The following is a 46858-nucleotide window of genomic DNA, read 5'->3' on the forward strand; positions in this document are numbered from 1 at the left end:
TAATGCTCATTTGACAAATGATAAATATTACCAAGCTAGACCTGATTTAATTCACTTTGTTGGATACGGTTTAAGAAGCCAAAGTTCTTTAAAAGTTGATTTAATTGGCACTGTGCCAAATAATCAAAGATATGCAAAAGAACCAATTTATAAACAATTTAAAAGAAAAATTTTTAATATTGATCCAACTAATCATGGCAAGATTGTAAAAGAAAGTATTAAATTCAATGATCAAGTTCCAGTTCAATATGGCGGGTGATATGTATATTATACTGATACTGAAACAGTTGGAGGTATGTCAGGTTCTTTAGTAATTAACCAAGAAGGTTTACCAATTGGGGTTGTTTTTGGAACCAGATCGCCTTCATCAATGGTTATTTTGAATGATGAGAATAAATATGTTTCTCTTTATAATACTTCAATTGTTCCATTTAGTTTAGAAGCACCACTTTATAATTCATTAAATGGATTAAGTGCATATCCATATAATTTGATTGACGGAACAAATAAAACTAAATATGAAAACCAAATAATGTCTTATCATGAAAAACTAATAGAAGTTTTTGGCAAAGAATATAAAACTGCTATTTTTAATTAAAAGACCATTTGTTTTTATAATCTAAAATTTGGATTTGAATTTTTGGCTAAAATGGTCTTTTTTATTATTTTGACTTATAATTTAAATATATTTTAATATATTAAAAACTTAATTTTTATAGGAGATAATAATGGCAAAAAATAACTGAGAACTTGCTTTAAAAGCAATTGAAGAACACGACAATATTTTTATTTTCCATCACATTAGACCAGATGGAGATTGTTTAGGAAGCCAATTTGGTTTAAGATATTTCATTAAGGCAAATTATCCTGAAAAAAATGTCTTTGTTTTAGGAGATAATGTAGGAAACTTTCCTTTTTTAAAATGAGACTTTGATAAATTTGAAGAAATTGATAAAAAATACTTTGAAAATTCTTTAGGAGTTGTAGTTGATGCTAATAATTCAGAAAGAATTGAATTTGCAAATTATATATTAGATAAGAACTTTACTCATATGTTAAGAATTGATCACCACCCCGTTGATCCAGATATTCAATATGATTACACATGAGAAGATGCAAGTTTTGCTGCTGCAGCTGAACAAATTGCTTATATCGCTATGAAAGCTAATTGAAAAGTAACTTTAGACGCTGCTACTTACACTTATTTAGGAATTAATACTGATAGTGGCAGATTTCAATATGAATATGTTCAAAAAAGAACATTTGAAGTAATGGCATACTTACATAATGCTGAAGGTTTTTCAGTGTGAAACATTAACTTCCTATTATCAATTAGAGAAGAAGCTAAAGTAAGATTTAATGCATATATTTCATTAAATTACAAAAATGAAGGAAAAGTATTATATTTTCATGTAACCAAAGAATTGCAAGATAAATTTGGGTTAAATGCTAACGAAGCTAGCGATGTTAATGTTTTAGCTAACATTGGAGATTGCAAAATATGAGTATTATTTATTGACCAACCAGATGGAACAATTAGAGCTAGAGTAAGAAGTAACAAAATTTGAATTAATCATATTTGTGCTAAATACAAACCTGGTGGCGGGCATGAAGTTGCAGCTGGGGCTACTTGTCAAAATAAAGAAGATATGAAAAACTTGATTGAAGATCTAAAATCTGAGGTTTTAAAACATGAATAATATAAGCGAACAAAAATTAAACTTATTAAAACAAATTGAACAAAAAATAAAAGATCATAAAAATATTGTGATTTTTCACCACATTAGACCAGATGGAGATTGTTTAGGAAGTCAATTTGGTTTAAAAAATTTAATAAAAGTGAATTTCCCAGACAAAAATGTTTATACAATTGGGGATTCAAAAGGAATTTTTCCTTTCTTAGATTTTTCTATGGACCAATTAGAAAACAAAAGATTGGAAGATTCTTTAGGAATTATTGTTGATGCTAATTATAAAGAAAGAATTGAATGTAGAGAATATTTAGACAACAATATTTTTGATGAAGTAATAAGAATTGACCACCATCCTAATGATGATGATTTAAATGCTTCATTAAAATGAGTTGAACCAGAAGCTCCGGCTGCAGCACAACAAGTTGCTGAATTAGGATATGTCTTAAATTGAAAATTTAACGTTGAAGCAGCAACTTATTTGTATTTAGGAATTTATACAGATTCAGTAAGATTAACTACTGATACAACAAACGGAAAAACTATGCGCTTAGTGGCTCATTTATGAGATTGCGGTGCAAAAAGAGCTTTATTACATACTGAAATGAATAAAAAAACATTATTAGACATTCAAATAAATGCTTTTATTCAACAAAATATGAAAATTGCTAATGGTGTTGTTTCTTTCTTCTTTTCTTTAGCAGACCAACATAAATTAGGAATTAGTGATCCCTTAATGGCAAATCGTCCTTTTACTTTAGCAAGTATAGATAATAATAAAGCTTGAGTATTCTTTACTGAGGAAGCTCCAAATCAAATTCGTTGTGAATTTAGATCATTAGGAGCTTGTGTAAGAAATGTTGCTTTAAAATGAGGTGGAGGTGGCCATCATCGTGCTAGTGGAGCTCAAGTTCATGATGTAAATGTTCTTGATCAAATTGTTAAAGATTTAGAAGAAGAAATTACACATTTAGAAAATTACGATAATTAATTTATTACACCAACTTCTTAGTTGGTGTTTTAAAATAAAAAAATCAAACCTCTATAGTTTGATTTTCCCTTGGCTTAATTCCAAATCCTTATGTTGTTGTTGAACAAAATCATCTGTTAAATGAATAATTTCTCTAATATTATCAAAATAAATTTGGTATTTTTTGTATTCACCTTTTAATAAGAATTTTTTATTAAGACTTTTTACAAAATCAATAGCTAAATAAACATCAAAATACTCATATGCTTCTTTTACCTTTTTAATTAAATTCAAAATGGCAATGTTTAATTCATGTGATTTAATTTGTAAATCTGGTTTTTTAAAAGTTTTTCTTTCAAAATCCAACATAAATGCATAAAAAATATCTCTTGATTTTAAATCCATTGGTTCCATTAAAAGCAAGATTTCTTGTTCTTGTGTTTTTAATTCTTCGGATTTTTCAGTATTTGATAAATAATTATCGACATCAAATGCATTTTTTTCATATGTGTTTTCTTTTTTGGTTATCAAAATGATTTTAATAATGATTAATAAAAAGATTGCCAAAGATATTGAACCAAAGACATATAAAGTGATTGAAGTTCCTTGGTTTACTTCTCCAAATATTTTTGCCCCAGCTAATATTAAAATTACACCTGCAATTAGAAAAGAAAAGACAACTAAAAAAGCAATAAAATTCAACAATTTTAATTTTGTCTTAGTTTTTTTATTCATCTATTTTTTCTCCTTGATAAGTAATTAAATTAGGATTTTTTAAATAACCTCTACCAGCTTTGGCAACATTTTTCCCATTAATTCGGGTTGCATCAGCACTAAAATTAATATAAATGCTCATTAAAGAAGCACCAACACCATAAGCATCAACTGGAGTTTGCTCTGCTTCAAAATCAGCAATTCTTTTCTCATCAAAACCACTAGAAACAGTAATCTTTACATGTTCTCCACCGTTTTCATCCAATGCTTCTCTTAAACGCTTAACTTGAGTAGGCGTAACTCCAAATTGAGCTTCACCATCTTTAAACATTTTATCAATCATAGCCTTAGAAGTATCGATTCTCACTCCTTTTAAATCCTTACCAAATTCTTTTAAACATGCTAAAGAATCAGAAATTACATCATTATGAAAATCAACCAAGGCTACTAATGGATCTTCAGGAAATGTTTTATGATAAGCTCGGCAAGCAGCAACTAAATCGCCTTCAAACATTTGAATTAAAGCATGAGGCATACTTCCAAAAGGTTTTTGAACTGAATTTCTTGATGCTAACGGAGTTGAATGATTTTTGATTCCCCCAACTTCAATCGCATATGAGTCGCGTTCTTGATTAATATAATGATCAGCACGATCAGCCATACTAATAACTGTTTTACCATTGGCAGCTTTTACTACACGATAAGCATTAGTTGCTATTGAAGTTTGTCTAGCTAAAATCCCATCAATAATTCCTTCTCAAACACCAAATTCATAATAAGGACCTTCTAATTCTAAAACTACTTCCCTGTTATGAATTATGCTTCCTTCTGGTAAGTATTTAATCGAATAATTATTGATATTTGTATTTTTAATTAATATTTCAATTGCTTCATTAATACCACATAGTTTGACATCATTATTTCTTTGAAAAAATTGTAAAGTAACAATATCATTTTTATGATAAATCTTGGCAATTTTTTCAGTTTTGAAAAAATATGTTGAAATTCTATCCTTTAATTTCATTTCAATTCCTCTTATGATTATTCATCTTCTTCAATTTTAAATTTAGTAATATCAATTTCCTTAGTTACTTCATTAAATTCATCGGTTGTTAATTCACGATCAGTAGTAATTTCTGATTGATCACTAATTTTAGCAACACCAACAATTGAAGATTTCTTATTTTTTAAATTAATTAATTTAACTCCCTTTGTATTTCTACCAGTAATTGAAACTGAATTTAATGAAAATCTAATTGCGATACCATCATTAGTCATGATGATTAAATCTTCTACTCCATGAACAGTTGAACAATAAATTAATTCACCAGATTTATCAGAATTTAAACCAATGACACCTTTAGCACCTCTTCTAGTTTTCCGATAATCATCTAGAAGTGACATCTTTCCATATCCTTCACTTCCTAAACTAAAAACATATTTTCCGTCCATTGAACTTGAAATGCTTACTACTCTTTCTTTTTCATTTAATCCAATTCCTTTGACACCAGCCGCTGTTCTTCCCATAGCTCTAATATCTGATACATCAAAACGAACTACTCTATTGTTTGAACCAGCAATTAATAATTCTTCATTATCTTGAACAATTAAAGCATCAATTAACTCATCATCTTCTTTAATACTTAAAGCTAATTTTCCGTTTCTGTTAATTCTTTCATAATTATCTAGTGAAGTCTTTTTAATAATCCCGTTTTTAGAAACTGTGATTAAATATTTATAATCTGGGTATTCATTAGTTGAAAGGATTTTAACGATTCTTTCATCCTTAGAAATACCAGCAACAACGTTAACAATTGGAATTCCTTTAGATTGTTTTGTTCCAACTGGAACTTCATGTCCTCTAATTCGATAAATTTTAGCTAAATTAGTAAAAATTAATAAATCAGTATGAGTGTTGGCTACTAAAATATCTTGAATGTCATCATCTTGATATGTTTTAGCTGTAATTGAACCAACCCCTCCTCTTTTTTGTTCACGATATTCATCAATATCAATTCTTTTAATATAGCTATTAGAACTAATGGTAATAACAACATCTTTTTGAGGAATTAGATCTTCATTATCAATGTTACCTAATTCGTCTCAGTTAATTTCACTTCTTCTTTTATCACCATAAGCTTCTTTGATTTGTTGTAATTCTTTAATAATTAATTGAATTAATAAATCATAGCTTGATAAAATTGATCGGTATTCAGCAATTCTTGTGTTAACTTGTTGTAATTCTTCATTCATTTTTTCAATTGCTAAACCGGTCAATCTGCCTAATCTCATTTCAACAATGGCTTTAGTCTGAATTTCAGTTAAATTAAATTCATTTTGTAATGCAATTTGGGCATCAGTATCTGTTTTAGAATGCTTAATAATTTCTATTACTCGATCAATATTTTCAACACAAATTTTTAAACCTTCTAAAATGTGAGCTCTTGCTAAATCTTTGTCTAAATCAAATTGCAACCTTCTTGTTGTAACTTCAATTTGATGTTCCAAATATACTTCTAAACATTCTTTTAAATTTAACAATTTTGGTTCATTTTTAACTAGAGCAATAATATTGAATGAGAAATTGGTTTGTAATCTTGTTAATTTGAACAATTTATTAAGAATAATTTCAGGAATATAAGTCTTTTTAACATCAACAACAATTCTTATTCCATCACGATTTGATTCATCTCTGAAATCCGCAATTCCTTCAATTTTTTTCAATTTGATGTTTTCAGCAATTTTCTCCATAATTTCTGTTTTCTTAACTTCATATGGAATTTCAGTAATTATAATTTTGCTTTTACCACTTGAAAGTTCTTGAATATGAGCTTTTGCTCTCATTGTAATTGAGCCTCTACCAGTTTTATAAGCCTCAATTAACCCAGCTTTATTGAAAATAATACCACCAGTTGGAAAATCAGGCGCTAAAACATATTCCATTAATTCATCAATGCTAATATCCTTATTTAAGGCTAAAGCACACACTGCATCAATTACTTCTCCTAAGTTATGTGGCGGAATATTAGTAGCCATCCCAACAGCAATCCCACTAGTTCCAGAAATTAATAAATTAGGAAATTTAGCAGGTAAAACAGTAGGTTCTTTTTCACTACCATCATAGTTATCAATAAAATCTACAGTATTTTTCTTTAAACCATCAACCATTGCCCCAGCGATTTTTGACATTCTGGCTTCAGTATAACGCATAGCTGCAGCACCATCGCCATCAATTGAACCGAAGTTTCCATGCCCATCGATTAATGGATAACGAAGAGAGAAATCTTGCGCCATTCTTACCATTGCTTCATACACTGAAGAATCTCCATGTGGGTGGTATTTACCTAAAACATCCCCAACAATTCTTGCTGATTTTTTGTGAGGAACAGTATGAAACATTCCAAGCTCGCTCATACTATATAAAATTCTTCTATGAACTGGTTTTAATCCATCTCTAGCATCTGGTAAGGCTCTTGAAACAATAACACTCATTGCATATTCAATGAATGATGTCTTCATAACTCTTGCTAGGTCTGCCGGTTTTAAACCATTAGTTTCTGTTTCAAGAATTTGACTTTGAACTTGGTATCCCTCTTTATCTTGTGGAATTTCCTCTTCATCATCATCTTCAATAACTTGAGGTTTTTCTTCTTCAAAGACCTTTTTTATAGTGTCATCAAAATCATAATATTTTGCATCTTCATCATTAATTTCATGATTTTCATTTTCTAGTTCTAATTCTTTTTTTTCTTCTTCATTTTGCATAAAAATCCTTTACTAATTGCCGTGTTCAAGCACTGATTATAATTCTTTAGAATTATACCAAATTTATCGTTATTAAGAATAAAGAGGATAATAATAGCAACGAAAAGAAATCAACTAATTTTTAAAAGCTCTTTATCTTATTTTTAAAAAAATCATTATTATTTTCTTTATAACCAATTCTTTTTTAGAAAATAATTAAAATTAATGGAACTAGCTAAAATTTTCAAGGCTGATTTTCAATGTGATTTAAGCAGAAATTTTAATGGTGATATCACTGATATAAATCAAATGATGTTTTATAAAATAGGAACTCAAAGTTGTAAATACTTATACCAGTATTTGATTCGGATAAGGATTTGTGAATTGTACATTATATTGAAAAAGCAAACCCTAATAGAATATATGGTCCATGGTTTGTTTTTAAATTTAACAATATTAATTTAATTGATGAAAATCAAGTTTCAAGAAAGTTTTCAATTGCACTAGCACAAACAATTGAATATAATTCTGATTTTGGAAAAATTTATTTATCTTTACTAACTATGAACGATGATGATGAAGAAAATAAAGGGCAACCAGAGAGTATTAATTGACTTAGCACAAGACCGTTTTTTGACATAACATGGGATGAGAAGATCGTAAAATATTATAATTCAGATTAAAACAGAGCATCACATTTATTTGTGGTGCTTTTATTTAAATAAAATTAGTTATTAGTAGTTATAGATTTATTTAAAATAATAAAAAAATGTATTTTACACTGAAGAATTTTACTACTTTAAATTTAAATTTAAAATAATCTTATTTTTTACTATTATTTTGATTTTTTGAATCATTTTTAAAATTAAGAAGTTATTTTTCATTAAATCCAAAATAGAATTTAGTTGTATATGGGAAGGGAATTTTGAAATAAATTAATAACAACAATTAAACAATGCGATTCAAAATTTGTTTTGCATGGAAGTTTTTTATTGAATAAACTAAATTTTATTTCTAGAGTTCCTAAGGATATTGACTTAGGATTTGTAAAAGGTTTAAGCTACAAGGAAAAAATATTCTATTGGTATAAGCTAATATCAAATTTCAAAATAATAGAAAGAATTATAGACAATGACATTCAAAAGAAATATGTTATTAAATTTCAAGATACAACATATGTTATAGAATGTCTTTTAGGCAAAAACTTTAATAAATCTCAATTAGAAATATATGAAGGAATATTTGTATTATCAGATAAGTATTTTTTAGTATCAAAATTTGCTCAATTGTGTAGTAAATCCATTCTATATCAAGAATTAAAATCAGAATCCTTATTTCAAAAAATATTGGATATTAATGCTGATATCAATCAATTAAGAAATATAAATGAAATTAAGACTGATTTGGAATTTCAATTCATCTTTTTTGAGCAAAATATTATATCGAATTTACAATTTGATATCTTGACTAATAAGACTAACATATATAATAATTTTTTTGACTAAATAAAACTCTTGACAAATTTAATATTTTTTATCACTTTACACTTGATGAGAATTGTGAATTTGCTAGAAAAAATGTTCATTTTATTGAATTCATACAAAATATTGATATTTTGTATGAAGTAAGAAATTTGATTTTGAATTTTATTTATAAGAATGGCATTTTTTTATGGTCGGCTCTTAACTGAAATATATATAAAAAATGATGAAATTAATTTTAAAAAAATAATTAGATTAATAAAACTTATTGAAAATAAAATAAATAGCAATGTAAACTTACTTGATCAAGTAAAAATTGAAAATAAAAACATATGTATTGATTTAAACATAGTATTAAATAAAATATTGGAGGCATTTAATAGTGAATGTTGTTAATGAAAACAAAGTTGATTTGAATAAAGAAATATATAGTTATTTAAAAAGAAATAATCTTGAAAAATATATTCATGATATAAAGAATATTGATTTAAAATACTGTTTAGAACTTGAAATTTTTAGATATACTAAGAATAAAATTTTTGAATTGAAAGATTATATTCTTTGTTATGATGAAGAATTCAATCCTTATTTATTTGTTGAATTTAATCCTACTGGAAGTATATTATTATCTTTATTAAATTATGAAGCAGTTTTAATTAATCCTATAAGTAAAACAAAACTAATAAATTCTTTAGATAAAAATAAGACATATAAAGTGAATTTATTAGACTTTGAAATTACTGAAACTAACGGGGAAATTCATGAAATTAATATCAATAATGAAAGAACAAAGAAATTGCTTGAAAACAAAATATCAATTGTTGATAATTTGAAGGACGAAAATTTAATTAATTATTTAAATAGGGTTAAAATTTACTCAAAAGTTAAATCTCGAAGCATTTGAAAAACAGTTGATTCTAAATATAGTTGTGATCCTGAACAATATTTGTTGAATGCTGACGTTGAAGTTCCTCATTCTTGATGATTTAAAACAGCAAAGTATGATTTTGGTTATGTTTCAGATCCATCTGGTATTGGTTATTGTCAATATATAGGCTTAGCAATGCTGTTGTAATATAATCATTTCTTTGTAAATAGTTATACATTTAGTAATGAGCAAATTGACAAATATATGAAAAAACCAAAGGAATCAATTTCATGAAAAGACATGCATCGCATACCAACTGGACCAATAATTACAGAAGATTTAGTTCTAGATTTATTTAAAACTAGTATTTTAGGTCATTACACAATTTTGCCTGAAATATTAATTTGAAATTTAGATAAATTTCTTACTACCCATAAAGGTTATAATCCTGTAAAACCGGCGCATCATCTACTAACAAATAATTTCAATGGGGAAAAACCCCTATTAGTAATGACAAATTGTGGCGGTCTTCTTGATTGACACGGGATAATTATATATGGATCATATAACGACGGAAAATACCTAGCACATTTTGGTTGAGAAGAATATTCTCAAGTAATTGTAAGTGGAAATCTTCTAAAAATAGGATATACACTTTATTTGGATTCAAAAGTACAATTACATAAGAAGAAAGATGGGTTCTGAAAAATGTACAACAAAGATATATGTATTGTTGATTATTTAATAGGAATTGATAATTTTGATAGAAATGGAATAGACATTATTTTTCCTGAATATGAAAGATATTAAATAAGATAGGAGACGATTTTGAAATTAGACTTTTTATTAAATCCAACAACAACAAATAGAATTCTTCATTTGATTTCTAAAGATAAAAAGGAAGTGAAGAGTGTATTTGGAATTATGGTAGCTTATCAAATACTTATGTATTTAATAATATTCATAAATTTTTTATCATTCGGTATATATTTTGTGTTTATTTTTCCTGATAAACAATATATGAATAATGTTTTAGCAATAAGGCTTTTAGTAATTATGCTTTCATTGCTTGTTCCATATTTAGTTTATCTTCTTATTAGTTTTACTTGAACAAAAAAATGAATTCTAAATTATTATGAAAATGCTTCAAAAAACAAAAAAACATTTCAAATATTGCAGAATTTAATGTTTGAAAAAAATTGTTTTTTCTTTAAAACTAATTTATTATTTAGAGCAATTTTATATATGATTATTTATCTTAATACTTTTAGTTTTATTATTTTATGAAATTATCAATTTGAAATATGATTCGAAATGATTTTCAACTCAATAATTATTTCTATTATGATGCTAACAACAATTATTAATAATGCTTACAATTTAAATAGAATAAATAAATTATTGATTTACAAAACCAAAATAGAATTACAAATAAAAAATAATTCAATTAATTTAATATCTGGATGAGTTGCAATATTTGTACATTTAATTAGTTCAAAGGTTTTTCAATGCTATTTTGAAAAAAATCCTAAAAGGGGAGATCTAATTGGAGGAAGGTTCTTAATTTCTATCTTTGCTATTACTTTATTAATACTATTTCTATTTTATTTAACTACAACAATAATCTCATTAATAAAATTTAAAAAGGAAAATATTAATAAAAAACAAAAGATTTGTATGATTTTTCTTCCGATATTGTTTTAAATAATTAAGAGAAAATCTAAAATCATCAAAATTACTTTTTGGTGATTTTTTGTATTTTTGTTCTCATACCAAAACAAAGCCCCCAAATTAAAGGAAGCTTTGTTTTTTTAATAACGTTTAAATAAATAGAAATCAGATTGCTATTAAGATTAATTAGTTTTTGTAACATCAAATACAATGGTCCCGCCAATCGGCGCATGATCGGAAATATTTCTAATTGTTCTTTTGCCTTTTACTGATGCATTTGGTTTACCATCTACAAAACCTAAATCAATTGGGGTTGGAGCAATATTTGGATCTTTATTTGCACTTCATAAGTCATAAACAAAAGGCTTTTCTAATGTTCATTTAGTTTTATAAAGAATTTTGTCATAAGTATTTGTATAGTTATAAAACTTAGTTGCTAAAGAACTTTTATTTTCTTCAATATCTGCCAATGCTGATTTGTAATTTTTCATATTATTAAAAGCAAAGTCAAAATTACCATAAGAAATGTTAGTGTCTCCAGCAAAGAAAATATCTTCATTTTCACCATCTTTTTGATCAAATCAATCCATTACATTTGAAATATGGCTTGCTTCTGCTACTTCTTGAACTCCTTGTCCTTTTCCAGCAGAAGGTTCACCAGATTTTGTCCCTGGACTATCAAAGTGATCAAATATGAAAGTGAAATCTTCTTTGCCATCTTGAAATCATTCAAATTTTACTCCATAAGGTGGTCTTGCATATTCAAAATTTATTGAAGAATCAATATCATTTCTAAACACTTGAATATAACTATCTCCAATTTTATTATCAGTAAAAGGAATTGGTCTTAAACGGTCTTTTTTATAAATGATCCCAACAATTTCAGCTTGATTTTTACCAGCATAAGAAGACTTTAATTTTTTTGATTGAATATAGTCATATAATTCAAAACCTACATATTCATTTAAGAAATTACAAATTTTAGCAACTGCTGTTTCATTTTTAATTTCGGTTAAGCCAATTAAATCATAATTTATACCTTTAATAATTGAAGCTTTAGCCTTTGCTTTATCATCATCATTTCCAGATTCATTCAAAACATTTCAATGCCCTCAAAGTAATTTGTGTCTGATTGTCTCTTTTCTATTTGCATCTGGATTTTCTGGAGTTGGAGTTGGTTCAGGACTAGGATTTGGATTTGCGGTTAGATCTGGATTTGGGTGAGGGTTTGGATTTGGAGTTGGATCTGGATTTGGATTATTACCAGTATTATTTTCATTTGATTCATTATGATTTTCTTTATCAATTTCATTTTTATTATCAATTAAAGATAAAAGCACTAAATCAAATTCATGACATGCTTTTTCAAAAGTTATTTTTTTTGCTACAACTTGATTTTCTAAATCACCAATTTTGATTAAGAACTCAGTTCAAATGGTTTCATAAGGTGGTTTTGAAAGTTCTTGTTGATATTCGGCAATTGCTTTTTGTTTTTTGTTGTCAAATTGTGATTTAAAATAATTTTCTTTAGATTTATCAATGAATTCACACCCTATTGGGGCTAATGAAATTGTAGGGATTATTAAAGATCCAAAAGTTAAAAATAAAGCTTTTTTTGTAAGTTTTTTCATATTGTATATTATACAATAAACTTTAATATAATAAAAAGTTCAGTTACCTGAACCTTTATTCGTCAAGATTAATTCCTAGCTCAATTAAATAATCTCTAATTTCAATTGCTTCTTCATATTTTCTTTCTTTGGAAGCCTTTTTCATTTGCTTAATCAAACCATCAATTAACTTTTTATTATGTTTTATATTTGAAAGATCATCAATATTAAATTGCATTCCTAATTTTTCTAATGCCTCTTCACTATATAAAGAAGGTGGAATTGGTTTTATAATGGTTTTAGGAATAATATTATGTTTTTTATTATGCTCCATCTGAATTTTTCTCTTTAATTCATTGTCATCAATAGTAGCTTGCATAGCTTCGGTAATTGTATTAGCATAAAAAATCACTTTTCCATGATCATTTCTTGCTGCTCTTCCGACAATTTGGATCAAACTTTCTTTATCTCTTGAAAGTCCTTTTACATCAGCATCTAATACGCAGATTAAACTAACTTCAGGTAAATCAATTCCTTCTCTTAAAAGTCCAATGCCAATTACAACATCATAAGTACCTTTTCTTAAGGCTCTTAGAATTTCGTTGCGATCCAAGGTTTTAAAGTTATGATCCACATGCGCAGACTTGATATTATTCTCTCTTAAAAAAGTATTAAGAGTAGCAGCCATATCAATCGTTCTTGTTAATATCAAAGTTCTTTCGTTTTTTTCAACTTGTTTTTTAATTTGCAACATTGCATCCTGAATTTGATTATCTTTATTTCGAACTTCAATAATAGGATCTAATAACCCAGTTGGTCTAATAATTAAAGTGGTTATTTCACCATCAGTCTTATTAATTTCGTATTTTTTAGGGGTGGCTGAAAGATAAATTCTTTGAAATGGAAATTCTTCATATTCTTCAAATTTTAATGGTCGGTTGTCTAGAGCTGAAGGCAAACGATAACCATAATCTACTAAATTCTTTTTACGTTCGTAATCCCCTTTATACATACCATAAATTTGGTCAATAGTTTTATGTGATTCATCAATAAATATAACAGTATCTTTAGGAAGGTAATCAAATAAAGTATATGGTCTTTCCCCAGGCTTTCTTCCATCTAAATATCTAGCATAATTTTCTATTCCAGAAGTAAAGCCAAATTCCTGAATATTATCTAAATCATTTAATGTGCGCAATTGAATTCGCTCAGCTTCTAAAAGTTTTTGTTCAGTTAAAAAATATTGAACTCTTTCTTTTAATTCTTCTTTTACATCTTCAACCATATTTTCAATATATTGTTTTTTAATCATATAAGTTGTGGCTGGAAATAATGTTAAAGATTTCTTTATTTCTTGAACCTCTTTGGTTAAAGGATCAATAATTGTAATTCTTTCAATTTCATCATCAAAACATTCGATTCGAATATTGTATTCATCAGTATATCCTGGGGCAATTTCAAATATGTCGCCTTTATTATCAAACTGCCCTCTTTGTAAATCCATACGATTACGTTCATAACCTATACTATGAATTTGATTTAATAAGTCACGATGAGAAATTTTCATACCAATTTCGATTGGAAAAAAATTAGCACGATATTCATTAGGATTGTATTCACCATAAATTGCTGCAACAGAAGCAACCACAATTGTATCTCTTCTAATTGAAAGAGCATTAATGGCTGACATTCTCATAGCTGCTAATTTTTTGTTGTTTTGGGAATTTTTTTCTATGTATAAATCCTTATTTGGCAAATATGCTTCTGGTTGATAATAATCAAAATATGAAACAAAATATTCAACTCGGTTTTCTGGAAAAAAATCTCTTAATTCCGAATAAAGTTGACTAGCTAAAGTCTTGTTATGACTAAGAATTAAAGCAGGCCGATTGATTTGGGCAATTACATTAGCAATAGTAAAAGTCTTACCAGAACCAGTAACACCTAATAGAACTTGATGTTCCTTATTTTGATTGATTCCATCAACCAATTCCTTAATGGCTTTAGGTTGATCACCAGCTGGATTATAATTTGCCCTTAAAATAAATTTTTCTTTCATACATTAATATTTTAAATAATTAATATGAATTAATGTAAAATTGTTAATATGAAAAAATCTAGATTTATATTATTTACTGCTTTAGCAACTATTAGCCCATTGGCAATTGGAACATTATCTTTATCATGTAGTTGTTCAGGCGAAAAAGCTAATGCTTTTGCTGCTCAATACTGACAAGAAGGTACAAAATATTACAATAAAGATACCAAAACATTAGATTTATCAAAAGAAAATATTGAATCTATTCCAGATGGAGCTTTTGCTAGAAGAACTTTATTATTATTTAAAACTGCAAAAGACACTAAAACATTAGATTTAGACAAAAACCCAATTGATAACTTAATCTTACCAGCTAATATCAAATCAATTGGTAAAGGTGCTTTTGAATATTTAAATTTAAAAACTGTTTCAATTAAACCAAATCATGAAAACAATATCGAAATTCATGAAAGAGCTTTTTTAGGAAACCAATTAACGACAATTGATTTGCCTAAAAATGTTTCATATATTGGTGATCAAGCTTTTGCTGATAATAAATTAACTGAAATTGCTTTACCTTCAAAGATTACTAAATTAACTAAAGGAATGTTGGCTGGCAATGAATTAACAAATATTGATTTAACCAATATTGTTGTAATTGAAAGAAGTGCTTTAGAAAAAAATAATATTTCTGCTTTAAATCTTCCTTCAACTTTAGTATCAGCTGCTTTTGACTTTGTTAATAACAATCCTTCCAAAGTAAGTTTAACTATTCTAAATGAAGAACTAAAAAAAGTTTTTGCAAAAGAATTAGAAACTAATCCTGAAGCATATAATTACACAATTGCATAAATTATTAAAAACCTCTCTTAATTTAAAAAGAGAAGTTTTTTTATTATTCGTCATATTCTTGTAAACGATTTAAAGCATTAATATAAATTTCTAATGATTCTTTCATTTCTTTAAAACTAAAGGCTTCATTTGCTCCATGCATTAAATGCATTTCTTTAGTTGAACCAAAGGCAACACATGTATCAAGCAATCTGGCATAAGTTCCCCCACCTATTGCTAATGGCTCTTCTTTGGCATTATAACTCTCATTATAAGTGTCCATTAGGATTTTTACTAACTTGTTGTTCTTAGCTATGTATTTGGCTGGTTTATGTCCAATTAATTCGTATTGCACTTGGTTATTAAATTGATTTAAATATGTTTCTCAATCTTTACTTACTTCTTCTTTAGAATGAGATACTGGTACTCTTAAATCAAAACTTAAAATATATTTATCATTAGTTGTTCTTATCATTCCTAAATTAGCTGATAATTTACCTGAAGTATCTTCATAATTTTTAAAAATGTTTGCTAATTCAAAATTACCATTAAATGATTGTTTAATAAATTTGATAAGTTCGTATTCTTGATAGTCAGGATTATTTATTATGGCTTTTAAAGCCTTTAAAATAGCATTATCACCCTTATCAGGCGTTGAGCCATGACCACTTTTTCCTTTAACAACTATTTGATTTGATTCTAGAATTTGAAAATCAGGTTGATTTAAATTTTTTAGAATTGCAGCATCAATGTTTTTTATATACAAAGTATCAGGGATTTGGTTTATCACATCTCCACCATTGAATTCAATGTTTTTGATTTTTGGAAACTTTAAATTAACATGATATACCATTTTTTCGGCGTAAATTAAAGGTCATTCACCATCAGGAGTGTAAGAAATATAAGGAGCTTCAAATTCTTTTAAATAACATTTCATTGATTTCATAGTTGTTTCTTCACTTAAACCAAAAATCAAACGAATTGATCATTCATCACTTAACAAATGATTGTCTTTAATATATTTCATTGCATATAAATTAATAATAGCTGGTCCTTTATCATCTAAACTGCCTCTTCCAAATAATTCAGTTTCGGTAATAATTGGACTAAAAGCATTGCTAATTCATTGACTTTCATCACCAGCTGGTACAACATCTAAATGTGCTAAAATACCAATTTGTTTTCCACCCCTTCCAATTTGAACATATCCAAACCGATTTTGTGGGTCTTTGTATGTTTCAAATCCAAAACTTTTAGCTAAATTTAAAGCATAATTACATGCCTCATCAACAGCTTTCCCAAATGGAAATTCATTTTCAAAATCTTCTTCTGAAATTGAAGGAATAGCACAAATGTTAGCCATATTTTTGACCATCTCTAAAAATTCTTGATTTGTTTGTCTATATTTAATATATTTTTTCATTGCCACCTCTTTTTTTAATGTTTAAATTTTACTAAAAATAAAAAGAATGCTAAAGCATTCTAATTTTTTGGCATGAAATTTAAGGCAACACCTTTATTTATAAAGGTATAATCAATCTTATTATTAAAAATAACGTCAACTAATTCAGGATAATCAGTAAATGGGTTTCTTACTACTTGATGTTTTGCTATCCCATTATTTCGATCAATATCAAACTGATCAACTGGATCATCATGATGTCATTTTAACAAGGTCTTTAAAAATTTAGGATTTATTTCATTTTTGGTATTAATAAAGAATCTTCTAGCTGAATCATTAGCTCTTAAATTTTTATCGCGGTATGTAAAAGCAAAATAGAAAAATGCTCTAGCTACATCTCCTTTAAAAATATCGATTGGTTCACAAACTGGTCCACCATCTTCTTCTGATACGCCAATCTTTGTGCCATTTAAAGAAACATATTTAGCTTTGGTTACTGTTCCAAAAGGATAATTACCATGCATCGCATTAACTTTTTTGTCTGATGGCCAAACATGGTGGGCATCATTTCTCATTGGAGCTGATCTACCAAATCATGATTGAGCAACAATGTGTTCTCTATTCATTCCAGCACCTTCATCTTTACCAACATCTTTATATTTACCATGTTCAAAATTAAATGGATCTGGACCATTGGGATTTTCACCATAAATATCCATTACTGTGCCATCTTTTTCATAATATTTATCAACAAAAGCATCACGGTATGTAGTAAATAAAGCATCATATCCAGGAACATGTCTTGATGATGATTTTTGGATAGCAAATAATGAATCAATTAAAGCAATACCACTTTTATTTTGCAATGAAGCATAATAATCATCACTAACATTGTATTCGATATTGCCATCTCTTTGTGTTACAACTGGTTTGTTAGAAGAATCTGAATCACCAGTATTTGATGAGCCACCATTATTATTACCAGTTTCTGGATCTGGGGTTGGGTTTGGTTCTGGGTTAACTGAATTATCAATTGGTTCTTCAATAATTTCAGGCATTTTGCCTAAATTAGCAGTTTCACCAACTGTTGAAGCTAATTCATTTTTATTTTTTCCTTTATATAATCCAGTTTTAAATTTGAAAATAATATTATTTTGATTATCAAATTCAAAATCAATTTGTTTTTTACTTACTAAAACCAAATTATGGTTAAATAAAGGTTCATCATAATTAACAAGCATATATTTTGTATTTGGAAATATTGTTTGCTTCATTCTTAAAACTCTTCAAAAGTTAGGCGTTCCTTTTCAATTAACTTTTTCCCCATTTGGAAGACAAACAATAGTTTGAGTTTGATAGTCATAATGAAAATCATAACCATTGTTTAAAGCTCAATAAAAATGTTTTTCCATGCCAGGAATAATTTCTAAATTATCCTTCATTAATTTAGCATAATTATTTAATTGTTTAGTTTCTAATGAAACTGTTTCTTCTAGATTAGAATTTGTATTTCCGTTATTGTTATCTGGTTGTGGAGTTGGGGTTGGTTCAGGTTGAGGAGTTGGAGTTGGTTTTGGTTCTGGGTTTGGGACTGGATCAACTGAATTGTTGTTATTTCCACTTAATTTTTGAAATTCAAAACTAAATTGTTTAAATGCTGTTTCCTTAATTATTTGGGGATTAGAAATATCCATAATTTTGATGAAAACTAATGCTTTATTTCCAGTTTTTTTAAGTTTGATAACCACTCGATAATTACCTTTAATTTCAATATTAATGTTAAAATCTGATTCAGTAACTTGATCAATAGATTTAGAACTTGATCCAGGTTTAACACTGACTTCTGTTTGATTTAATAATTCAATCATCTGATCGAATCTATTTTTAGTTGTCGGATCTTGACAACTAACCATTGTTATTGGAGTAATTAAACTACCAATTGGCAAAATTGATAAAAAGAGTTTTTTCACTTTTCCTCCTTCCTTTATTTTACCAAATAATTATAGAATATAAAAATAACCCCCTTCTGGGAGCTATTTATTAATGGCTTTTAAAGTTCCTTTATTATGGAAAGTATAATCAGTTTTATTATTAAAGATAACATCAACTAATTCAGGATAATCAATAAAGGGGTTTCTTACTGTTTGATGTTTTGCAATAGCATTATTTCGATCAATATCAAATTGATCAATTGGATCATCATGGTGTCATTTTAATAATGTTTTTAAAAAGGCGGGATTAATTTTGTTGGTGTCGTCAATATAGAATCTTTTTGCTGATTGATTGTTTCTTAAGTTTTGATCTTTATAAGTAAATGAGAAATACAAAATTGCTCTAGCAACATCTCCTTTAAAAGCATCAATTGGTTCACAAACTGGATTTCCATCTTCAAATGAGTCACCAACTTTAGTACCATTTAAAGAAGTAAATGTAGATGTTTTGACAGTTCCATATGGATAATTACCATGTTTTTCATTTACATAAATATCACTTGGTCAAACATGATGGGCATCATTTCTCATTGGATCTAATTTATTAAATCATGATTGAGGAATAATGTGCTCGCGGTTTGTTCCTTGACCTTCTTGATTAGCTGAATAACCACCATAATGAGCATAAGTATATGGATCTTTACCATTTGGATTTTCACTATATAAATCTAAAATGGTGCCATCATTTTCATAGTATTTATCAATAAAGGCATCACGATATGTTGTTTTCAAATATTCATAACCTGTAGAATTGCTTTTAATGCCTCTTGTTCCTTCAATTTGAATTTCATGTAATTTGTTTAATAATTGCATTCCAGAAAGATTTTCTAATGCTAAATAATATTTGTTAGTTTTTTCATAAACCAAATCTTTATTGGGTGCAACTGGTGGTTGTGGCTTTTGATCTGGTTTTGGGTTTGAAATTTCTTTATTTTGAATTTGAATATTACCATCTTTAATGACAAGTTCAAAATCCTTAGAGACTTCTCGATTAGTCTGCTTTTCTTTAATAAAAATTCTTAAGATTGCTGGGGTGCTGTTTTTAATCAAACTATATCTTATTTCGAAAATATTATTATCATAATTAGATGCAATAAAATCATTTTCTACTAAACTGTTTTCATTTTTAGTTTTTGCTTCTGGTTTTATAACGATATTAACATTATTTCTTGTTGATAATAATAAATCTTGTTCTTCCTTTTTAATACATGAAGAAGAAATTAAAGGAAGCGTGATTATACTTAATGAACTAAGGCATAAAAATAATTTTTGCTTTTTCATAAATAAACTCCTATAAGTTTTTTATTCATATTAAATTTTACTCTTAATAATAAAAAAAATAGGCATTTTACCTATTATGAATAATATAAAGAGAGAGGAAAATTATTTGGTAGCTTCAGCTTCTGCTTTTCTTGCAGCTCTTCTTTCGTCTCTTGCTCTTTCTTTTGCTAATTTAGCTTTTCTTTCTTCAGCTCTTTTTTTATTACGAGCTCTTACGTCTTTTCTCATATTTTTTCCTTTGTTATATTGTTTGATCAAATAATATTTTAATATTATAAACTATTTTTTCTTTAGCTCATTAATCTTATTAAATAAACCATCAATATCAATTTTATCCATTTCTTTTAATTTATTAGAAACGCTTTCTTTTGTTGCTTTATTTTGATTTGGAGTTTTTAAGACTTTTTCTTCATTTAAAATAAAATCATTTGTTTCTTCAAATAAAGCGATTGGTTCTGGTTGTTCTTTTTCTTCTTCAATTTGTTCATTATAGAAATCATCATCATATATATAATGGCGTCTAAATAAACTTGCTTCAATACTCATTGTTTTATCAAAGTTTTGGTTTTGCCTAATGGCTTTTCGTTCTTCTTCTGATTCAATTAATAACTGATTAATTGTTAAGGGTTGAATTATTTTTCCTGCATTTAAAGGATCTTGTAATCTAGTTCGACTAATTGGATCACCAATTTTACTTAATTCAATATTTTTTAATTCATATTGTTTCAATTCATTGTTTTTATTTGTATAAAAATGTTGTAATTCTTTGGTTCAAATTTCCATGGATACAATTTTTGATTTAACTGATTTTAAAGGATCAAAGAATTTCTTGCCCCTGCTCATTCTTGAAGGGAATTGTCAATCTTCTTCACATCTAGTTAATTTAAATTGTCCTTTATCAGTTAACATTAATACCTTATTGCCATACATAATTGGAACAAAACCTTCCACTTCTTGATCCTTGTCTAATTTATAAAGCAATTTAATACCACTAGCAGTTAGACTATAAATCGGAACATCACTGTGATCTTTTAATAAGAAATATAATCCCCCAGTAATCAATACCAATAGCATTTTTTCTTTATTTGTAATTTTGGCATCCAATAATTCATCATCTTTTTTCAATTTGATACATCTTCTTTTTCTAGCAATTGATTTAGAATCAAATTCATTAATGGCAACCCGTTTGGCCATTCCTTTTTTTGATACTAATAAAATTGAAACATAACTATCAAATGAAGAAGCTTCAATTATCCGGATAATTTTTTCATTGTTTTCCAAAGCCACAATATTAGAAATGTGTGTACCTAAATCTTTTCAAGAGCTATCTTTAATATTATGAGCATCTAATACAAAGAAATTACCTAAACTAGTAAAAAAGATTAATTTTGATAATGAATTTACCTTATCAAAATATAATAATGAATCACCATCTTTTAATTTATAAGTATTTAACTCATTTGAAGAATAAGCCTTTTGACTAATTCTTTTAAAATATCCTTCTTGAGAAATAAAGAAATAAAAATCTTCATTTTTAGCTAATAATTTAGTATTTATTTCGGTTTTCATTTCTTCTTCACTAATAACGGTTAATCTTGGTCTGCCGTATTTCTTCTTTATTTCTTCTAATTGAAGAATAATAAATTTATCAAACTCTTTAGAATCATTTAGTAATAAATTACAATAATTAATTTTTTCTTCTAATTCCTTAGACTCATTAATATATTCGATTTGATCCATTCTTGATAATTTATATAATCTTAATTCAGCAATTGCTGTTGCTTGTAAATTACTAAATCCGAATGTTTTTTCTAATGCTTCAATAACACCCTTTTTCGAATTATCACTATCTTTAATAACCTTAATAACTTGATCACTAATTTCAGCAACTTTAATAAAACCTAAAACGATTTCTAGTCTTAATTGATGTTTGTTTAAATCATAAATAATACCTTTTATATTTACATCTTTTAAATGATTTAAATAAGTATTAATTAACATGTATAAACTCATTAATTTAGGGGCGTTTTCATCAATGGCAACCATATTGTAGTTATAAGAAATTCTTAAATCAGTTTTAGTTAATAAATAAGTCATAATTGCCTTAACATTGGCATCATCATTGAATTCTAAATAAATTGAAATTCCTTCACGATTTGTTTGGTCTCTAATTTCTTTTATACCATTAATTGTTTTATTCACAATTAAAGTGTCAATATCTGCCACTAATTTTGATTTTATTACTCCAAATGGAATCTCATAAATTTCTACCCCAATAATTTTAGATTCGTCTTTAGTATCATAAATATATTTATATTTAGAAGAAATATAAATTTTTCCTTGCCCTTTTAAAAACGCATCTTGAATACCTTCTAAATTATGTACTAATCCCCCTGTTGGAAAATCTGGTCCTTTTACAATATTTAAAAGTTCTTCTTCTTTTGAGGTTGGTTTTTTAATTAAATGAATAGTAGCATCAATGACTTCATTTAAGTTATGAGGAGGAATTTCAGTAGCAAAACCAGCAGCAATTCCTTTTGCCCCGTTAATTAATAAATTAGGAATTAAAGAAGGTAAGACAATTGGTTCATATTCAGTATCATCAAAATTAGGGATCATTGAAACTACTTTTCGATCCAAATCTTGTAATAATAATTCAGAAATACTTTCTAATCTTGATTCAGTATAACGCATTGCCGCAGCTGGATCATCATCAATAGAACCTTTATTTCCATGCATCTGAATTAAAGGGTAATTACTTTTTCATTCTTGACACATTCTAACTAAGGCTTCATAAATTGAAGAATCACCATGAGGGTGGTATCTACCAATAACATCTCCAACGATTCTAGCTGATTTTTTAAATGGTTGATTATTTTTTAGCTTCAAATTTCACATTGAAAACAAGATTCTTCTTTGAACTGGTTTTAAACCATCTCTTGCATCAGGAATGGCTCTTTGTTGAATAATATATTTTGAATATTTGCCAAAACGATCACTCATAATATCAATCATATTTTTATCAATGATCGTTTCAATTACTTGATCGATTTCTTCTTTACGAATCTTAGACATTGAGCACCCCCTTATTTTTTAATTTCAATTTGGAAATCATCATCCGAACTAAAATCAACATATTTGTTAATTCATTCTTTTCTACCACTAATATCATCACTCATTAATGTGCTTACGTTTCTTTCAGTTAAAATTTCATCATTAATATTTACTCTAATAATTGAACGAGTTTTGGGATTCATTGTAGTTTCTCAAAGCTGATCAGCGTTCATTTCTCCCAGCCCTTTGTATCTTTGAATTTCATAGTTTGAATATTTATTCATCAATTCTTTTAATTCATATTCTTCTCAAACATAATAATCTTGACCTTTATTGCTCTTTACACTAAATTTATATAAAGGTGGTAAGGCAATATAAACCATTCCTTCATCAATTAGTTTCTTCATATAACGATAAAAGAAGGTTAACAATAGCACTTGAATATGTGCTCCATCAGTATCGGCATCGGTCATAATAATGATCTTACTGTATTGAGCATTTTTTAAATTAAAATCAGAACCAATTCCTGCTCCAATAGTGTTAATAATGGTGGAAATTTCTTCATTAGCCAATACATCGCTTAATTTAGCTTTAGCAGTATTAATTACTTTTCCTCTTAAAGGTAAAATAGCTTGTGTAACGCGGTCTCTACCTAATTTAGCTGATCCACCAGCAGAATCCCCTTCGACTAAGAATAATTCTTTAACTTTTGGGTTTTTAGATTGAGCTGGGGTCAATTTGCCTGAAAGAATTTTTTTGTTTTCTAATTTACTTTTTACTTTTCTACTTTCATTTCTAGCATTTCTTGCTGCAATTCTAGCATCATATGCTTTTTTGATTCTACTAATAATTTTGTCAGCTTCTAATTTGTTTTCATTTAAATAAAACTTAAATTGCTCACCAAAAAAATCTTCAACAGCTTCTCTTGCTTCTGGAGTTCCTAATTTATCTTTTGTTTGCCCCACAAATTCTAAAATTGATTCCGGTACTTTTAAAGAAACAATTGCAATTAAACCTTCTCTAACATCATTGCCATCAAATGAGTTTTTTCCTTTTAATAAATTTTTAGAAATAGCATATTCATTAATAGTTTTGGTTAAAGCAGTTTTAAAAGCAATTTCATGAGTACCACCATCTCTTGTTTTAACATTATTAACAAAACTATAAATTGTTTCATTGTAATTATCAGTATAAACTAAGGCAATGTCTATATCAATGGTTTTAGCGTTTCCCTTAATAAAGAAAACATCGCTGATAAAGGTTTTCCCTTGACCAACAAATTCAATATATTCTTTTATACCTTCATTAGTTTCAAAAATAACCTTTTCTTTAGTAAATTCTGATTCAAAATGAATTTTTAAATTAGGAATTAAAAAACTTGATTCACGTAATTTTTCTTTAATAATCTCACTTGAAAATTTTGTCTTTTTAAAAATATTGCCATCTGGTCAAAATTGTACTTTTGTTCCGTGTTTTGATGTGGTACCAACTTTGGTTGTTCTTTGAATAATGGTATCTTGTTCAAAGGCAGTAAAATATTCAATTCGATCACGATAAACAGTTGCTTCTAATTTAGTACTTAAAGCGTTAACTACAGAAGAACCAACCCCATGTAATCCGCCACTAGTTTTATAAACTCCTTCATTAAATTTACCACCAGCATGTAGTTCAGTGAAAACTAATTCAACCCCAGTTTTGCCTGAACTATGTTTATCAACTGGAATTCCTCGACCATTATCTTCAATAATGATTGAACCATCTTGTTTAACAATAACTTTAATTTCATTAGCAAAACCTGCTAAAGCTTCATCTAAGGCATTATCAACAATTTCTCAAACTAAGTGATGTAAACCATTTATATCAGTTGAACCAATATACATTCCTGGTCTTTTTCTAACGGCATCAAGTCCTTTTAAAACTTGAAGATCTTTGGCTTCATAATTATTATTCATGCTTATTATTATAAAAGATTTTTAGTTTTTGTTTTTTTCTATTTAAAAATGCTAAAATCAATTTAATATGAATAGATATGAAGAAATCATAAAAATCATATGAAAATATGAAAGACAAAACCTTAAAGAAAAAATTAAACAAGAAGGTTTACCTAATTGATTAAAAGAAAAGATTGAAAAAACTATCAATAGAACTTCTTTAGATACTAAATATAAATCAATTATCGAAGAATTATTGTTAAATGGAGATGAACTGCTTTTAACATTTTTTATGAAAGATCCGAAACGTCAAAACATTTATGAAAGAATTTTTAAAGAAGAAGTCGAAAAAGAGGGATTCAATATTGAAAAACTAAGCACTCATGGCAAAAAAGCTTATTACTTAATAAATGGCAACATTTTACAAAACCCAATTAATAAACCCAAAGAGTTAAAATCGCTTGATTTTGTTATTACAATTAAAAACAAAAATACTATATTGTAAACAAATACACTGATGAATTAGGTGGTGCACAAGATAATCAATATAATGATGTTATTTATCAATTGAGACAATTAAATAAAGTAACAGAACCACATGTTTGATTTTGCTTAGATGGAAATTATTATACTGAAGATAAAATTAATGATCTAAAGAAAATTAAACCGAAGGCAATTATTTTAAATTTAGAATCATTGATTAATAAAGTAAAAAAGATCATTAAATAAAGATCATTAAATAGTATTAATGATCTTTTTAATTGTCTTAAAATCAATTCTTTTTCTATAATTCCCAGTTTCAGAAACCCCTTTAAAAGAACTTCACAGATAATCACAATTATTTTTTCTTAATTCATTAATTTTATTATTCAATTTATTTAGGATTTGATGGTTTATTTCTAAATCTTTAACCATTAATTTGACCTTATGGCGGTCTGTTATTTTAACCTGAGAATCTTCTTTTCAATTGGCTAAATAAAATTTAATATTTTCCTTATCTTTTGTATTATCACTTGCATTTATGCAAAGATTTCCACCAACAATATTAAAAGCAACATGTAAATCATTTTGGGGCTTAAGAATGGTATTTTCTAAATCTAATAAATAATTAAAACTACCAATTAATTTATTATCTTCATATATTAAAAAGTCTTCGTCTTGTTTTTGATGATCAAAGTAAGCTAAAGCGACAGGGTGTTCAGTATCACTAAAATTTTGTTTATTTGGCAATAATTGAAAAATGACAAGTTTATTAATTAATTTTCGATCTTCTTTACGATTACTATTAATTAAGGTTGTAGGAATAATAGCAATTGTAAAACGAACATTACTAATACATCTATCTAAAGATAATTTATATAAGTCATCATAATTTTGAAAATCAACATTTAATTTCATTCTTCTAGCTGAATGTTTTGATAAATAAGGAGGATTTGTAACCACTAAATCAAAGTTTTCATATATTCAATTTTGAATACTATCATTTTGTTTGACTTCTTTGTTTTGTGAATCAATATCATATGACTCATATTTTAAATTTTGATTGTATTTCAATAAAAAATGAATTAAATTATTTGAACCCGCAAAAGGTTCTAAAATTTTTTTATTCCATAAATCATTTTTGTTCATAAAATCAAAAAAGATTTTATTATTTTCAAAAACATTTCTTTCTGTAAAAAATTGACCATTTGTTATTTTTGACATAAATTTCCTTACCTAATTAAACTTATTATATCCAAAACAATTTATTAAATAAAAATTTAATAAATAAAATTAGAATTTCAATTGCACAATAAAAGACCAACGATCTTTTAAATCAATGGTCTTCTTTATTTTTACATTTTAGCTTGTTTATTAGTTAATTCTTGTTCATAGAAGGCTAAATTACCTTCATGCATTGCTAATTTTGCTTGCTTTTCTTTAACAGTTTCTTTAGGAGCTTTAGAAACAAAACTTGGATTATCTAACATTTTTTTGTTGAAAGCAATTTCTTGCTTAGTTGTTTCAATTAATTTTAATAATTCATTAATTTCTTGTTCTTTTTGTTCTTTAGAAAGCAAAATATTAATTTGTACATCATTTGACAACTTGATGTTTAAATCATTATTCTGCTTAATAGCGTAATTTGCTAATTTATTAATAATTTCTAAATCATGTTTATCTAAATCAATATTTAAGGCTTCAAAATATAAAGTTTCTGATTTAGAGATTTTCTTATCTTCACGATGTTTTCTTAAAGTAGTAATGATTTCAATTAATGATTCAACTTTATTTTCATTATGATTTTCAGTGATTTTTAAAGGTGAACTTCAAGATTCTAATAATTCCTCGCTATACATTTGTTCGAATAAATAATCAGTTAAAAAAGGCATAAATGGATGTAAGGTGATTAATAATTCCCTGAATAATAAATGAATAAAGTGGTTAGTCTTTTTGTATTTCATGAATTCTAAATATCAACTTGATAAAGCGTTCACTATGAAATCTTGAACATATTTGAAAATCAAGCTAAATTCATATTTTGCCATTGCTTCATCAATTTGTGTTTTTAATTGATTAAATTTAGTTAAAATTCAATTATCAAAGATATCTAAATTATTTGCGTCAATAATGTTTGTTTTATTAGTTTTAATTGATTTAATATATCTAGCAATGTTTCAGAATTTATTAATAAATAATCTTGCTGTTTGGATTTTATCATCTCCATAATTAATATCTTGTCCTGGAGAACAATTAAAGATTAATGACATTCTTAAAACATCTGAACCATATTCTTCAATAACTTGAATTGGGTCAATTCCGTTTCCTAATGATTTAGACATTTTTCTTCCTTGAGCATCTCTAACCAAGCCATGAATTAAAACTTCTTTAAAAGGTTTATCATTCATAAAATATAAACTTTGGAAATACATTCTTGCTACTCAAAAGAAAATAATGTCATATCCAGTAACTAAAACATCAGTTGGGAAATAACGTGCAATCTTCTGATTAGTTTGTGGCCATCCTAAAAAGGCAAATGGGCTTAAAGCAGAAGAAAATCAAGTATCAAGTACATCTGGATCTTGAATTCAACCTTCACCTGGATTTTCGATTTGAACTTTTATTTCATCATCTTTATATCAAGCTGGAATTCGATGACCTCATCAAATTTGACGACTAATGGTTCAATCATAAGTATCTTTCATTCATCTAGTTAAATCGTTTGAGAAACGATCAGGAATAAATTTAACACCTTCATTCGAATTAAAATGTTTTAATAAACGGTTAGCTAAAGTATTCATTTTCACAAATCATTGTGGTTGAACCAAAATTTCAATTGCTTCATTTGAACGTTCACTATAACCTACATTTGAAGTTGTTTCTTCTACTTTGATTAATAAATTCTCGTTTGTTAATTTTTTTGCAATTTCAATTCTTGCTGATTGTCGATCTAATCCTTTAAATTCCATGGCGTTTTCGTTTAATAATCCATCTTTACCAATACATTCAATAATTTCTAAACCATTAGCCTTAATAATTTCGATATCATCAATAGCATGGGCTGAAACTTTCATTAAACCGGTTCCAAATTCCAAATCAATTAAATCAGAAGTAATAACTGGGATTTCTTTTTTGGTTAAAGGATGAACAATGATTTTATTATAAAGTTGTCTTGCTCTAGTATCCTTAGGGTTAATCGCCACAGCAACATCACTAAATAAAGTTTCAATTCTAGTTGTAGCAATAGTTAAATATTCTTGACTATCTTTTAAAGGATATTTAATGTAATACATTTTTTGAGCAGTTTGTTTAGTTATAACTTCAATGTTTGATAAAGCGGTTTGTAATTTAGGATCTCAGTTAATTGGTTTAGAATCACGATAAATTAAACCATCATTATATAAGTCGATAAATACTTTTAAAACAGCTTCATTAGTGTCCTTATCTAATGTGAATCGTTCATTATCTAAATCTAATGCCAAACCTAATTTATCTCATTGCTTTGAAATGTTATTTGAATATTCATCTTTCCATTTTCAAATTTCTTTTATAAAGTTATCTCTGCCTAATTCATATTTATTTTTGCCTTCTAAAGCTAATCTTTTTTCAACAACTGCTTGAGTAGCAATTCCGGCATGATCTTTACCAGCTACTCACATTACATCAAAACCTTGCAATTTTTTATATCTTATAATGGCATCTTGAATATAAGTATCTAAGGCATGACCAATATGCAATTTACCAGTAACATTAGGAGGAGGTAAAATTATTGTAAAAGGTCTTTTAGATTCATCATGCTTCATAAAGAATTTGGCTTTCTTTCATTTCACATTTCTATCTTTTTCTACTAACTTATGATTAAAACTTTTATCCATTTTTTCTCTCCTTTTTATTGGTTTGTTTAAATCATTATCAATTTCAAAAATCATTGTTTCTTCAAAATTTAATTTGTCAATAACATTTTTTTGTTGATTAGTTGTTGCTTCTTTTTCATAAAAGAATTGTTTTGCTAGATCTTCGTTTTTCAAATTATCTTTATCAATTCATTTGATCAATTCTGATAAAGTACATCAAACATAATGCTCAGTATCAATTTTATATTTAAACAAGTTTTCAAAATTATCAATGTAATTGATATAGTCTAAATAATTTTCTTTGGTTTTATCATCAAATTTATCTAATGCTTTTTTGACAATAGGGTTAATTGGATTGTTAATAATTTGCAAGGTTTTACCTTCTTCAATCACTTTAGAATTATTGATAATAAATAAATCATTAGTAACTTGTCCCGCTAATTTATAATCGCTTAAAAAGTATAATCCAATCCCTTTTTTATCAAAAATATATTTATTAAAAGCATTTAGAATTTCATATTGTTTAGAAATTGTTAATTTCTTGATGTTATTACCAATAATTACTAAGCTTGGCTTATTAAATAAAATCTTTTGAATTTCAACATTAGTTTGCTCTTGTTCAGTTAAATTAGAAATTGGATATTCCATTTTTTCTAAATTAACGTTGGCGTTTTTAAAAATATCATAAACACATGTTTTGATAATAAATTTTCTAACAATTGGGGATTTAGCATGAGTTTTTTTGCTAAACATATTGGCAATTTGAAGAAAATCTTTAGATTGTCTTTTTAAAATACTTGAAATTTGAATAATTAATTCATAACGAGAATTAATTTCTTTTAGATCATATTTATATTTATTTAATTTAATGGATGCAATCAATCTTTCTAAACTAAATTCATTAAAAAAATCTTTTAAAATTCCTAATAGTTCTTTAAATGGTTTTAAGTTTTGTTTTCTTAAAGCATAGCCTTCTAAAAATGCTGATTGTGCTTCTTTTTTATATTTGTTTTCAATAGTATTGCAATTTCAAATATATTCATGTTGAGCATTATCAAAATCTTCTAAAGCTGTTTTATAACGATCAATCCCGATTGCTTCTCGCATTGAAATATCAAGCTTCTTTGTTTTTTCTAAATTAATTAGACTTTGTTTAAATTTGCTTTTTTCATTTGCAATTTGGTCAATTAAATAATTTGAACTTAAAAGAAAATTATAATTAATGATTTTGTTAATGTTTTTAGCAATATCTTTTTTAGATAATTTAGTGCTAATTAAACTTGCTTCTGAATGAATAGTGTTAGAAATTTGACTAATATCGTTGTATAATGTGAATAAATGTTCATGTCTTAATCAAGCTAAACCTTTGGTATTTTTTCTTAAAAATTCAATAATTTTTTTGTTGGTTGCAAAGTTTTTATAATAATGAATAAATGAAGAATTTTTTAAATTATGTTTTAATTGCTCTTTATAAAATTTATTTTGTTGAATTAAATCATGTTTGGTCTTTTTTAATACTCTTTTTATTTCATCTAAAATAACAAAACGATCCTTTTTTATTTCAAATATTTTTTTATTCTCGTAATCTTTTTGTTCTTTTTTTCAGTCAAAAATGTTTAAATATTTTTCTTTTAAGTCTTCAAATTCAGATTTTGTTCTTTGAAACTCTCTAGTATTTAAAAATGATTCGTCCAGCAATTTCTTTTCATTGGTATTTTTTACTAAACTAATTAATTGAAATTCATGTTTTTGAAATGAATCAATCATTTTTCTTAAATGCATGTAAATTTTTTCAATTAATTCGACTTTTTGTACTACCTTTAAAGAGTTAACATTTTCAACATCGATTTCTCTAAAAAAATTAATAATGTCATTAAAAATGGCTTGATTTGATTTTTGTAGATCTAGAAAAATTAAGGAAAAACGATAATTTAAATAAACGCTAAAATCCTCGAATGTATTTCTTCATGATTTAATAAAATTAGTAATTAATGTTTCCAATAAATGACTTGAAATCAAATAATTTTTAATATATGTATAAGCATTATGATTTAAGTTTTTGTTTAAAAATCAACGATCAAAACCATAACCAAGGTTTTGGTTAAATGCTTGATTTTGATAGGTTAAATGATAATTGTTGTCTGATTTAAATTCAATATAGCCCTGATATTTTTTCAAACTCTTATGATTTTTAGTAAGTAAATCAAAAATCATCTCTTTAGTTTCAATATCGGATCCTAAAAAACCGACAATGTCATTTTGTTCAGCAATAAAACTTAAATTGTTGATATATGTTTTGAAACCTGATTCATATTCTTTAATTCTTTTTAAATTTGAAACTCTTAATGAAGTAATTTGCTTTTTTGACATTAAAATCTGCTTTCTTCTTTTGATTTTACTAATGGAGCAACAATTTTATATGTTGCCAAAATGATACCTAAATTAAAGAATATTTTAATTGGACTAGTTAAAGTTTGACCAGTTAGGTTAACTCAAAAATCAGTTTTTAAAGCGGCAGTGTCAGCTCAAGAAAGCAATACAACATTAACTAATTCTAAAATGGCGCACATGCTTACAATGGCCATTACTTCAATAAATGTTTGATATTTGCTTCTTAAAAATAGACGATAAACAATAATCACAGCGGACATCAAAATAAAACCAGAAACAGTTAAAACAATGTAAAATAATTTATTTTTAATAAAACGATTATGTTCAAAAATACTATTATCCAATCCAGAAAAAATTGCAATAATGATAAGTACTTGTAATCCTAATATTACTAATGTAGAAACAAAAGAAAAATTAATCATGGCAGTTGGTTTCGATTTTGCTTCTAAAATAATAATCTTCACTTCATAGAAAGCAATTTTTTCAGAAAAATATTGCATATCTTCAGGAATGTTTTTAAATAAAGCTTCATCATATTGTCTTTTGAAAAAATCAACTATTTGTTTATATTTGAAAATCTTATATTTTCTTGAGAAGAAAATTTCATTAACGTTAAAGAAATAATAGGCACAAATACCTGGAATAAACCCAGCAACAGCCACAGCTAAAGTATAAAGAAAATGATAATAAGTAGGTACTAAAGCAAACGAAATTAAATCAGCTAATACTCCAGTTATAATTCCAACAATTGGACCAAAAATGAAACCAGTAATTTTTATTGGTAGTCCAATAAAACTGAATTTGATGCTTGGTAAAGCACTAATCGGCAAAATACGTACAGAAATAATAAAGAAAACTACTGATATAGCAATTAAAACACCAACAAAGGCAATTCTTTTTGAATTCCATCTACGGTATCCTAATCCAGTTTGTGATCTTACTCATCTTACATAGTGTTTTATACCACCAGGTATTTTAATGTCCATATTGTTTTTCCTTTCTAATCTTCTGAAGAATAATTTTCTGTATTATATTTTTTATAAAAACTATTTTTAGTTTTGTTTTTGAAAAATCATGTTTTAGCAATAGTGGGTTGGTTTATGAATATTTTATGGAAACTTGCATTTACAATTAAGCCTGTATAAATGAAATAAGACATAACTGACATTAATAAGATAATGTACATAAATGATGCAATAGGTCCATATTTATTATAAGGAATAATTGAAGCTAATGACCCAAATATTAATATAAATATTGATGTAGGAATAGCAGAAATCATTGCGCCAGGATGGGCATGATTTAATTTCAATTTAAAACTTGGTGCTCACTTAAAGAAGATTAGAAATCCAATATAAGTGAAAAATGGTAATAATAAAATGATAGTAAAATAATAAATCAATCAAAATTCGGTCTTCAACTCTAAATTTTTAATTGTAAAATCGCTGGTTATTTCAGAAGGAAATACACCGAATTCACTGCTTTCAATTAAAAATGTCATAAAAGCAGTGAAACCCAAAAGCATTAAAGTTAAACCAAAAGTCAAAATAATACTAATAACAACACCTTTTAAGCGATACATTCACATTCTTCTAGGAGTTTTGTGTTCATATAAAGCATCGATTGAATAAGCAAATTTTGCATATCCTTTACTTGCTAATCAAATAATTGAAACAGCAAATAAAATGAAAGCAATAATTCCACCAGCCCCTTTTCAAATGGTAGCCATATTAGGTAATGTTGTTTGAACTCCAGGAATAATTCTTCCTAAAATGACATATCTTAACACAATGTCATAATGTTCACTAATAGGTCCTATAATTGCTACAAATAAACAAGCAATTGGAATAAATGATAAAAATAAATACATTGCATATCCAGCTGGAATAAAAGCAAATTCATTTGAATTTATTTTTTGATAAGCATCATCAACGATTTCTTTACCTTTGACTTTAGAACTTTTTAAATATCTTGGAATAGCTAAAAACAAAATTCCATAAATAATTCATTTAAAAATTTTTTCAAAAATGTTAGAACGTCTTTTATTGGCAATTACTTGATCGTTTTTTATGTTTTCTTTTTTTGGCTCATTATTTCTAATCACCCGAGCTTGTCAACCTGTTTTTAATTTATCTTTCTTTTTTCTAAATCCCATTAATTAAATTTATCCTTTAATATTTTGTTTAATTCAGCAACATTTGCTTTACCCATTGTTTTTTTCATAACTTGACCTAACATGAATTTTGAAGCCTTATCAAAATTAGTTGTAAATTGGTCTTTTAACCCTAAATTTTCCTCTAAAACTTTTTCTATAATTTCTTCTAATGAAATTTTTATTTGTTCAATAATTAAATTATGTTTGTTAGCCAATTCAAAAATACTTTCTTTTGTTGATTTTTTTAATTCAATTAATGTAGCAATGCTTGTTTTATTAATTTTTTGTTGAACTAACAAAGTAATTAATTCCTTCGCTTCTTTTGGACTTAACCAAAATTCATTAATTGCAATATTATTTTTATTTAAAAAAGTCACAATTTCAGCAAAGAAAATATTAGCTGATTTTTTTAAATCTTCATAAGCAATTTGGTCTAAATAATTTGCATAATCAATATTGTTTAATAATTGTGAAATTTGAACATTATTTAAACCGTTTTGTTGATATCTAATTTCTTTTTCATAAGGAATTTCTTCAATTGAAACTGAATCAATTAATTCATTAGATAACCTTACAAAAGGTAAATTTGGATCAGGGAAATATTTATAATCAATACTATCTGCTTTTGAACGCATTACAATTGTTTGTTCAGTTGCTTCATCAAAACGTTTAGTTGTTTGTTCAAATGTCTCATGATTTAAATAAGCATTAACTTGATAATTAAATTCGGATTGAATGGCTTTTTCAATATTTGATAATGAATTTAGGTTTTTAATTTCAACTCTTGTATTTAATGCGGTGGTATTCTTTTTTCTTACTGAAATATTTACATCTGTTCTTAAACTACCTTCATTCATTTTAGCTTCAGAAATATTCAAGGCTAAAGCCGTCTGACGAATTGCTTCAACATATGCAATCGCTTCTTCAGCTGAATGAATAACTGGATTAGAAACAATTTCAATTAAAGGGACTCCGGCACGATTTTGATTTAAATATGTTTTGCCATTTTCATGAACTGATTTAGCAGTATCCTCTTCTAAATGAATACGTTCAATTAACACTTCTTTTCATTGATCTTTGACTTTTATTTTAATTGAGCCATTTTTGCCAATTGGTCGAAATTGTTGAGTAATTTGATATCCTTTGTTTAAATCAGGATAGAAATAATTTTTTCGATCAAAATGAATTTCATGATCTATTTCCATATGTAAAGCTTTAGCTAATTTTATTCCTTTAATAATTGCTTGAGAATTGATTAAAGGTAAAGTCCCAGGATAAGCTAAATCAATATTAGAAACACAAGTATTTTCTTTAGCATTATAAGTATTTGGCGCCGGTGAAAACATTTTAGTTTTTGTATTTAATTCTAAATGAATTTCAATCCCAATGACCATTTCCCAATCACTATTCATTTAAACCTCCTATTATTTTCTCAATATAAAGAGCATAGCTAAATAAAGATTGATCTTGATATAAATCGGTTTCTAAGGCAAGATTAAATGGCATATTAGAATTGGATTTATTGCCTAATTTTATTGTCATAGAAGGATTACCTGATAAATTGGCACCAGTTAAAATAAAATCTCAAATTGATTTAGTTGTAACTTCATTAAATTTAGGGGCACAATCATTTGAAGCAGGAAAAATCAATAAATCACATTGACGATGAATTTCTTTAAAATAATTAACAATATATCTGCGCATTTTTTTGGCTTTAACAAAATATTTAATTTGGTTTTCTTGTTCTAAAAATAAAGAACCTAAAATTAAACGAGACTGAACCATTTTTCCTAATCCTGATGAACGAGTAGCAATATAAGTATCAACTCAATTTTCTTTTTCAATTCTTGTTCCAAAATTAGTACCAACTAAATTTGCTAAATTAGAAGATGCTTCAGAAAATGAAATAATTTTATAAACAACATCAATTGCAGTAATGATTTTTGGATCTGGCACTACTTCAACCACATCAATGCCTTCATTTTTCAATTTGTTAATTAATTGATCATAACGTTGTTTAACTTCATTATTAATAAAATTATCAGTTTTAAAATAAATAACTTTTTTGGGTTTTCTTTCTATTATGTTTTTATAATCAAAAGCTAAATCAACGCTTGTTAAATCATGTTCTAGATCTTGTTTATATAAACAACTTGATAATTTAATACTATCTGCAACGTTATGAGTAAAATAAGCAACTGTATCCAATGATGAAGCAAAAGCAAATAACCCATATCTACTAATTGCACCATAACTAGGTTTAAAACCAACTTTGCCAATATTAGAAGCTGGTTTCCTTACAGAATCCCCTGTATCTGAACCAATTGCAAAACTAATGTTTTGGCTAAATGTAGCAGCGGCTCCTGAAGAAGAACCACCAACTAAATATTCTGGATTTATTGGATTCCTAATCAAACCAAAGGCAGAATATTCACCACTACCACCTAATCCAAATTCATCTAAATGGGTTCTTGCTACACATGTTGCACCTTGTTCTTCTAATAATTTAACAATAGTTGCTTTATATTGGGGTTTGAAATTATTTAAGATTAATGAAGAAGCCTTAGCATATACATCGGTATCAGCATAATTATCTTTAATGGTAAAAACACAATTTGATAATTCGCCTTGAGAATTTAATTTAGCATTTTCAAATAAATGAGCAACTGCATTGTTTTGATCATTTTTCAATTCAATGATTGCTTGTTTTAAATTACCTGGATTTTTCATTAAATTACCTTCTTCATAATAACAAAATCTTGATCATGATCACTAGCATTATTTAATAAATCATCTTTTTTGATAACATATTGCAAATCAGGCTCATCTTCTCTTAATAAAGCAAAATCAATTGCTCGCTCATTTATATGTGTCATTGGTTTAATTCCGGTTAAATCCAATTGATCTAATTCCTCTAATTCATGATCGATATTTGCCAATAATTGCTTGGTTAATAACACAACTTCTTCATTAGGTTCAAATAATAAATCACTTGCTAATTTTTTAATTCTTTCTTCATTCATAATAATCCTATCATTTTGGAGGTACTATAAAAATTTGGTTATTATATTCTTGAAATTCCTCACTTAAACCATGGAATTTGACTGAATATGAATGTAAAAACATTCTTCTTGCTCATTTTCCACCATATTTTAAATCACCTAAAATTGGAAAGTTTAAATATTCCAAGGTTGCTCTAATTTGGTGTTTTTTTCCTGTTATAATTTGGGCAAAATGCTTATTATTTTCAGTTCAAAAAATTGTTCTTGCTTTTACTCCAAAATTAGGATCAACAACCATTTTTTCATTGTCAATATCTTTTTTTAATCTAACAGTAATATCAGTTTTTGGTTTATTAAAATCAGAAACAAATTGATAAACTTTTTCAAATAAATTTTGTTTTTCTTCAAATTCAACTAGGGTTTTATAGTTTTTGGCATAAACTACTAAACCACTAGTTTTTTTATCAATTCTACCAATTGAAGCTGGTCTAAATGAACTAGTTTTTTTATAATTTAAATATTTTAAAATTTGATCGTCTAAACAGTTTTCTTCAGAATGCATTGCCACATTAATTGGCTTATCAACAATCAATAAATTTTTATCTTCAAACACTAATTTAAAATTAATGTTCGCAGTTTTTCTTTCAAATGGCTTAATTGCATTTTCAATACCGTAAACGGTTATTTCATCATTTAATTGAATTTTATATTGCTTATCATTAATTCTTTGATTATTTATCTTTAAATCTTTTTGGCGAAAGATTTTTTCAATTCTTGAAATTGGGACGTTATCTAAAACTTTAACCAAATATTTAAATAGTGTTCTCCCAACATCATCTTTTTTAGTTTTAAAATTAATCATCTTCGCCTTCTGTGGTTAATAAAACGTCTGCTTCATTAATTTCTTCATGTCTTTGTGAGTCAAATAAATTGAATTCTTCTTCATCCATTTCTTCGTTGTTATAACGATTGAATTCAGGAAATGGTGGTAATTCAGCCAATGTTTTAATTTTAAAATAATCATAAAACTTATTAGTAATTCCATAAAGAATTGGATTTCCAGGAGTAGAGGCAACACCAACTTCCTCAATAATTCCTTTTGCTAATAAATTAGCTACAATATTATCGCTAACTACACCTCTAATGTTAGAAATCATTGAACGAGTAACAGGCTGTTTATATGCAACAATACCAGCTACTTCAATTGATGCATTTGATAAATGTTGTTTTCTAGTGATTGTTACCATTTCAGAAATATAGTCTTTTACTGATTCAATGGTCAAAAATTTAAAAACATCATTAAATTCATGAACTTTAATTCCACGATCCAAATCATTAAAATACTTTTGAAAATCTTTTAAAACACGTCTTGCTTCTTGAACGGTGTTTGTTTTAAAAATGTCTTTAGCCTGTTCACTTGAAAGTCCTTCGCTACCTTGAATAAATAATAGGGCTTCAATAATTTTATTCTTCATATTCTACTCCTTTATAGAATTTAATTAGTCCTTCATCTTCTAACTGTTCCATAACAATAATTTGTTGTCTAGATAAATCTAAAATGGCTAAAAGCGTGATTACAAAATGACCCATTGTTGGAACATTAAAAATTTCCTTAAACGCAACTTCATTTTGATTCTTAAATAATTTTAAAATCCTTTTCTTTTGTTCTTCTGGGCTAACAGCGATTGTTGAAATAGTAATATTTCTGATTAATTCAGCATAAGTTCTTTCAAACATTTTTCTTAAAGTAACCACTAATCTAGAACTATTTGCATGCCCATCTAAAATAGTGTTATCAAATTCTTTTTCAAAACCTGAAGTATCTTCTGGTTGCTTTTCAAAATAATTCTTCCTTTTTTCTTCTTGTTGTTTTAAAATAATTGAAATTTCTTTGAATTTTTCATATTCAGCAATTTGCTCCAATAATCTCTTTTTTTCTTCTTTAATTTCTTCTTCAGCTTCCGGATCTTGTAAGACCATTCTTGCTTTTAATTGTAATAATGTAGCAGCCATTACTAAATATTCTGAAGCAATATCGAATTCATAGGCTTCTAAACTTTTAATAATGTCTAAATATTGAGTTGCTAATTCTGCTAAATCAACTTCAAAAATGTCAATATTTTTTTCTTTAATTAAACTTACTAGCAAATCAAGTGGTCCATCAAAATTTTTTAATTTAAAAATGTGTTTTTCTCCATTTAAAAAAGTAGTCTTATCTTCTTCATTTGGAACATTTGAAATTGAAATTTCTTTTACAATGGGTTTTTTGAATTCTTCCATAACTAACTTCTTTTATTTTTTGTGAGCGCTTTTTGTATAAGTATTCTTAATTGTTTCTTTTGATGTGATAACTTGATCAACATATGAAGAAGCAATAATGTTTTGAACCTGAGAAGCCAAATCACTTGAAGAAATGGCGCTAAAACTTTGCGGTTTTAAAACTGGATGGAAAATAACTTCTATTTTTAATTTGCCTTCTCGATTATTATCTAAAGCATTGGCAGCATTATTAATTGTAACTGGCACAATTGGTAAATAACAATCTTGTGCAATTTTAAAAGCACCAGCTTTAAAATCATTTAATTTTCCAGTTTTTGTTCTTGTTCCTTCAGCAAAAATAACACCACATGAATTATTTATTTTGACAAATTTACCAAATTCATATAATGTATTTACCATTTCTCTTGGTTTTTTCATATCTAAATAAAAAGTATCAATTAAGGAAGCAACTAAGGCAACACCTTTTTTGTCTTGAACAGCACTATTTGCAATGAAATTTACTGTTTTACTCTTTGCTTCTTTATTACCCCTGTTATATAAAGCAACATCCATAATTAAAGCATCTAAATATGTTGAATGATTAGGAATAATTAAACATGAAGTATTTGGAACATTATCAAATCCTTTAACATCTAATTCAATTCCTAAATATTTAAGCATTTTAGCAAATCTTCTTTGAACAGTTTCATTTCGTTCAGCCTTTGAATAATATTCTGGCATTCTTTTATGTCTTCTTGCTTTGTCTTGTAAATTTCAATATAAACAAGCTAATGGTAAAATATTTCAAAATTTTCTAGTTCTTAATTTCATTTCTAAACTCCTTATTATTTTTTAGCAATGGCAATTACATAATCATCTTCATTTGAAGTTGATAATTCAAAATCCAAAAAAGAATACCGACCAACTTCAGATTTAAAAATATCAATTTGATTAAAGTTTTGGTATTGATTATCAGCTTTAAAAATTGCTTCCTTTAAAGCTCATCTTGTTGCCAAGAAATTCGGTCTCTTATCTTCTTCTAACGTTTCAAACTCTACTTTTTCATTAGGCGATAAGAATTTGTTTATCGTAGAATTCTTCATTTTCTTAAACCTTGATATTCTTGTTAAATCAATTCCGATCATAAATCCTCTTTTATTGCTATAAATATTTAAAATTATAAAAAATAATCGTTTTAATATTTCAAAATGCCAAAAAATAAACTTTTTTTTGTTTGTTTTTGTTAAAAAACAAAAAAAGTTAGCTTTTTTTCTAACTTTTTTCTTAAACTAATGGATCAAATGGAGAAAGTTCAATTTCTGGTTTTTCTAATCCTGATAATGCTTCTTTTGATAAATATTTCTTATGAACAATAGCCATATAGTTAAATTCATCAAATCATTTATCGCTCATTGAAAAAATTCCTTTTTTACCAACATTGTCTCCTCAAGAATTTTCTACTTTTCAAGAAATAGGATTACCATTTTCATCTAAATTAACTCCAACAAAGTTCATAGCATGGCTTAATAATGAAGCTCTTGATTCAAATCTTTCTCTTTTACTGAATTCTGGAGTTTTTGTTAAGGTTAAATCATAGTTATATAATTCAGGATCCATTATTCCTAAAGCGCTATTTGACATTGTTCCAACATCACAACCAAATCAAACTGTTTCACCATCTTTTAATTGGCTAATAATTGCATTTTTCATTTCTTTCATTGAAACATTTAACATTTTAACTGGTTTTTCATCAGTTCTATTTTTTAAATAATTCATTGTTAATAAGGTATTTTTTGGATGTTCTTCTCTTGGATCAACTACAATATCGATTCTATCTTCAATATGTTTCTGAGCATATTTTTCATAAAATTGTTGTGGAGTAATGTTGCTTAATCTTTGGAATTTTTTATCCTTATCCATGTATTCAAAATCAAATGATTTTGGAGGTTTACCTAGGGTTTTTACCAAAATATTGTAAGTATCAATTAAGGCTTGTTCTCTTAATGATTCGACTAATTTCAAATCATGATTTTGTTGTCATGAAGCTCTCATTCTTGAAGTATATGCCTTTAATCTTCAATTTAATTGTTCTAATAAAACATTAGTTGCTTCGCTGTGGAATGATTCATTCATTGCTTGTTTTGGACAAACACCATATTTTTTAACAACATTGCTAAAAAATTCTCAATATCCACCATCTTGAACAGGACGTTCATTCATCATTCTAAATAAACGATCTTCATTATCAACTTCTAATCCTTCTTCAATTACATAATCTAAATAAAAATTAACTTTTTCTAATTTGTCAAAAAAATGAACGTAGTTTTGTGATAATTCTAAACTTTCAAGATTTAATTCTTGCATTATACTTACTCTAACTTCATTTAGGGCAGCAAAAATTCAACATCTGCCTGATGATTTTTGATTGGTAATTGAACCAATCTTAGTTTCAACTGAAAACATAAAATTGTGTTTTTTTACAACTTCATTATTAATAGAAGAATCCCTAATTCCATTTTTAAAAATTGCATTTTCTACTACTGAATTAAGTGCATTTTTATTGTATTCTTCTTCCATTTTATTTAATAAATTTAAACTAATTGTTCTCATAATTCTCCTTTAATTTTTAAATTCTATCACATTAAAAAGTTTTAATATTAATTAAAAGACAATACCTTTATGGTAATGCCTTTTAATTAAATGTTAATCAATACTAATGTTATGCCTGATTTGCTATTGCTTGTCTTAAGGCTTTGGTTTTTGTTTCAAGAATTGCTATACATTCTTGAAGTTTATCTCAACTATAATGGTTGTTTGATGAAGGAATATAGCCTGTAATCTCATAAAAGTATTCATTTCCTAAAGCTTTCTTGATATCTTCAAGGATTGAAATTGCTGAATTATAAACATTATTTCTATTAACAAATTCATCTAATTCTCTTCATTCTGTCAAATTAGAATATTGGGAATTTTCAGTTAAATATTTTCTTGTTTTTTCAGTCTCATTGTCTAGTCTGATAAATGTTTCCATGCTTTCTTGTTTTAGAGTTTGTCTTATTTTAATGAATTCAATTTCGCTTTTTGCTATACCTAAATTACGTTGATAGAATTCATAACCTTGATAATAAACTCCATCTGTAAATGGAGAATTTGCGAATAATCTCAATTTCTCAATTTTTTTATTAATTGAATTGTTAAATATGATTTCTATGTCGTTTTTTGGCTCTGGGTATAGTATTGAAGAGTAATTTTCAAGAATTTCTTTTATTTCAGCTTTTGCTTTAGTTATTTCTTTAATGTATGTTGTTTCAGAAATGATTACATCACCAATATTATTAATTTGACTAGTTAATTCGATAATATCTTTTGAATTTTCATAACTTTCATTTATAAGATTGTCATGATTATAGGCCATGTTATCTCTATAATCTTCAATTAAGTTTGTTAATTCATGTTTTTTGTCTAAATACATTTCTCTTAAATAAGATAATTTAAATTCATGTATTCTTGTTAGGTATTCATTTAATTTGTTTGCTAAAGTGTTTTCTTCTTCAGTACTTAAAATATTAATAGCTTCATATTCTTTTTTAAACTGTAGAATTTCATTTTTTAGTTCTTGTTTTTCAGCTTCTTTTTTAATTTTTAATGATTCGCTGTGTTCATATTTTGGAATAAATGACGAATCCATTAAAACTAGATTAGCTAAATTAGATAAAGTGGTGAAATAATTTTCATTTTTTTTACGTTTTTCTCTTATGATTGCTTGGATTTTGATATTGCTTTCACGCTCAAGATTTTCTAAATCAACTAAATTTCTATTTGGATCATATTGATATTGTTCTAATTTTGATTTTAGATCTTGGAAAACTAAAATATCTTGAGAATAATCTTCGGGAGATAGTTTTGTTAATATTTCATCAACAATATTAGTATTTGTTTTTAATTTGGCTAAATCTTCAGATCTTTTAGCTTCATATTTTTCTAATATTGAAGCATAAACATTATTTAAGTTTTCTTTAGCTTTTTTAATTGCAACTGGATCATTAGTTTCCAATACTTGTTTTAATGCTACCAAAGCATTATTCAAGTTTGTGTTTTCTTGAGCAAACATTGGGTGAATTTGAATATTACTAATTTTTAAATCTTCTGATTCAGAAACTAAAGATTTGGATTCTTCTTTTAAAGAAGCTAAATATTGTTCATATTCTTGATTAATTGAAGACACTTGCTCATCAATTGTCTTTTTGTAATCATTTAAAACGTTTAAATCATTAATATTTGATAATTGTTGCTCAATACTATTGCCATGAGACACTAAATTTTCGATTTTAGTGGTTAATGATTCATTGACTTTTTTGTCATCTAAATCTTTTATCATAGCAATTGATGAATTTAGAGCTGCTTTTGCATTTGTCAAATCAATTTGATGTTTTTGTTCTTTAGCTTTTATTAATTCATTGCTTAAGTAGTTAAATTTTTCAATTAATTGTTCATTTGAACCTTTTTCCAATAAGTTTTCTGCTTTTAATTTTTCTGAAACTAAATTGTCATAGATAGTTTTATATTGATTTTGATTTTGAATTGAAGTAATAAAAGTTGTTAAATTATCTTTAATAAAATTATTTAAATTATTATAAGCATCTTCATGTTGGCTTACAATTTCATCAAACTCAGTATTAGCTTCAGCCAATGCGGATTTAGTTTTTTCAAGTAAAGCTAAAATTGATTTATCATTATTTTCTTGTCAAGCTAATGCTTTGTTGAAATAATCTCTAATATCATTAATTTTTTCATCAAAGTTTGCCTTAGCAATTGCTAATTTTGGATGATTTTTTGTTTCATATAATTTTACTTTTGAAGCAGAGATAAATGTTTCTAATGATGATAATTCCTTGTATTTTGAAAGATCGTCAACATGTGAGTCTAACAATTTATCAGCATTATTAATTTTGTTATTTAAATCTTCTTTATTAAAATCAGTAGTATTGTTTAAATAATCTTCAATTTCTGCAATTTTTGAATCAATTATTTTATTATATTGTTTTTCTGATTTGTTATTTGCGGGGTTATTTTTCAAAGCTTCTAATTCATTTTTCTTGTTTGTTAATTCATTTTTTAAATCTTCAACACTAGCACCAATATCGTTATTAACTTGTTTTAAAACTTTCTTTAATTCTTGCTTTTTGTTTTCGATATTTGGAATTGTTTCAGTGTTTAAAATTTCTTCATCCACTGAATTAATTGCCGTTTTTAATTGATTATATTGATCAACATATTTAGGATTGTTTTTAATTTCTTCAGCTTTGTTGTTTAATGAGCCTAGAATTGCTTTTAATGAATTAATTGCTTCATTTCTTTTACTATCATATTCATTTTTAATTAAATCAAAATCCGTTTTTAAGTCATTCATTTTTTTATTAATTAATGTTATATCATTGCCACCATTAGCATTTTTGGATTCATTAATAATATTGTCTAATTTTTCATTTTGATTTGCTCATTTATTGTCATTTGTAATATATTTATCTTTTCATTTAATAACATTAGCAATAGCTTGGCTCATTGACTCTTTAATGCTATTAGTTTTTTCCTCACTGATTTCTTTGATTTTATCATCAACTTTTTTATCTAGATCTTTTAAATCGGTAATGGTTTTAGTTGAATCATTTAAGGCCTGATCAACTTCTTTTATCAATTTGTTTAATTCATCAATTTGGGTTTGATCGGTAGTTGAATTAAGTTTATTAATTAAATCTTGAAGATCAGTTTTATCAGTAGTTAAATTAGAAACTGCTTGCGTTTTTTCTTGATCATATTTGGTTTTAATTTCATTATAAATGGTTTCTAGCTGATCTTTCTTATTTATCATTTGATCTTTATCTTTTGATTCTAAGGCTTTTTTTGCTTCATTTAAAGTTACTTCTAATCTTGGTTTGTCTTTGACAAAAATTGGATCACCAGTAATTTTGTTATTTAATTCGTTAGCTTTTTCAATTAAGATTGATAAATCGGTTTTGGTTTGCTTATTGGTTTTTAGATCCTTAATTTTTTGATCGACTTTGGCTTGATAATTCTTGACTTGTTTATTGATGTCTTCGACAGTAATATCATTTAAGTTATCTAAGCAAGCATTTTTAGCATCATGATAAAATTGGTCAAAAACTGCCTTATCAGATGGACTTAAAGGATCTATTTCTTGGCTTGTTTGAAGAGTTTCTAAATTCTTGTTATTTTGTTTATATGCTTTTTCTAATTCTAATAAAGCAAGCAATTTATCAGCCTTGTTATTTAATTCAGTAGTTTTGTTTTCAGTTTCTTTATTACCAGAATTGTTATTGTCTGGTAATTTGTCTTTGTCTTGTTTTAAATTTTCTAATTCTTCAATCACTTTATTAGTAATTGTTGAATCAGTTGTTGAATTTCCGCTTGAACCATTATTGTCTTCTGAACCATTATTTTTTGTTTCTTTTTCTAATTTTGCAATTTTGTCTTCTAACTCAGTTTTAGAAGCTTGATATTTTAAGTCATTAAAATTTTTTACAAACTCATCATATTTTTGATGAATTAATTCTTTGTCAGCTTTACTTAAAAGTTCTTTGTTTTTATAAGGATCGATAAAATTTTGGATATTATCAATTAAAGTTTGTGATCTATTAACAAAATTTGCTTGAGTTTGGAGATTTAAAGTATTTTTAAAAGCATCAACATCATTAACTAAAGAATCAAATTTAACAAGAAGCACTTGGTCTTCTGCTTTTTTAGTATTAATGATTTTTTCAATTTTATTGCTTACTTCTTTGTCTACTTTTTCTAATTCAGTAGTAGTGGTATCCTTTTTATTTAAAGCTTGATCAATTTGATTTTTAGCCGTTTCCAATTCAGTAATTCGATTAGATTCAGTGTTAGGATCCATTTTGTTTATTAATTCATTGATTTTTTCTTTTTGTTTATTTAATTGATTAATTCAATCTTTCTTGTTCTTTTTTTCACTTTGCTTTGTCATTGCTAAAGGAATCAAAGATAACTCACAAACAGCAGCTGCTGATAATATTGTTCCTCACGATATTTTATTTTTCTTTCTATTGCTCATAAAACCTCACATACTTAAAAATTACTTATTTTAAGTGCTTTTTTATACAATTTTAACAAGAAAGGCCAGTTTTTTTTTTTTTTTGTAAAGAGCAATATCAATTACAGAAAAAAATAATAATTTTTAGTTTTAAAAAAGTAAATAAAAAAGGGGGAGGTATTATTATTTCTATACAAAATACATGATTATAACTTTAAAATAAAAAACAAGGACTTCACCCTGTTTATTGAATTTTTAAGCAATTGGATCTCAAGGTTCGATTTCGATAGGCTCTTCTTCTAAACCTTTTAAATATTTTGGATCAACATATTTCTTGTCAACAATTGATTCAAACATATATTCGTCAAATC

36 protein-coding genes and 1 pseudogene are annotated in these 46858 nt (G+C 26.5%); 12 read left to right on the forward strand and 25 right to left on the reverse strand.

Features of this window, described 5'->3' with window-relative positions; all coding sequences use genetic code 4:
* From T401_RS06890 to nrnA (T401_RS0102280), 3 genes and pseudogenes are all read left to right on the forward strand, one after another.
* A pseudogene (locus tag T401_RS06890) lies at positions 1–598 on the forward strand (hypothetical protein); the annotation flags it as partial.
* A 130-nt stretch (positions 599–728) separates the two neighbouring features.
* Entirely contained in the window at positions 729–1700 is a 972-nt protein-coding gene (gene nrnA / locus T401_RS06895) for a bifunctional oligoribonuclease/PAP phosphatase NrnA (RefSeq protein ID WP_033178877.1), read from the forward strand.
* Positions 1693–2682 carry a bifunctional oligoribonuclease/PAP phosphatase NrnA gene (gene nrnA / locus T401_RS0102280; RefSeq protein ID WP_033178878.1) on the forward strand — a complete coding sequence of 330 codons (990 nt, stop codon included), beginning with the start codon at positions 1693–1695 and terminating at the stop codon, positions 2680–2682. Before nrnA (T401_RS06895) ends, nrnA (T401_RS0102280) begins: the two co-directional genes overlap by 8 nt.
* Before the next feature lie 51 nt (positions 2683–2733).
* On the opposite strand, the gene T401_RS0102285 is transcribed toward nrnA (T401_RS0102280), so the two are convergent.
* From T401_RS0102285 to gyrA, 3 genes are read right to left on the reverse strand one after another with little or no spacing between them, the layout of a single operon-like run.
* The gene (locus T401_RS0102285) at positions 2734–3396 is read right to left on the reverse strand and encodes a hypothetical protein (protein WP_052169664.1); all 663 of its coding nucleotides are present in this window, start codon (positions 3394–3396) and stop codon (positions 2734–2736) included.
* On the reverse strand, positions 3389–4399 hold the full coding sequence (locus tag T401_RS0102290; protein WP_033178879.1) for a nicotinate phosphoribosyltransferase: 1011 nt from the start codon (positions 4397–4399) through the stop codon (positions 3389–3391). Before T401_RS0102290 ends, T401_RS0102285 begins: the two co-directional genes overlap by 8 nt.
* 17 nt (positions 4400–4416) lie before the next feature.
* Positions 4417–7140, reverse strand: a complete 2724-nt coding sequence (gene gyrA, locus T401_RS0102295; protein WP_033178880.1) for a DNA gyrase subunit A — start codon at positions 7138–7140, stop codon at positions 4417–4419.
* Positions 7141–7496: 356 nt separating this feature from the next.
* Here gyrA and T401_RS06900 point away from each other — a divergent pair, with 356 nt between their 5' ends.
* The 6 genes from T401_RS06900 to T401_RS06915 all read left to right on the forward strand — a co-directional run bounded on the left by T401_RS06900 (position 7497) and on the right by T401_RS06915 (position 11172).
* Positions 7497–7802, forward strand: coding sequence for a hypothetical protein (locus T401_RS06900; RefSeq protein WP_033178881.1), 306 nt, complete (start codon positions 7497–7499; stop codon positions 7800–7802).
* 309 nt (positions 7803–8111) lie between these two features.
* Positions 8112–8624: a hypothetical protein gene (locus T401_RS0102305; protein WP_156935657.1), complete on the forward strand. Its 513-nt coding sequence runs from the start codon at positions 8112–8114 to the stop codon at positions 8622–8624.
* Between the two features lie 153 nt (positions 8625–8777).
* Positions 8778–8996, forward strand: a complete 219-nt coding sequence (locus tag T401_RS06905) for a hypothetical protein (RefSeq protein WP_033178883.1) — start codon at positions 8778–8780, stop codon at positions 8994–8996.
* On the forward strand, positions 8983–9675 hold the full coding sequence (locus tag T401_RS0102315) for a hypothetical protein (protein ID WP_033178884.1): 693 nt from the start codon (positions 8983–8985) through the stop codon (positions 9673–9675). Before T401_RS06905 ends, T401_RS0102315 begins: the two co-directional genes overlap by 14 nt.
* Before the next feature lie 57 nt (positions 9676–9732).
* Positions 9733–10278 (forward strand): putative cysteine peptidase, encoded by a 546-nt coding sequence (locus T401_RS06910; protein ID WP_033178885.1) that lies wholly within the window; start codon positions 9733–9735, stop codon positions 10276–10278.
* Positions 10279–10296: 18 nt separating this feature from the next.
* Positions 10297–11172, forward strand: coding sequence for a hypothetical protein (locus T401_RS06915; protein ID WP_033178886.1), 876 nt, complete (start codon positions 10297–10299; stop codon positions 11170–11172).
* A 149-nt stretch (positions 11173–11321) separates the two neighbouring features.
* Here T401_RS06915 and T401_RS06920 read toward each other — a convergent pair whose 3' ends face one another.
* Positions 11322–12770, reverse strand: a complete 1449-nt coding sequence (locus tag T401_RS06920) for an endonuclease/exonuclease/phosphatase family protein (RefSeq protein ID WP_211246854.1) — start codon at positions 12768–12770, stop codon at positions 11322–11324.
* A 55-nt stretch (positions 12771–12825) separates the two neighbouring features.
* A complete protein-coding gene (gene uvrB, locus T401_RS0102335) occupies positions 12826–14808 on the reverse strand; it encodes an excinuclease ABC subunit UvrB (protein ID WP_033178888.1) in 1983 nt (660 codons plus the stop codon).
* A 48-nt stretch (positions 14809–14856) separates the two neighbouring features.
* On the opposite strand from uvrB, the gene T401_RS0102340 reads away from it, so the two are divergent.
* Positions 14857–15639 (forward strand): leucine-rich repeat domain-containing protein, encoded by a 783-nt coding sequence (locus T401_RS0102340; protein WP_033178889.1) that lies wholly within the window; start codon positions 14857–14859, stop codon positions 15637–15639.
* Between the two features lie 43 nt (positions 15640–15682).
* Here the strand turns inward: T401_RS0102340 and T401_RS0102345 are convergent, their stop codons facing one another.
* From T401_RS0102345 to parE, 6 genes are all read right to left on the reverse strand, one after another.
* Complete coding sequence (locus T401_RS0102345) at positions 15683–17041, reverse strand: Sapep family Mn(2+)-dependent dipeptidase (RefSeq protein WP_033178890.1); 1359 nt, start codon at positions 17039–17041, stop codon at positions 15683–15685.
* A gap of 59 nt (positions 17042–17100) precedes the next feature.
* On the reverse strand, positions 17101–18990 hold the full coding sequence (locus T401_RS03460) for an endonuclease (RefSeq protein WP_052169665.1): 1890 nt from the start codon (positions 18988–18990) through the stop codon (positions 17101–17103).
* A gap of 63 nt (positions 18991–19053) precedes the next feature.
* On the reverse strand, positions 19054–20292 hold the full coding sequence (locus tag T401_RS06925) for an endonuclease (protein ID WP_033178891.1): 1239 nt from the start codon (positions 20290–20292) through the stop codon (positions 19054–19056).
* Positions 20293–20394: 102 nt separating this feature from the next.
* The gene (locus T401_RS06930; RefSeq protein ID WP_274541137.1) at positions 20395–20520 is read right to left on the reverse strand and encodes a hypothetical protein; all 126 of its coding nucleotides are present in this window, start codon (positions 20518–20520) and stop codon (positions 20395–20397) included.
* Between the two features lie 51 nt (positions 20521–20571).
* Positions 20572–23307: a DNA topoisomerase (ATP-hydrolyzing) gene (locus T401_RS06935; protein WP_443093636.1), complete on the reverse strand. Its 2736-nt coding sequence runs from the start codon at positions 23305–23307 to the stop codon at positions 20572–20574.
* Between the two features lie 71 nt (positions 23308–23378).
* Positions 23379–25298, reverse strand: a complete 1920-nt coding sequence (gene parE / locus T401_RS0102365; RefSeq protein WP_033178893.1) for a DNA topoisomerase IV subunit B — start codon at positions 25296–25298, stop codon at positions 23379–23381.
* Between the two features lie 67 nt (positions 25299–25365).
* Here parE and T401_RS06940 point away from each other — a divergent pair, with 67 nt between their 5' ends.
* Together T401_RS06940 and T401_RS06945 are read left to right on the forward strand one after the other, a co-directional pair.
* On the forward strand, positions 25366–25782 hold the full coding sequence (locus T401_RS06940) for a hypothetical protein (protein ID WP_033178894.1): 417 nt from the start codon (positions 25366–25368) through the stop codon (positions 25780–25782).
* A 62-nt stretch (positions 25783–25844) separates the two neighbouring features.
* The gene (locus tag T401_RS06945; RefSeq protein WP_156935658.1) at positions 25845–26006 is read left to right on the forward strand and encodes a hypothetical protein; all 162 of its coding nucleotides are present in this window, start codon (positions 25845–25847) and stop codon (positions 26004–26006) included.
* A gap of 6 nt (positions 26007–26012) precedes the next feature.
* Here T401_RS06945 and T401_RS06950 read toward each other — a convergent pair whose 3' ends face one another.
* The 14 genes from T401_RS06950 to T401_RS06970 form a co-directional block, all read right to left on the reverse strand.
* Entirely contained in the window at positions 26013–26981 is a 969-nt protein-coding gene (locus T401_RS06950) for an Eco57I restriction-modification methylase domain-containing protein (protein ID WP_033178895.1), read from the reverse strand.
* Between the two features lie 131 nt (positions 26982–27112).
* Positions 27113–31981 (reverse strand): valine--tRNA ligase, encoded by a 4869-nt coding sequence (locus T401_RS05270; protein ID WP_274541138.1) that lies wholly within the window; start codon positions 31979–31981, stop codon positions 27113–27115.
* Positions 31981–32988: a hypothetical protein gene (locus T401_RS0102385; protein ID WP_033178896.1), complete on the reverse strand. Its 1008-nt coding sequence runs from the start codon at positions 32986–32988 to the stop codon at positions 31981–31983. Before T401_RS0102385 ends, T401_RS05270 begins: the two co-directional genes overlap by 1 nt.
* A 14-nt stretch (positions 32989–33002) precedes the next feature.
* A complete protein-coding gene (locus tag T401_RS06955; RefSeq protein ID WP_052169666.1) occupies positions 33003–34157 on the reverse strand; it encodes a YihY/virulence factor BrkB family protein in 1155 nt (384 codons plus the stop codon).
* Complete coding sequence (gene gatB / locus T401_RS0102395) at positions 34157–35569, reverse strand: Asp-tRNA(Asn)/Glu-tRNA(Gln) amidotransferase subunit GatB (protein ID WP_033178897.1); 1413 nt, start codon at positions 35567–35569, stop codon at positions 34157–34159. The genes T401_RS06955 and gatB overlap by 1 nt, the downstream gene beginning before the upstream one ends.
* Positions 35562–36887 carry an amidase family protein gene (locus tag T401_RS0102400; RefSeq protein WP_033178898.1) on the reverse strand — a complete coding sequence of 442 codons (1326 nt, stop codon included), beginning with the start codon at positions 36885–36887 and terminating at the stop codon, positions 35562–35564. Before T401_RS0102400 ends, gatB begins: the two co-directional genes overlap by 8 nt.
* On the reverse strand, positions 36887–37180 hold the full coding sequence (locus tag T401_RS0102405; protein ID WP_033178899.1) for an Asp-tRNA(Asn)/Glu-tRNA(Gln) amidotransferase subunit GatC: 294 nt from the start codon (positions 37178–37180) through the stop codon (positions 36887–36889). The genes T401_RS0102400 and T401_RS0102405 overlap by 1 nt, the downstream gene beginning before the upstream one ends.
* Before the next feature lie 7 nt (positions 37181–37187).
* Positions 37188–38021 (reverse strand): RluA family pseudouridine synthase, encoded by an 834-nt coding sequence (locus tag T401_RS06960; RefSeq protein WP_033178900.1) that lies wholly within the window; start codon positions 38019–38021, stop codon positions 37188–37190.
* Positions 38014–38634, reverse strand: coding sequence for an SMC-Scp complex subunit ScpB (gene scpB, locus T401_RS0102415; RefSeq protein WP_033178901.1), 621 nt, complete (start codon positions 38632–38634; stop codon positions 38014–38016). Before scpB ends, T401_RS06960 begins: the two co-directional genes overlap by 8 nt.
* Positions 38624–39439, reverse strand: coding sequence for a segregation/condensation protein A (locus T401_RS0102420; RefSeq protein ID WP_033178902.1), 816 nt, complete (start codon positions 39437–39439; stop codon positions 38624–38626). The genes scpB and T401_RS0102420 overlap by 11 nt, the downstream gene beginning before the upstream one ends.
* Positions 39440–39451: 12 nt before the next feature.
* Positions 39452–40249, reverse strand: a complete 798-nt coding sequence (locus T401_RS0102425) for a lysophospholipid acyltransferase family protein (RefSeq protein ID WP_033178903.1) — start codon at positions 40247–40249, stop codon at positions 39452–39454.
* A 14-nt stretch (positions 40250–40263) separates the two neighbouring features.
* The gene (locus tag T401_RS06965) at positions 40264–40563 is read right to left on the reverse strand and encodes a 4'-phosphopantetheinyl transferase superfamily protein (protein WP_033178904.1); all 300 of its coding nucleotides are present in this window, start codon (positions 40561–40563) and stop codon (positions 40264–40266) included.
* Positions 40564–40702: 139 nt separating this feature from the next.
* On the reverse strand, positions 40703–42028 hold the full coding sequence (locus T401_RS0102435; protein WP_033178905.1) for a C1 family peptidase: 1326 nt from the start codon (positions 42026–42028) through the stop codon (positions 40703–40705).
* A 109-nt stretch (positions 42029–42137) separates the two neighbouring features.
* A complete protein-coding gene (locus T401_RS06970) occupies positions 42138–46508 on the reverse strand; it encodes a coiled-coil domain-containing protein (RefSeq protein WP_033178906.1) in 4371 nt (1456 codons plus the stop codon).
* Between the last annotated feature and the right edge of the window lie 350 nt (positions 46509–46858).

The sequence above is a fragment of the Mycoplasma anseris ATCC 49234 genome (assembly GCF_000702805.1).
Taxonomy (GTDB): Bacteria; Bacillota_I; Bacilli_A; order Mycoplasmatales; family Metamycoplasmataceae; genus Metamycoplasma; species Metamycoplasma anseris.